The sequence below is a fragment of the Bacteroides sp. OM05-10AA genome, from assembly GCF_003439055.1.
Taxonomy (GTDB): Bacteria; Bacteroidota; Bacteroidia; order Bacteroidales; family Bacteroidaceae; genus Bacteroides; species Bacteroides intestinigallinarum.
On record NZ_QSUR01000045.1, the window covers coordinates 1 to 41,801 of the forward strand.

At 39.0% G+C, this 41,801-nt stretch carries 26 protein-coding genes; 9 read left to right on the forward strand and 17 right to left on the reverse strand.

Translation table 11 applies throughout. From position 1 onward, the window contains the following. The first annotated feature begins 88 nt into the window (after positions 1–88). The 9 genes from DXB58_RS24110 to DXB58_RS24150 all read left to right on the forward strand — a co-directional run bounded on the left by DXB58_RS24110 (position 89) and on the right by DXB58_RS24150 (position 16,001). On the forward strand, positions 89–1,252 hold the full coding sequence (locus DXB58_RS24110) for an AGE family epimerase/isomerase (protein ID WP_122138499.1): 1,164 nt from the start codon (positions 89–91) through the stop codon (positions 1,250–1,252). 52 nt (positions 1,253–1,304) lie between these two features. Next, complete coding sequence (locus tag DXB58_RS24115) at positions 1,305–4,529, forward strand: TonB-dependent receptor (RefSeq protein WP_122138500.1); 3,225 nt, start codon at positions 1,305–1,307, stop codon at positions 4,527–4,529. Between the two features lie 18 nt (positions 4,530–4,547). After that, positions 4,548–6,209: a RagB/SusD family nutrient uptake outer membrane protein gene (locus DXB58_RS24120; protein ID WP_122138501.1), complete on the forward strand. Its 1,662-nt coding sequence runs from the start codon at positions 4,548–4,550 to the stop codon at positions 6,207–6,209. Positions 6,210–6,227: 18 nt separating this feature from the next. Next, positions 6,228–7,925 carry a DUF5018 domain-containing protein gene (locus DXB58_RS24125; RefSeq protein ID WP_122138502.1) on the forward strand — a complete coding sequence of 566 codons (1,698 nt, stop codon included), beginning with the start codon at positions 6,228–6,230 and terminating at the stop codon, positions 7,923–7,925. Between the two features lie 93 nt (positions 7,926–8,018). Then, the gene (locus DXB58_RS24130) at positions 8,019–9,017 is read left to right on the forward strand and encodes a phosphodiester glycosidase family protein (protein ID WP_122138503.1); all 999 of its coding nucleotides are present in this window, start codon (positions 8,019–8,021) and stop codon (positions 9,015–9,017) included. 53 nt (positions 9,018–9,070) lie between these two features. Further along, a complete protein-coding gene (locus DXB58_RS24135; protein WP_122138504.1) occupies positions 9,071–10,474 on the forward strand; it encodes an alpha amylase family protein in 1,404 nt (467 codons plus the stop codon). 22 nt (positions 10,475–10,496) lie between these two features. Next, the gene (locus tag DXB58_RS24140) at positions 10,497–11,930 is read left to right on the forward strand and encodes a calcineurin-like phosphoesterase family protein (protein WP_122138505.1); all 1,434 of its coding nucleotides are present in this window, start codon (positions 10,497–10,499) and stop codon (positions 11,928–11,930) included. A gap of 7 nt (positions 11,931–11,937) precedes the next feature. After that, positions 11,938–14,592, forward strand: coding sequence for an alpha amylase family protein (locus tag DXB58_RS24145; RefSeq protein WP_122138506.1), 2,655 nt, complete (start codon positions 11,938–11,940; stop codon positions 14,590–14,592). Next, positions 14,589–16,001, forward strand: coding sequence for a DUF5009 domain-containing protein (locus DXB58_RS24150; RefSeq protein ID WP_122138507.1), 1,413 nt, complete (start codon positions 14,589–14,591; stop codon positions 15,999–16,001). The genes DXB58_RS24145 and DXB58_RS24150 overlap by 4 nt, the downstream gene beginning before the upstream one ends. 699 nt (positions 16,002–16,700) lie before the next feature. On the opposite strand, the gene DXB58_RS24155 is transcribed toward DXB58_RS24150, so the two are convergent. From DXB58_RS24155 to DXB58_RS24235, 17 genes are all read right to left on the reverse strand, one after another. Next, a complete protein-coding gene (locus tag DXB58_RS24155; RefSeq protein WP_122138508.1) occupies positions 16,701–17,771 on the reverse strand; it encodes an SGNH/GDSL hydrolase family protein in 1,071 nt (356 codons plus the stop codon). Between the two features lie 18 nt (positions 17,772–17,789). Then, positions 17,790–19,190, reverse strand: a complete 1,401-nt coding sequence (locus DXB58_RS24160) for a DUF5009 domain-containing protein (protein ID WP_122138509.1) — start codon at positions 19,188–19,190, stop codon at positions 17,790–17,792. 4 nt (positions 19,191–19,194) lie between these two features. Next, a complete protein-coding gene (locus DXB58_RS24165) occupies positions 19,195–20,646 on the reverse strand; it encodes a calcineurin-like phosphoesterase family protein (protein WP_122138510.1) in 1,452 nt (483 codons plus the stop codon). Between the two features lie 21 nt (positions 20,647–20,667). Continuing rightward, positions 20,668–22,851 carry an alpha-N-acetylglucosaminidase gene (locus DXB58_RS24170; RefSeq protein ID WP_122138520.1) on the reverse strand — a complete coding sequence of 728 codons (2,184 nt, stop codon included), beginning with the start codon at positions 22,849–22,851 and terminating at the stop codon, positions 20,668–20,670. A gap of 7 nt (positions 22,852–22,858) precedes the next feature. Further along, positions 22,859–24,862: a glycoside hydrolase family 97 protein gene (locus DXB58_RS24175; protein ID WP_122138519.1), complete on the reverse strand. Its 2,004-nt coding sequence runs from the start codon at positions 24,860–24,862 to the stop codon at positions 22,859–22,861. Between the two features lie 25 nt (positions 24,863–24,887). Further along, positions 24,888–26,360, reverse strand: a complete 1,473-nt coding sequence (locus DXB58_RS24180) for a calcineurin-like phosphoesterase family protein (protein WP_122138511.1) — start codon at positions 26,358–26,360, stop codon at positions 24,888–24,890. Then, the gene (locus DXB58_RS24185) at positions 26,357–27,745 is read right to left on the reverse strand and encodes an SGNH/GDSL hydrolase family protein (RefSeq protein ID WP_122138512.1); all 1,389 of its coding nucleotides are present in this window, start codon (positions 27,743–27,745) and stop codon (positions 26,357–26,359) included. Before DXB58_RS24185 ends, DXB58_RS24180 begins: the two co-directional genes overlap by 4 nt. 12 nt (positions 27,746–27,757) lie before the next feature. Continuing rightward, a complete protein-coding gene (locus tag DXB58_RS24190; RefSeq protein ID WP_122138513.1) occupies positions 27,758–29,731 on the reverse strand; it encodes a glycoside hydrolase family 97 protein in 1,974 nt (657 codons plus the stop codon). 33 nt (positions 29,732–29,764) lie between these two features. Beyond that, positions 29,765–31,063, reverse strand: coding sequence for a family 10 glycosylhydrolase (locus DXB58_RS24195; RefSeq protein WP_122138514.1), 1,299 nt, complete (start codon positions 31,061–31,063; stop codon positions 29,765–29,767). Positions 31,064–31,182: 119 nt separating this feature from the next. Beyond that, on the reverse strand, positions 31,183–32,166 hold the full coding sequence (locus DXB58_RS24200) for a phosphodiester glycosidase family protein (RefSeq protein WP_195351470.1): 984 nt from the start codon (positions 32,164–32,166) through the stop codon (positions 31,183–31,185). A gap of 36 nt (positions 32,167–32,202) precedes the next feature. Further along, positions 32,203–33,447: an alpha amylase family protein gene (locus DXB58_RS24205; protein WP_081353398.1), complete on the reverse strand. Its 1,245-nt coding sequence runs from the start codon at positions 33,445–33,447 to the stop codon at positions 32,203–32,205. 29 nt (positions 33,448–33,476) lie between these two features. Continuing rightward, positions 33,477–34,775, reverse strand: a complete 1,299-nt coding sequence (locus DXB58_RS24210) for a DUF5018 domain-containing protein (RefSeq protein WP_122138516.1) — start codon at positions 34,773–34,775, stop codon at positions 33,477–33,479. 13 nt (positions 34,776–34,788) lie between these two features. After that, positions 34,789–35,130, reverse strand: a complete 342-nt coding sequence (locus tag DXB58_RS24215; RefSeq protein WP_233527357.1) for a hypothetical protein — start codon at positions 35,128–35,130, stop codon at positions 34,789–34,791. A 57-nt stretch (positions 35,131–35,187) separates the two neighbouring features. Continuing rightward, complete coding sequence (locus DXB58_RS24220; protein WP_122138518.1) at positions 35,188–36,828, reverse strand: RagB/SusD family nutrient uptake outer membrane protein; 1,641 nt, start codon at positions 36,826–36,828, stop codon at positions 35,188–35,190. Positions 36,829–36,842: 14 nt separating this feature from the next. Beyond that, complete coding sequence (locus DXB58_RS24225; protein ID WP_074559356.1) at positions 36,843–39,965, reverse strand: TonB-dependent receptor; 3,123 nt, start codon at positions 39,963–39,965, stop codon at positions 36,843–36,845. 31 nt (positions 39,966–39,996) lie between these two features. Further along, a complete protein-coding gene (locus DXB58_RS24230; protein WP_122138521.1) occupies positions 39,997–41,172 on the reverse strand; it encodes an AGE family epimerase/isomerase in 1,176 nt (391 codons plus the stop codon). Between the two features lie 131 nt (positions 41,173–41,303). Further along, positions 41,304–41,801: MFS transporter (locus tag DXB58_RS24235; RefSeq protein ID WP_032846669.1), on the reverse strand; the 498-nt coding region annotated here is incomplete at its 5' end.

Genomic DNA, 41,801 nt, shown 5'->3' on the forward strand with positions numbered 1-41,801 from the left:
GGGAAGTCACTGGAGGAGATTGAAAGATATTGGACCCGTTCGGAATAGTAAAACAAAAAGACCTTAATAACTTAATAATAAAAGATGTATGGATTTTAAGAAACTGGCAAATCAATACAAGGATGAACTCTTGGATAATGTTCTTCCTTTCTGGCTTGAAAACTCACAAGACCATGAATATGGAGGCTACTTCACCTGTTTGGATCGTGAAGGAAGAGTTTTCGATACAGATAAGTTTATCTGGCTGCAAGGCCGCGAAGTGTGGATGTTCTCTATGCTTTATAATAAAGTGGAAAAACGCAAGGAATGGCTGGATTGTGCCGTTCAAGGCGGTGAATTTCTAAAAAAATATGGACATGATGGTAACTATAACTGGTATTTTTCCCTTGACCGTTCGGGTAGACCATTGGTAGAACCATACAATATCTTTTCATATACATTCGCTGCTATGGCTTTCGGGCAATTAAGCCTTGCAACCGGTAATCAGGAATATGCTGACATTGCTAAAAAAAACTTCGATATTATCCTTTCCAAAGTAGATAACCCGAAAGGTAAATGGAATAAGCTTCATCCAGGTACCCGTAATCTGAAAAACTTTGCCCTGCCGATGATACTATGCAATCTTGCTATGGAAATAGAGCATATTTTAGGGAAAGACTATTTGGAACAAGCGATGGATACTTGTATTCATGAAGTAATGGATGTTTTCTATCGCCCTGAACTTGGCGGAATCATTGTTGAGAATGTAGATGTGAATGGTAATCTGATAGATTGCTTTGAAGGACGGCAGATTACTCCAGGCCATGCGATTGAAGCTATGTGGTTTATAATGGATTTAGGGAAACGTCTAAACCGTCCGGAATTAATCGAAAAGGCTAAGAACATCACTCTTACAATGCTTGATTATGGTTGGGATAAAGAATATGGAGGTATCTATTATTTCATGGATCGTAATGGCTATCCACCACAACAGTTGGAATGGGACCAGAAACTTTGGTGGGTACATATTGAAACACTCATCTCTCTTCTGAAAAGTTATCAATTGACCGGAGATAACCAATGTCTGGAATGGTTTGAAAAAGTGCACGATTATACATGGACTCATTTTAAAGATAAAGAGCATCCCGAATGGTATGGATACTTAAACCGGAGAGGTGAAGTGCTGTTACCATTGAAAGGAGGGAAATGGAAAGGATGTTTCCATGTACCAAGAGGGTTATACCAATGCTGGAAAGTATTGGAACAGCTATAAACAATAACGGATATGTTAACCAATCTATATTAATAATCTAAAAATTAATTCTATGACAGAGTTTAACTCAAAAATCAAGAAAAACTCTCGTATATTGAAAATTTTTATGTTTTCATTATACGCACTATTTGCATGTGCTATCAGTAGTCATGCACAGAGTTTAGTGAAAGGAACTGTTACTGATGGTATAGGGGAACCTCTACCAGGAGTAAGTGTTGTTGTAAAAGGAACTACTAATGGCACAATTACAGATGTAAATGGAAAATACAGCATTCAGGCCACAGCAAAAGACATCTTATCATTCTCTTATGTTGGAATGGCAGATCAGGAAATAAAAGTAGCAGGTCAGAATACCATTAATGTGGTTCTGAAAGATGATGTGGCGGCTTTGGATGAAGTTATTGTTGTCGGATATGGTACTGCCAAAAAACAATCTTTGACCGGAGCCGTATCTGCGGTAAAAGGTGATGAACTGTTGAAAGCACCGGCAACCAATGTATCAAGTCTTTTAGGTGGACGCTTGCCGGGTATTTCATCCGTCCAAGTATCCGGTGAACCGGGAGATGACCAGGCTACATTACGGGTTCGTGGCTCTATTTATAATGTTACCTATATAGTAGACGGAATGCCTCGTTCTATTAATGATATTGATCCTAATGACATTGAAAGCGTATCTGTCTTAAAAGATGGAGCTTCTGCAGCAGTTTATGGATTAAAAGGAGCGGGTGGTGTTATTATTATAACTACTAAAAAAGGTCAGGAAGGAAAATCCAGAATCACTTATAACGGTTCAATAGGAGCATCTATGAATGCAAACTTCCCACAGTTTATGAATGGACCTCAGTTTGCTTATTATTATAACATGGCTGACATGATGGATAAAATGGCTAATGGAAGTATTTCGGAGATTAGTCAATATACTCCTGTTTTTACAAAGGCAAATGTAGAAGCGATGTTGAATGGTGATCCTACTGACGGATGGGATAATGTTAACTATATTGATAAAGTATTCGGAACCGGTATCAACCAGAAACACAATGTAACAGTACAAGGAGGTAGCGATAAGATGCGTTACTTTGCTTCCGTGGGTTATTTAGGTCAAAAAGGTAACATTGATAATTTCTCTTACAAGAGATATAATTTGAGAACTAATCTTGAGACTCAATTGGCTAAGAACTTCCAGTTAAGTTTAGGTATTGCAGGAAATGTTGGCAAGCGTGAGACTCCGGGATATGCTTCGGGTGGTACGGATTCTAATTCCGAACTAGGTGAACAAGGCTGGTTGTCAGTAGCTCATCAGACTATAATGATGCACCCATATTTGCCGGAAACATACGACGGACTTTATAGTGCTACTACACAGAATAACACAAGTCTGCCCAACAGTCCGTTGGCTGCTATTTATGAATCCGGGTATAAGCATACTAACAGCTTTGATTTACAGACCAACATCTCTTTACAATATAATGTACCTTGGGTTAAAGGTTTGAGCGTGAAAGTAACCGGAGCTTATGACTATACAACTTCTCATAATAAGAATCTGAATACGCCTTATTCTACATATATACATAGAATGCCGACTTCAACAACAGATTGGACTTGGTCTAAAGCAGATGATCCCCGTGGTACAGCCAATGGAATAAATTTAGGTGAAGGACAATACAGTTCTCATCAAATGGTAGGTCAAGGGAGTATAAACTATGCAAACTCCTTCGGAAAGCATAATGTGGAAGCAATGGTATTAGCAGAAATTCGGGACTATAAAGAAAATAGCTTCTCCGGATATAATAAGAATATGAGTTTCTCCGAACTTCCTGAATTAAGTTTTGGCCAGCCGGCTGACTCCCCAATCTCGGGCTACAGTGATGCAAATCGTAGCATAGGTTATGTTTTCCGTCTGAAATATGACTATGACAATAAGTATCTGGCAGAATTTACAGGTCGATATGACGGCTCTTATAAATTCGCGGGTAACGTCAGTGGAAAACGTTGGGCGTTCTTTCCATCAGCATCTGTAGCATGGAGAATATCCAAAGAAAATTTTATGTCTGATTTGACATTCTTGGATGACATGAAGATTCGCGCATCCATTGGTTTGTTAGGAAACGATGCAGTGAGCCCATACGCATTCCTTAGTACTTATAATTTGATGGATAGCAACAAAAATGCATACCAGACAATTTTGAATGGAAAAGTAATGCAAGCATTACGTGCTTCTGTTATAGCCAATCCTACTCTGACTTGGGAGAACACTTTAACCTACAATGCAGGTTTTGATTTTACCATGTGGAATGGTCTGTTAGGTGTAGAATTCGATGCATTTTATAATTACACCTACGATATCCTGACAGCAATGGGAGGTGATTATCCACCATCCATGGGAGGATATTATTATACTTATGCCAATTACAATAAGGTAGATAGCAAAGGAGTTGAAGTAACGGTGAGTCATCGTAATAAATTTAATTTGGCAGGTAAGCCATTCTCTTATGGTGCGAGCTTCAATCTGACATTTGCAAGAAACCGCTACCTCCGCTATCCGGATAGTCCTAATACAGTAGAATGGAGAAAACGTACAGGACGTAGTGTAGATGCCTCTGTTGTGTGGATTGCAGATGGTCTATTCCGTTCGGAAGAAGAAATAGACAATTCAGCCTGGTATGGCACCCGTCCTAATGTAGGTGATATCAAGTATAAAGATTTGAATGGTGATGGTAAAATAGACGAAGATGATAGAACACGTGTTGGACGTGGTAATCGTCCGGAACTAACTTATGGTTTGAACTTAAATTGTGCCTGGAATGGATTCGATTTAAGTGCACAATTTACCGGAGGTGCATTGTTCGACGTATCATTGACAGGCACTTATTATAATGGCTATGACGACAACACTGTTTGGACACAAGCATTTAAAGAAGGTGCCAACTCACCATTATACTTGGTTCAGAATGCATATACAGTAGAAAACCCGAATGGAACATTCCCCCGACTTACGCTGGGCAATCAGGGGCATGGAGGAGATAATGGACTAGCTTCCACTTTCTGGCTGCGTAATGGTAGATACCTTCGTCTCAAATCTGCACAATTAGGTTATACATTCCCCAAGAAATGGATGAGCCCCGTAGGTATTCAGAATCTAAGAATTTATGTAGAAGGTTCCAATTTATTCACGATTTGCGGTCTTCCTGATGGAATCGATCCTGAATCTCCGGGAGTAAATAACGGATACTATCCTCAACAACGCACCATTATGGGCGGTATAACTTTGACTTTCTAAACCTTTAAAAGTTCTATTATGAAAACAAAAGTATTAAGTATCATATTGTTGGGAGCCTCTTTAGGGCTTGGCTCATGTAGCGATTATCTGGACATGACTCCAACAGACAGAGCATCAGATAAACTTGTATGGAGTAAACTTGACTATGCAGAGCAAGCAGTCAACGATTTCTATCGCTATATAGATTATTTAGGAGTCTATCGGGACGGACAATGTTTGGCAGGAATGACAGAAGCTTTGACGGATCAGCTTAAATATGGTTCTTACAACTATATGGCCAAATGTCAAATACCCAGTGAAATTGCTTATGGAGGCTCTGTCCTTACGGTGAACTATGTTAGTACTTATTTAGGTAACTGGGGTACTATGTACGAGTACGTGCGCCGCGTCAATGAAGGTATCAACAAATTAAAGAAGTATGCTTCATTCAATCAGACTGATGAAGAACGCCTGGAAGCTGAAATGCGTTTTTTCAGAGGATATCTCTATACAGATTTATTGAAACGTTATAAAGAAGTTATCATATACGATGAGAATTTGGATAATATCAAAAAGGATATGCCGGTTAGTTCGGAAGCCGATGGATGGAACTTTGTATATAATGATTTGAAGTATGCTGGCGAACATTTGCCTGTCGATAAAACTCCTAACGGACGTCTAACCAGCGGAGCTGCTTATGCAATGTTGTCAAGAGCTATGTTGTATGCTGAAAGATGGGATGATGCTCGCATCGCAGCTGAAAAGGTGATGGCAATGGGCTATGAACTGGAAGCAAAAGAAGACTATTCAAATGCCTTTAAAGCGGGAAGCAAAGAAGCCATTTTACAATATTGTTATGATAAAAGTTCTACTGTAACTCATGACTTTGATGGATATATGACTCCTGGAGGTGATAAAGCATTGGATGGTAACTCCATGACCGGAGGATTTGGTACCCCAACACAAGAAATGGTTGAATCGTATGAATATGCAGATGGCAGTGGTTTCCCTGATTGGAGTGCATGGCATACTGCTGAAGGTACTACAGCTACTCCTCCTTACGATAAGCTGGAACCGCGCTTTAAAGCTACCATTCTTTATAATGGAGCAACATGGAAAGGTAGAACTATAGAATCTTTCGTAAACGGTACTGATGGTTGGGCTGCATGGAAAACGGATGCGAAGCCGGAAGGACGTTCTACCACCGGATACTATTTGCGCAAACTGGTAGACGAGGATCACAACTTTACTTCCATACAAGCCAGTACGCAGCCATGGACGGAAATTCGTTATGCAGAAGTCTTATTGAATCATGCAGAAGCCTGCTATCATTTGAATGGCTATACGGATAAGGCAAATAAAGATATTAAAGATATTCGTAACAGAGTAGGCTTATCTTACACAGACAAAAGCGGTAATGATTTAATAAAAGCCATCCGTCAGGAACGTAAAGTGGAACTTGCATATGAAGGACATTACTATTGGGATATGCGGCGTTGGAAATTATCTGCAACAGCATTTACCGGTATTCGTCTTCATGGAATGAAAATAGAGCAAAATGCAAATGGATCTTTCACTTACATTTATACACAATGTGACGATAAAGATCGTAATTTCCCGACTAAGATGTATCGTTTTCCGATGCCACAGGCAGAGTTGGATAATAACGGTGCAGTAACTCAATATGCAGAATGGCAATAAATCTAAAATGAAAACATTATGAAAAAGAATATACTATATCTATTATTAGGGGTTTTGGCTCTCACGAGTTCTTGCCAAGATCCGGAATATGTGCTTCCTACTGCGGACAGACAGGGAATCACGAGCTTGACTGCGCTCTTTACTTCTGGACCATACGTAGATAAAGAAGCAGTAGTGTATACCATTGCAGATGCTTCTGTAGATAAGTATGTAATCCCTATGCCATGGTATTATCCTGAAAATAGTGATAATGAAACTTCAGAATATATGAAGACGATGAGGGTTCAGGCAAAGTTGGCGCCCAACTGTACCATTGAGCCGGTTCTTTCAATTCTGGACTTGACTAAAGAAAACTATTTCACTTACACAGACGCTCAAGGATATAAGAAACAAATCTGTATCACAGGTGAAAGAGTTAAGTCTACTAAATGTCAGTTACTAAGTTTCTCAATACCATCAGAGGATATTACCGGTATTATCGATGAAGACCACAAAACTGTATCTTTAATCTCTGCAGAAGACTTATCTTCTTGCTTGGCAGATTATTCATTGTCAGCTCATGCAACCATGTCACCGGATCCTAAAACGGAGCCGCTTAATTTTAACTCGCCTGTGGAACTTACGGTGATAGCTCACGATGGAGTGACAAAACAAACATATACCATTCAAAAAGCAGTACCGGATAAGATCCCTTACGGATACAGAAAAGGTAGTGAAACAGAATTATTCAAATTGGATATGGGAGTTATCGGATTACCTTGGACCGGTGCTAATTCACCCTCTTTGGCCGTTAACGGAAATAATTTGGTAGTTTGCCTGGGAGATGGTGCCACCAATCCTACATATTACAATGCATCTACCGGAAATAAGATTGGTAATGTAACTTTGGGAAGTGTGAGTGTTGCTTCTTTGGGATGTATGACAAGTGATAGTAAGGGAAATATATTATTAGCTACCAAGGCTACTAACGGTAAATCCTTCTCTATCTATAAAACTTCGTCTGTGACAACAGCTCCGACTTTATTGACAACTTATACCAATAGTACAGGTCTGGATATGGGTACGAAAGTGTCTGTTCAAGGAGATATCAATACTAATGCCTCTATTATTGCCACTTGCGACGGAACATCGGGTTCTGGTTCCAACAAGTTTGTCCGTTGGATTATAACAGATGGCGTACTGGGAAGTCCTCAAGTTGTTTCAGTAAACGGTGTAGATAGTTGGGGAGCGCCTGCATCAAACACTAAAGTAGTGACTAAGGGAACTACCGCTCAAAGTGATTATTTCTTGTCATATTATGATGCTAACATACTTTATTGGGTGAATGGAGCAAATAATAATGCAGCCAAATCTTTGGCAGATTCCGACAATGGTAATTCTTGGGCAATGAATAACAACTGTCTGGATGCAAGAGGCTTTAATAATGCACAATATCTTGTATTGGTATGTACAGCTCATTTCCCACAATGGGGTGGAACTCCATGCCTATATATGTATGATGTAACATCAGACGGATCATTCACCGGTACAGTATCTACTTCGGATGCTTTGTCATTCAATCCGACACTTTCTTCGTTCAACTCTGCTGATGGTGTAGCTGCAACAGGCGATGTACTGCTTGCCCCAACGACAGATGGATATAAACTTCGTGTTTACTACGTGGATAACAACTGTAAGGTTATCGGAGGATATGAATTTGATTGTATCGACAAATAATTAATGATCTCTTTATCTCATATATTATGAGAAAATACTCACTCATAATATATGGGATAAAGAAGTCTGTAAATCATTTAAAGGAGTAGTTATATGTCAACAAAGATAAAAATGTTATGGTTATTCTCATTACTGCCTTTTTTCATTGCATGTGGTGATGATAACACTGATATTCCGGACTGGCCATGGGCAGAGCCGGAGACTCCAACCGAACCTGTTGAAGCCAATCCTGATATTGTAAATCAGGGATGGACCAATGTGAAAGACGTTTATGGAACTTTACCTGAACATATCAACGTATATAAATCACCGGAAACATTGGAAGGCAAAAAGGCGATAGCTTATATTGCTGTGGGTGATATGAGTAAAGCAACATTTGGTGCATTAGGAGAAAAAACAGGATTGAAAAAGCCAAAAGAATTTTATGAAGAGAATAACTCCACAATTGTAATAAATGGAGGCTTTTTCTATGAAGGCTCATTAAGTCTGATATGGCGTAACGGTGAAATGGTGTGTAAGAACAATGATGTAACAGCAGAAGATTGGACTAACGGTCCATTCTGGTATCCTGTATTAGCTGCATTCTGTGAAATGAATGATGGCTCATTCAAATCAATGTGGACTTACACAACACTATCCAATGTTACTTATTGGTATTCGGAACCCTCACCGGTAAAATCAGAGACAACTCCTAACGAAAATTTTCCCTCTACAGGAACTGTCTTAAATGCTAAAACAGGAATAGGCGGTGGTCCCGTACTTCTGTTGGATGGAAACATAAAGAATACATACGAAGAAGAAATCTTATCAGATATTGGCGCTACGGCGAACAGACCTCGTTCGGCTATTGGTATCACCAATGATAAGAAAATGATTCTTTTTGTGTGTGAAGGAGATGGAATGACAACGGGAGTTGCCGGTATGACCACCGAAAATGTAGCTAATATCATGAAAGCACTGGGATGTACGGATGCCATCAATCTGGATGGCGGTGGTTCTAGTTGCATGTTAGTCAACGGGCAAGAGACTATCAAGACAAGTGACTCCAGCGGAGACGAAAGATCCGTAGCATCAGTAGTCACTCTTAAATAAAAAATGTACTGCGGATATATCAGGCAGTATCTATCTAATAAAACAAGTATGATATGAGAAAATTTCTAAAAATACTAATACTGACTTTCTTGGGAGCAGTTACAATAACCTCCTGTAGTGATGATTCTGATGGAATTCCCGGATGGCCGTGGAGTGATAATTCGACAGAAAAGCCGGACGAGCCGGAGGTTACAGAAGCTAAACCACGATATATTTGGATTGATGCGGCTGCTAATTTTCCTGACTATGCCAATAGTAAGGAAAACATAGCCAAAGATATGGAAAAGATAAAAGCAGCAGGATTCACTGATATTATTGTCGATGTACGTCCCACTACAGGAGATGTATTATTCAATACTAATGTTGTAGATCAGGTGAAACGTATGGATGTATGGAGTAATTCCGGATATAGTTATTATGAAAGGACGGAAACTTGGGATTACTTACAAGCATTTATTGATGAGGCTCGTAAACAGGAATTAAAAGTGAATGCATCCATCAATACATTTGTAGGCGGTTATTTATGTCCGTATAATCTGGGGCATGATGGAATATTATTCCGTGATGATTCTAAAAAAGGATGGGCTAGTGTAGCTAATTTGGCTGATGGGTTAACCAACACAATGGATTTGTTGGACGATGAGACTGATTATGGGGCAAAATTCTTCAATCCAGCTAATGATGATGTGCAAAACTTCGTTTTACAATTATTGGCCGACTTGGCTAAATATGATCTGGATGGCATCATACTAGACCGTTGTCGTTATGATGACTATGGTTTAGAAAGTGATTTTTCTGACATTTCCAAGCAGAAGTTCGAAGAATACATCGGTGAAACTGTAGCAAACTTCCCGGCAGATATTATGGCGCCCGGTACGGATGAACTTCCTTCGGAACAACCTGCCTATTTTAAGAAGTGGCTGGAATTCAGAGTGAAAGTTATTCATGATTTCATTGTAAAGGCGCGCGACAAGGTTAAATCAGTCAATAACAATATCAAATTTGGAGTTTATGTCGGTGCTTGGTATTCTACATACTATACATCAGGTGTAAACTGGGCCAGCCCTAAATACAACACCTCTACTTACTATCCGAAATGGGCTACTGCCGATTATAAAAATTATGGATATGCAGATCATTTAGACTATATCTTCTTGGGTGCCTATGCTTCCGTGAACAATATATATGGAAGCGGGGAATGGACCATGGAAGGCTTTTGCAAGAATGGACGCGAATTGCTACAAGGCGATGTACCTTTTGCCGGTGGACCGGATATAGGTAACAGCGACGGATGGACCGACGGAGGACAATCTGCCAAAATTCCGGATGCCATTGATGCTTGTATCAATAATAGCGACGGTTTCTTTGCCTTCGACCTTTGCCACATTAAGATGTATGACTATTGGAATGCTTTTAAAACGGGCTTTGATAAATATCTGGAATCTATCGAAGAATAAGGTTTGAACTAACCAACTAATTATGAAAATATATTTATTACAATTTTTTTTATTAGTAGGTCTGGGCTTGAATTTACAAGCCCAGATTCCTTCTAATCATATTCGCGGGAAAGTGACTTGCGATGGAATAGGAATTCCAGGAATAGTAGTTACCGACGGAATAGACTGTACGCTTACTGACCAACAAGGCCAATATACTCTCCTCCCCAATAGAGATGTTCGTTTTATTTATTTATCCACTCCTTCCGGATATTTGCCGAAAGCAGAACAAACAATACCTTTATTCTATCAAAAGCTGAATCCGGCCAAACAAGGTGTTTACGATTTCGAATTGATAAGAAATCCGCAAAATGAAATGAATCATCTTTTTTTGGTGCAGGCAGATGCCCAAGTGACTTCCGAGGATGATGTAAAAGCCTATGCAAAATATTTGCAGGATATGAAAGAATATATTCGTCCTTATATAGGTAAAAAAGAGGTATTCGGTATAGATTGTGGGGATATTGTAGGAGATACACCCTCTTTATATCCCTCATATATAAACACGGTATCATCATTAAAGTTTCCCATTTATCGGGCAATCGGTAATCATGACATGACGTATGGAGGACGTACTTTTGAATACTCCTATCGTACTTTCGAAAGTTATTTCGGTCCTATCTATTATTCGTTTAATAAAGGAAATGCACATTACATCGTACTTGATAATTGCTTTTATGTCAACCGTGATTATCAATATATAGGTTACATTGATGAACGCACTTTCCAATGGCTGGAGCAAGACCTCTCATACGTGCCTAAAGACAAACTAGTCTTTGTGGTAATGCATATTCCTTCCAGTCTTCAGAAGAAGTTAAGATATAATACCCTAGATCAGGATGAAACTGTAAATACAGCTGCACTGTACAAACTATTGGAAGGTTATAATGCCCATATCATTTCCGGACATACACATTTCAATTTGAACGTATGCTTTAATGATTCATTAATGGAACATAACACAGCTGCCGTATGCGGTACTTGGTGGCGTGCAGATATTAATGTGGACGGCACTCCGAGGGGATACGGGGTATATGAAGTAGATGGGAATCAAGTGAAATGGATATATAAAAGCGCAGGCTATCCGGCAGAACATCAGCTGCATGTATATCCTGTCGGATCATCCGACGAGCATCCTTCTGATATCATTGCTAATGTATGGAACTGGGATGAACAATGGAAAGTGGAATGGTATGAAAACGGAAAGCGAATGGGAGAAATGCAACGTTATAAAGGGTACGATCCTACAGCCAAAGCAATCTGTTCTGACAAAGAAAAGGTGAAGTATGAATGGATTTCCCCTATTCTTACCGAACATCTTTTTCATGCTACTCCTCACAATAAGAATGCTAAAATGGAAGTGAAAGTAACAGATCGCTTCGGCAATGTATACACTAAAGCTATAGAAAATAAATAAAGATAATATGTTGAGAACCAGATATTTTATATTATTGATATGTTTGTCGTTTCTTTTGAAGGCAGAAGCTAAAGTAACCCTAACTTCCATTTGGGGGAGTAATATGGTGTTGCAGCAACAATCAAAGGTTACTTTCTCCGGAACGGCAACTTCGGGAAAACGCGTGCAAGCTATCGCTTCATGGGATAATAAAAAAGTCCAAACGAATGTTGATACAAAAGGTGAATGGAAACTTACGCTTCAAACACCGAGAGCCGGAGGGCCATACAGTATAACGTTCTCGGACGGAGAGGAATTCAAGTTACAAAATATTTTAATAGGAGAAGTCTGGTTCTGTTCCGGACAGTCGAATATGGAGATGCCTGTAAAAGGATTCCGTGGACAGCCAGTGTTTGGCTCCCAGCCGTACATTGTATCTGCCAATCCTCAACGTCCATTGCGCCTCTATACAGTAAAAAATGCCTGGAGTACCACTCCACAGGAAGCTGGGGTGGAAGGAGAATGGGAAGAAGCCTCTCCGGAAGAAGTTGCTAATTTCAGTGCGACAGCTTATTTCTTTGGTAATCAGCTACAACAATCTCTGGATATTCCCGTCGGACTGATACATTGTTCCTGGAGTATGTCAAAAATAGAGGCCTGGATGGATAAAGAGACTTTGTCGGACTTCCCGGAAATAGCATTACCCTGCGTGGAACAGAAAGAGTTTGAATGGACGGCAGGGACTCCTACATTATTATGGAATGCAATGGTAAATCCATGGAAAGGATTTCCTGTTAAAGGAGTTATCTGGTATCAAGGCGAAGCAAACACATCCGATCCTGGATTATATAAAAGATTATTTCCTGCGATGGTTTCCCAATGGAGAACATTCTTCAATAATCCCCAAATGCCATTTTATTACGTACAGATTGCGCCGTGGAAATCGGAAGGCAATGATAAACAGGATTGGGCTTGGTTCCGTCAATGTCAGTTGGAATTGATGTCAGAAGTTCCTAATGTCGGGATGGTGACAACAGGAGATGCCGGAAGTGAAAACTTTATTCATTCACCTTATAAAATAAAGATCGGTGAGCGATTGGCTTATTGGGCATTGGCAAAGACCTATCATCGTAAAGGTATTCAATATTCCGGTCCTATATATAAATCCCATCGGATAAAAGAGAACATAGTAGAAATAGATTTTGAACATGGTGAAGATGGATTGACTCCTGAAAATCAAAATATAAAAGGATTTGAGATAGTCGGGACAGATGGTATATTACGATCGGCTAAAGCAGAAATTATCAATGGCTCATCCACTGTAAAAGTATGGAATGATTCTGTAAATGATCCGGTAGAGGTGCGCTATTGTTTCCGGAATTATATGTTGGGAGAACTATGTAACAATGCGGAAATTCCTGCTTCTCCTTTCCGGATTGTAATCAAGAAGAAACCCGCTTTAATGTGGTTTGATGCCGAGGCTAATTTCGAACGTTTCAGTCATAAAGACTCGATAGACTACTATCTGGAGAAAATCAAATCATTAGGTTTTACCCATGCAATAGTGGACATCCGTCCCATTACCGGAGAAGTACTTTATCAAAGCCAGTTTGCCCCACAGATGAAAGAATGGAAAGGTGCAAAAGCTGGGAATTTTGATTACTTGCAACATTTCATTAAAAAAGGCCATGAATTGGGACTTGAGATTCATGCTTCCTTAAATGTGTTCTGCGCCGGACACAATTATTTCGATCGCGGAATGGTATATAGCGGACATCCGGACTGGGCATCAATGGTATATACTCCCGAGAAAGGCATTATTCCAATCACGGAAGAAAAACAGAAATACGGTGCTATGATTAACCCCTTGAATGAGGAATATCGCACCCATATTCTGAATGTACTAAAAGAAGTGGTGACCAAGTATCCTGATTTGGATGGACTGATGCTCGATCGCGTACGTTATGATGGTATAACAGCCGACTTTTCATCACTTTCGCGTGAGAAATTTGAAGAATATATAGATAAGAAAGTGACCAAATTCCCCGAAGATATTTTTGTTTGGAAAAAGAATGCTGGTGGGAAGTATATCATGCAACCGGGAAAGTTTTTCCAGAAATGGATTGAATGGAGAACGAAAAACATTACTGATTTTATGGCATTGGCACGTAAAGAAGTTAAAGCTACCAATCCAAAAGTTTCTTTTGGCACATATACCGGAGCTTGGTATCCGTCTTACTACGAAGTAGGAGTTAATTTCGCCAGTAAAAAGTATGATCCGGCTCAAGATTTCAGCTGGGCTACTCCCGAATATAAAAATTATGGATATGCAGAGCTGATTGATTTGTATGCAACTGGAAATTACTATACAGACATAACAATAGAAGAGTATAAGAAAACGAACCGCAGTATCTGGAACGAAACAGACTCACAAGCTCAAGCCGGTACATGGTACTGTGTGGAAGGTTCTTGTCAACACTTACGTCAAATTCTGAAAGATAACAAGTTTATGGGTGGTATCCTGGTAGATCAATTCTACGATAACCCGGGAAAATTATCTGAAACAATAGAAATGAACCTCCGTCGATCGGATGGACTCATGGTATTTGATATTGTACACATCATCCAAAAGAATCTTTGGAAGGAAGTAGAAAAAGGAATGCGTGAAGGGGGAGCTTTATGAACAACAGAGCTTTAGCTTTAGATGCTTTAAGAGGATATGCAATTATTACGATGGTACTTTCGGCTACCATCGTAACGCATGTTCTTCCCGGTTGGATGAGTCATGCGCAAACGCCTCCGCCAGATCATGTGTTTAATCCGTTGTTACCCGGCATTACTTGGGTAGACCTTGTGTTTCCTTTTTTCTTGTTCGCTATGGGAGCCGCGTTTCCTTTTTCCATAAGGAAACGTGCTGGAAAAGGTGATTCAAAACTGAAACTTGTTTATGAAGCTGTCAAACGGGGGATTCAGTTGACTTTCTTTGCTATTTTTATCCAGCATTTTTATCCGTACATGTTAAGCTCTCCACAAGATATGAGGGCATGGTTGCTGGCTATACTCTGTTTTATTGTTCTATTTCCCATGTTTATGCGTATTCCTTTGAAGATGCCGGATTGGGCACATACTTCAATAAAAGTTGGAGCTTACATTATTGCTGCCATCATGTTAGCAACCACCTCTTATGCAGATGGTAAGACATTCAGCCTATTTTCCAGTAATATCATCATTTTGTTGTTGGCTAATATGGCTGTTTTCGGCTCTATTCTTTACATTTTCACAATGCATAATCGTTGGATACGCTTAGGAGTTCTGATATTGCTACTGGCAATGATATTAGGGAGTACAGTGGATGGTTCGTGGACACAGAGTGTATTTAATTATACTCCTTTGCCATGGATGTATCGGTTTGATTACTTGAAATACTTATTTATCGTTATTCCCGGCAGTATAGCTGGCGAATATTTAGCGGAGTGGATGAAAACATATCAAAAAGAGACGGATGATTATGCTACATCTCCTTATCGTAAAATGAGTATCATGTTGATGATATTATCCATCGTTCTTATCATTAGTAATCTTTACGGTCTCTACACTCGTAATTTGGTTATTAATCTGGTGGTTACAGTTTTTTTGCTACTAGCAGGTAAATGTATATTTCCACACAAGGCGGATGGGATAGCCCTATTATGGAAAAAGTTGTTTAATGCAGGCGCATACTTACTTCTTTTGGGTTTGTGTTTTGAACCTTTTCAGGATGGCATTAAAAAAGATCCGACAACTTTTAGTTATTTCTTTGTTACTTCCGGGCTGGCTTTCCTGGCTCTTATATTCCTAAGTATTATTTGTGACTATTTCCGGTGTGTCAAAAGTACTCGTTTTTTAGTCATGTCCGGTCAGAATCCAATGATAGCTTATGTGGTCGGCGATTTATTGATTATGCCATTAGCTAACATATTAGGAGTTGCTTCATTGTTATCTTATTTTCAACAAAGTGCTTGGTTAGGTTTTCTCCAAGGAGTAATTCTTACTTCTTTGGCAGTTTTAGTGACTATGTTCTTCACAAAAATCAAATGGTTTTGGAGAACGTAAATATCAATGTGATTATTATATATTAAAAAGAGTTGCTTTCGGTCGCTTTTTTATTGATTCTACTATTTCCTATCCTTTGTAAATGAAAAGAAGTAGAGAAGTAAACAAATAAAATACGGTATTTATATGCATAATTACGAATAAAAGAACGGTCATTTGCATATAAATTACCGTATTATTTGTAAAAAACACACGGTTGGTTCTAATGAAACGTACAGTTGGTTTTAAAGAAGCACAAGGCTGGTTTATAAGAAACGTCACGTACATTTAAAAGGAAGCATATCTTACTTGTGAAAATAGGATTTCTTGATTTATTAGAAATTTTTTTAGGACTTTGTTTAATTAAACAAAAAGCATGAATGGATTAATAAATACATTCACTATGTAGCGCATAACATTCAATAATAATGATTATGCTCTATAATAAAAGGATTTCTTTGATTCCTGAATTATGCAGATCACTAATCCGTACGATTCTTTTCTACGCCTGGTATTGAGACTGAATAAATTCGATTATAGTGCAATTCAAATATCAAAATGACATTTTATCATTTTGATATTTGAAGATTTGTTTCTATTGATATAGCGTACGAAAAAGCCACCTATTAAGAGTCTTAAAATAGTGACGCTATGTCAACAGGATAGCGTTGCTATAAGCTTCATATAGCGACGCTATACCAAGCCGATAGCGTCACTATTTTATTTGATTGCTTTTTTAATGATTGGACAGACAAGATCAGCATATCTCATCATGCCTAAATCTGTGAAATGAATACCATCAATTGTGGCTTCTCCATCTTCTCCCAGCATATTCTTTGAGGAGATTAAAATGATATTTTTCTCATTTTTCTTTTTTAGTCGGTTGAATATCTCCTTTAGCGTATCATTCTTTCTTTGTACCTCCTTAGCAATTCTTTCATCATAAAGTGTATGAGTGAAGATAGGATCTTCTATAAAAATGATTGGCGTATCCGGATGTTTACTACGAATGATGTGATAGAATGTTTCCATACGTTCTTTCATCTGTTCTACAGAAGCATTAGGCACAAAGTCCAAAACAAAAACGCTGGCATCTACCTCGGCTATTACTTTGGCAACTTCTAAATCTAGCAATGCATTTCCACTGAATCCCAGATTGATACATTCACGATTTAATCTTCTTGATATAATGTTTGTATGTGCCATTCCTGGACGTGAAGCACAACCTCCTTGAAGAATACTGGTTCCATAAAATACAACCGGCTTCTGGCGAATTGGATAATCAATTAAAGGCTGATCGATAGTAGCTAACGAATCAATCCCTATAGATAGGGAAACCAAACCGTCATAAAGAGGAAGATAAAGCATATATTCTCTCTCTTCCGGTTGCATGTTAGCAATGATTGTTGCTTGATTTGTTTTTCCATTCGGACGACCACTGTTTACAAAACGCCACTCCCCATTCTTCTGAAGACAATAAAGGTCTAAGCCTTTTGCACCTGTATCAGTCATGTGATTCATATGAAAATTGATAAGAGCTTCCCATTTTGCAGCTATCGTGGTAGAATTACTGCGAAAACGTATCGCCATTCCGGCAGAATTACGACTTAAATTCCATAACGGAGCACGGGAGATATTCTTCAATGAATCCGGAAGTCTTTCATATCGTGCTCCGGTGGCTTCGGTGGCTTTTCCTAATAAAGGGAACTTTGATGCATCATGATATACCAGTTGGGCATATATATGACACATCAAAAAAAGCATTATAAAAACACAAATTCTTCTTTTCATATTTTGAATATTATTGTTTCAAGTTCTCCAAAAGCATTTTATCCGGGTAAAGAACATAGTTACCAATACTGATAATGCCGTTAATACTACCCCCCGTAAAAATCCCATCCATGCATTTTCATTGAAATAAACAAGCAATGATGCAATTCCTAATAAATGGATCACAGGCATAATCAACAGATCTCCTACTACATAGGCCATCATGGGATTTTGTCCGGGCATTACAAGAAAACGGGTACTCTTTACACAACGAAAATAATCACATATCACATTTAAAAGCAATAAAGCCATAAATGCCAGACCTGAAGTGAGAAATAAATAACCCAAAGTGGCGGGATTTTTTTTTATACCTCCCTGAAAAGGTTCAAAGCATAATCCCAAAACAACTAAGAAAGCTCCGGCTATAAAAAGTTCTCTCCAAAGCTTTATAAATCCTGTGCCCTTTCTCAATAAAAAGACTCCACTTATCAGCAACGGAATATTTATTATCAGGTTCAAGACTGTACAATGTGTATAAAGTCCTGCCAAATTTACAATAATTATAGCTAATGTCAAAAGAATCATTACGATAGCTTTCCATTTATTTGTAAATTCAATAGACGAATCATCGTGCTGCTTCAGCCAGTCCATCAAATACTCTCCGGCGATGCTTCCCGGAATCACGATAAGGAGATATTGTAAATACTCAAAATGAAAAGCCCAAGGTAGAGGTGTGTAGGTGTATATAGCTTGTGTCCAGGAATTCTCGACCTGTCCACTTAACAACAAAGCCATCAATATTAGTAATACACCTATTCGTGCCCGGAGATTTTGCATTGTGAAAATATATATGACCGAACCAAAAACAGCCATATTTGCCAGCAGTAATATGATTATGTTGTTGAATGATACATCAAAAGCTCTTTCATTTGCATATTGAGTTGTCAGTAACAAGACAATGGCTATTACATAGGCCGTTACCTTGATAACTGTACGCATCCAATCGGGCATTTTCAGAGGGATGCGAATGAACATAGGAAATAGTATAATAAAACAAAGAATGGACAATAACCAGGCACGTATGTCCTGTGGATTACTCAAAACATGCGGATAAAAATGTTGAATAAAAATAGCAAAGAAAGTCAATTGCACACCTCGCTTGATAGCTTCATATACCAATCGCAACTTAGTATCCCCTTTCTCAAATCTTTTTTTGATTGAGAAAGGGAAAGCTGCGCCCATTGCAAACAAGAAGAATGGAAAAACAAGATCCACCCAAGTAATTCCCGATAAACTGGCATCGAAAGCTCTGTCCGGAGGAGGAGTTTGTGCGTGATACATCCACCCGGGTAGAGAATTCCATGCAACAGTTGCCGAAAGTACCATCGTGATGATAGCATAGCCTCGTAGGGCATCTAAAGCATAAGCACGTTTATTCATATATCTATGGATTGATTGTTTGAATATATTCTTTGCCAAAACGGTCGGTTACTTTAACCGTTATATGAGCATCTTTATTTTTAGGAGTTGCCCGAAACATATGTTGGGTAGGTCTTGGGGTAATCCATGTATATACCATCTTTTCCCGGTCCGAACATACTACTGCTGCGTATGGATCTAAACCAGTATATCGTGTCATATTTCCCATCAACTGACCGTCTTCCAGCCATTCCACTTTCCACAGTTTATCCCAGTTCCATACATTAGCAATAATATCTGACGGATGTTCCTTAGAAGCTCCTACAGGATAAGAACGAAATTGATGTTCTTTGGGATATCCGCAACTTTTGTAATACCATTTTACATCGTTATCATTTACTTCATATACGCCATAACCACGTGGAGTACCATCCAGACAAATATCCGCTTTCCACCACGTACCACAAACAGCAGCCGTATTATGTTCCATCAGATTCTCATCGAATACGACATTAAGATTGTAATGAGTATGTCCTGTGATAAGATGTGCCTTGTAGGGTTTCAATATCTGATGCAGTGCACCTGCATTGACCATCTGATTACCAATCATATCATAATTATATAAAAAAGCTTCTTGTTTTTCTGTTTGGCGGGAAGGGATATGCATAATAAAGAATACGAGTGACCCTTTCGGTACGTATGATAAATCCCGATCAAGCCATGCAAATGTTTTCTCATCCAGATAACCCATATAGAAATAATCACGTCCGATAAAGAAGTTGTTATCTACTACAATATAATGAGCATTCCCTTTATTGAAGGAATAGTAAGAAGGACCAAAAGTATTTTCAAAAGTCTTGTAAGAAGTTTCGTGAGTGCGACCGTCATAATTCATATCATGATTGCCCACTGCACGATAAATAGGTATATCCAATTGATCGGATCTTTTCAAATAATCGGGATATAATTCTTGATGATCGCCTACAATGTCTCCACAGTCAATTCCAAAAACTTCTGTTGTTGCATAAGAAGAGAGAAGTTGTTTGCAATCGTCGACTACATGTTGATAAATAGCCAGTTCATCTCTGGAAGTAACCTGTATATCAGATTGAGCTACAAAGACATGGGAAACATCATCTCTGGGATTCTTCTTCAGATTAAAATTATAGTTTTGCTTTTTAGAATAATCAATAGGTAGATAGAAAGAAGGGATAGTTCCTTTCCGCTCTGTCAGATAGCCTGAAGGAGTACAAATATACACAAAACGACTGTCTCCCAAAGTGGGGATACTATATTTCCCGGAAGCGTCGGTCTGCACACATATATGGCCGTCGGTAACCATTACTCCCCCTATTCCTTTACCTTCGCAGGTAACTTTCCCCTTGATAATGTTGATAGAGGCTTCTGCCTGAACTGAAAGGTTCAGGCAGAAACACATTAAAAGAAATAAAAACAAGTGTAGCTTATTCGTTCTCATATTGAGGTATACTTTATAATTTTATCGAATGATTTCTTTTGCGTATTTTTTATAGATTTGGCGGGCTAGTTTTATTCCGTCACCGCCTTCGTTGTAGCTGATTCTGTTGCTAGGATTTACCCATTCGTTTTCATAAATCCGTGATTGATTAAAGAATTCTTCTTCATCAAAATTCTTCTTCTTTTCAGCAGCCTCGATTGCTTTATTTATAAAACGATCCCACCGAACAGAATAATATTGATTGGTTAGACCTGCCCATGATCGATTAGCATAGTCGGTCAGGTGATAGCTATCTCCCCAAATGGTAATCAGAGAACGGGCATTCATTTCATAATAGTTTTTAGAAGCGGTATCATGTCCCATATCACGAGCATCAGTGATCCATTTATGCAATGAGAAAGTTGGATGACAGCTAACGAGTTTATCAAGGTCAGCAAGAATCTCTCTCATCTTATTCCCCCGGTTTTTCATCATCGGTATATCTCCCGCTTCATATGCAAGGGTGAACTCATCACGGACTACATTAAAATAATTTCCTAAAACTTGTCGTCCAATATTGACCAGATCAAACTCATAACTATCCCGTTGACAGTCTTTTACAGATAATAGCAATCTCCATGCTTCAACTAAATCTTTTGGTTGATATTCAATCGTTGGTTTGGTAGTCCAATGTCCATTTCCTTTCAAACAGGGGCGCGCATTGGTGAGTGTGCCTTGTCCCACTTGTGCTGGTTGGACGTACACTTTATTTGCTAGTATTTCCCATGCTTTTCTCGCTTCAGGAGATATCTTGCCAATTCGTCTGTCTGCCAGTTTAAAGAACCATTCTTTATCTGTCTGACCTCCATTCCATGCTTTGTCAAGAACAAATTCATACATAAACTGATTCAGGTCTATGCCTTCGAGAGTGGAACCTACTCCTTTAAGATTACTGCCGCCATTCTTTAAAGCATCTGCCAATCGTTCGCTCACCAAATTTACCGGACCTGACAGAAAGGAATTGCCACCAAAATTACCCAGATAACACCAAAGATAAGGTTGACCGAAATAACTGTCTGTCTGTTTCCAGATTTCTGTATATTCACAGAAATAGTCTAATAGAATCAACCTGTCTTGAGGCACAGAACGAAGATAGGATTTGATACGTGGAGTGGTCCAATGCTTGATGTCAGCATAAAACAGCCATGTCATCTGCAACCATACCGCTTCAGGATCTACAGCAGCTACAGATTCATAGATATGCTTAGCCATCATTCCCAAAGAATCGGCATCCCATGAAGGAGGATCTATTTCATTGAACGGATCGATGCCATAGATATGGTTTGTACCATATAAACGAATCTGTTCGGTAAGATATTCTTTTTGTATGATCGCATACAAAGAATCCATGGGATTCAGGAAAGTACAACGATATTGATCGGCAAAACCTCCCCATTCGCTTACTCTGGTTGTTTTTATATTGGGATAAACCCGTTTCAATGCTGCCGGTACATGCCCGGCAAAAGCCGGCAATACAGGTCGCATATTAAATTCACGTTCACGGGCAACAATCTGTTCCTGCAACGCTGCCTGACTTGACAACCACTCTTTAGGTAAAGGACTTTGCCAGCCATCCAAGTTACACATTCGATGCCATGGAAGATGTGCAGGACCTGTAAAGTATCCCCGTATTTCTTCATCTGTCAATCCCAGTTTACTCCAGACTTTATACCAGATAGCTTCCTGACCGGTAATAGCAAGAGGCATATTGATTCCATTTAAAGCCATCCAGTCGATAAAATGTTCCCAATCACTCCATTTCCACCAAGTCATTGAATACCCGAACGTACAATAGTTTAGAAAGAAACGGGTCGGGACATTTGCCTTAATAGTGACTTCTGTTGATATGGAAGGGAGAGTTTTAGGTAATTCTATCGGATCATCCTTATACCATGAAATAGTGGTCAGACAGTAGTTTTTCAAATAATGATTCAAACCTACTGCCATAGAGTTAGCGTTATTTCCGGAAATAATAATTTTATTCCCTTCACTTTTGATGGTAAAAGTGTCTGCTGAAGTATTATTCAACAGACGGAAATCAAAAGATGAAGCCTGTTGAGGAAACAACCGTTGTGTCATTTTATACATGGTAGTGATATTAGCATCTTCCGCACGTATTTGGCAGACAACAACTAGAAAAAGGAGTATACTTAGTATTTTCTTCATAATCATATTACTGTTTGATAAAACGAATAGCACATCCACCGCTTGTTGCCAGTTTGACATGAAGCGTGTCAGAAGCTGTTACTATTTTCTCTTCATACTTGAAAGAAGTCGGATTCGTTTTCCATTCCGCATCGTCACCGTCAGCATATATTTGAGCAGTATACTTCGCATCCGCATCCAAAAAGCTCAAAGGAGCATCCAACTCTCTTGCATTTTCATCTGTGATGCAGCCTACATACCAATCGCTGGTGTTACGGTCTTTCCGCGCAAACACGGAATAATCACCAATTTTGGCATCTACCACATAAGTTTTATCCCAGTCGGTAGGTACATCCTTAATGAAATCGAACGCTTTGATGCCTTTGTAGTTTTCTGGTAAATCCGAGGCCATTTGTAAGGGGCTGTAGATCACGACAAATAGCGCTAATTGCTTGCAAAGTGTAGTATTGACACGAGTCCCCGGATATGCTTCGTTAGTAAAGTTGAAAGTTCCGAATGTGAAGTCCATGGGGCCGGCTAATCCTCTGGTAAAAGGAATAACAGTTGTATGTTCCGGCGGATTTCCTCCATCGGGAGACCATGCATTGTGTTCCTGTCCGCGCACGCCTTCCTGGGTCATAAGATTAGGCCATGTGCGCTCAATACCGGTAGGCATAACAGGCTCGTGGTTGTCAATAGCTATTTGATATTTGGCAGCAGTTTCTATCACTTTCCGATAGTGACGTACACCATACTGACCGTCGTGCGCTTCTTTAAAGTCCATTAGGCGATTCACATATCCGGTTTTCACGACATGCACTCCATATTGTTGATAGAAAGCGAAGGCTTTATCCAGTTGGTTCTCGTAGTTGCGGGTAGCAGCTGCAGTTTCATGGTGTCCAATCAGTTCTACGCCTTTCTCACGGGCATAATCAGTGATTGCCTTAATATCAAAATCCGGATAAGGTTTGGTGAAGTCTAAAGAATCCCCGTGTTTCATCCAGTTTCCTTCCCAGCCGACATTCCATCCTTCTACTAACACACCGGAGATACCATTTTCCGATGCAAAGTCTATATATTTCTTTGTATTAGCAGTGGTAGCACTGTGTTTGGGACCATAATACCATGTTCCTTTACCCAAATGCATTTCCCACCATATACCGATGTATTTCCCTGGCTTTATCCAGGAAGTATCTTTGATTTTGGAGGGTTCGTTGAGATTCAACATCAAATAAGATGTAACCAGATCACCCGGTTTATCACCAATAACAACTGTTCTCCAAGGGGTAACAAATGGAGCTTTGATGTATACTGCTACTCCATTAGACCAAGGAACTAATGAAGCGCAGAGTGTGGCAGAATCCTTGACTGTCAGATTCATTTTGGGATAATCTGTCAGGTTAGCTTCGTGAATGGCAAGATACTTTCCTTCTGCAGTTTCCATTGTTAGAGGAGTGCGTACAGTATCCAGTTCATTTATGGAAGAGAATGTTGCTATACATTCATAATATGGATCGGATGCGGGAATCCACCAAGCTTTATGTATACGCGGCATTTTAAACTCTGTTGCTTCGCTCATAATAACTAATGAATCCATGGATTCCTGTTGCGGAAACTCATAACGATATCCGATACCATCATTAAAGAGACGGAATATTACATTAAGTTTACGTTTTCCTGCTACCTCTTGAAGTAGTACTTTCAATTCATTATAGTGGTTACGTACATATCGGCTCTCTCCCCAAGGTTGTTCCCAAGTTTCGTCCAAGGAGGAACGTTCGGTGCCTTTAATTACAAAATAGTTTAAGCTATCTCCATGTTCCAGGATAAACCCTAATTTAGAAGGGAGTATCATGGTTTCATTCTCTTTATTTACTGCGTATGATATTGTATTATCATTCTCTGTGACTGTTAGTTGTATCTTACCATCCGGGGACTTTAGTACCAGATTATCAGTTTGGTTACAAGCTGAAAGGAAGCTGGTGATTCCCACAATATAAAACACTTTTCTTAATGCAGTTAGTCGATTCATTTTCTTTCCTTTTTTATGTTTTTGCTTATTTAGGTTGCTGCATTTTACGGGTATATACATTACCGCAATGATCTGTAACTTCTACACGTATTTCGGAATCCTTCATTTCAGGAACCGCATAAAATAAGTGTTCAGTAATGTCTGCTCCCAAATACTTATGCTTAAATGTAGAACTGTTTTTATCACAGTATTCATAAATAGCAGGGTCGTATCCGGAAAAACGAGTCATTTCTCCTCTGTCAATACCGTTTTCATACCATTTCACTTTCCAGGTTGGGTCGTAATTCCAGACATTTGCCACCACTGCTTCCTTTTTATTTCGACTGGCACCTACCGGATAAAGTTCAAATTGATAGTCCTTATCTTTTCCTACACATTTGTAATACCAGTTAACTTTACCTCCGTCAAACTCGTAGACGGCATATCCGCCCGGAGTTCCATCACAAGCCCAGGGAGCTTGCCAAAACAATGTTGACAAGGGGGCGTGCACGTGTTCGTAAAGATTGTCTGCCAACACATAATTTTCATTATAGTGTTCATGTCCTGACATGATATGAGCATTGTAAGGTTTTAGCAACTCATACAAATGAGAGCGGTTATTCATTACTTTCATAGTAGACTCCTTTCCCCATTCCTTTCGGCGTGCTTCTCTTGAATAGGTAGGGATATGTGTAGCAACTACTACTGTGGATCCCGGAGTAACTTGTTTCAAATCCTGTTCCAACCACTGGAGTTGTTGTTCGGTAAGATAACCAACATACAAATAGCTTTTTGCAATAAAGAAAATATCATCGAGAACAACATAATGCACATTTCCTCTATTGAATGAATAGTAAGTAGGACCATAATAAGATTTATAAGTAGTACGTGCATGTTCATTGGAACGTACATTTAAATCTAAGTCATGATTTCCAATTACATAGAAGAAGGGAATTTCCGTTTCGGCTATTACATCTATCATGGGTGCAAAATAGCTGGGCTTTTTATTGATATCACCAATAATATCTCCACACACTATTCCATACGCAGGGATTCCCTGATAGCTAGTTGCCAACAGTTCTTTCACATCTTTTGAGGCCTCCCGTACTTGTGGCATTTCTTCGTCAAAATACACTTGTGGGTCAGCCCATACAACCAAAACATGCTTTTGGTTATTCGTAGATGATTGTGTCAGCTCAAAATCAAAATGTACTTTCTTTGAAGGTTGAGCAGGTACTTTTTGAAAGAATACAGGGACTTTACCTTTCATCGGAACGTCATAACCATCAGGAAGGGTAATATAGATGTATTCTGCATCAGAGGTACTTGTCATGGAGTATCGTCCTTTATTATCTGTAAGGACAATCTGCGTACCATCTGTCACAGGTACGTTAGCAACTCCCTTACCTCCGGACAGTACTTTCCCGTAATAGACTACGGGAGTAGTTTCAGCCTGTATACTAAAACAGGAAAAACTCCATTGGAACAGGCATAAAAGTAATAATAGTCTTAATTTCATTCTTTAATCCTTTCTATTTTAATCAAACGCGTAAGAGGCTTGTTTATTTTATATATTTGAGTTATCAACTGGTTTATTTCAGCCTGCCAGGCTTCACGTATCTGCGGAAACATGGCTTGAGTATAATTGGTATATAAATACTTCACCAGGTAATGACTTTCCCGTTCCGCTTTGGCAACATCAAGAGCGGCTTTATTATCTGCAAAAAGTAATCCTCTATGCTTAAAAAAGACATACTGCATAGCCATATATTGACGTAAACGTTTTTCTATAGCACACCTTTCTTCATTCAGATGCATGATAGACAGACTCTGTTGGTATTGGGGTGTACATGTTATTTCTGCCAGATTAACTCCTTTACTCAATTCGTCGCCACTCCAACAGCCAATTTCTATTCCATCAATAGTTACCCGGAAAATGCCATGCAAATCAGTTACTTTCATTATTTCCTGGTTCATTTCCTGTATAAAGGGAATTTGTCTGATAGCATCCCGGGCTGTACCTTTCGTTCCCCAGCGAGGAATCGTGTCGATAGGGAAAGGCAATGAACGGGATAAATATCTGAAAAATATTGTGTCATTCTCATTCTTTATATGAGATATTCGGCAATTTCGCTCTTCCATTGCTTTCCTGTTAGTGGCATTGATTTGGAAAGAGGCGATTTCCTGTCCTGCAAGTCCCTGTGCTTTCAGGAATAAGTACGCCATTACCATATGACCGTCTTTATCAGGATGAATCCGGTCACCGCCACAGAAAGTAGCTGTAGAATCAGATAGCTGAATCTGCTTATTCAACCCGCACATCACAGTATTGAAATTGACAAATCCCCATCCTCTCTTTTGGGCAACTTCTGCCTGCATTTCAATAATTCGTTTGATCGTCTCATTCTTTCCGTGTAGAGCTTCTACTCCTTTCAATTTCACATTCTCATCATAGGGAGGAGAGCCTAGAAGTACTACGCTTTTTATTTTTTTGTCAGCAAGAATCTGCCGTTGCAGTTTTTCAAACTCTGTGTGAGCATACTCTACCTGCTGATTCGCATACTTATCATATCCGGGCTTATTATATCCGTCGAATCCGGAATCATTCATCCCGAAAGAACAGATCAGATAGGTCGGCTTTTTGATTTTAATATCTGAATCGAAACGATAAACCATGTGGCTCACACAATCACCACCGATTCCTCCATTATACATACGAAGAGGTAAATTGGGGAAGTGCGTCATGTAATACAGCCATATATAAGAATGATAATGCCCTCCTTCCGTTATACTATTTCCAAGAAAAACAATTCTGTCATTTGCTTTAAATGACGGAATTTGCTGCGCACGTACAGGAAACGATAAAATGCAACAGGTATATAATATAAATAGTATTTTCTTCATTACTAAACCTTTTTATTCAACTGGAGTAAGAATTGCTGCCCAACCGCCACCTTTAGCCATGGTGATGTTAATTAGTTCATCTTTTGAAACCATTACCTCTTCTGTTTTAAAATCCGAGGCGTAAACATCTGCATTCACACCGTCTTTGAAAATTTCCATTTTATATTTGGATGCTTCAAGAAAATCCAGTTTCACTTCAATGTTACGGGCATTCCAGTCTGTTAAACCTGCCAAATACCAATTCTTACCATTCTTGCGGGCAATAACTAATTGTTCTCCGATTTTAGCTGTTATAGCTTTAGTATCTTCCCAAATGGTAGGTATACGGGAGATAAAAGAGGCAAATTCTGGAGCTTTATAATAATTTGAGGGAGAATCTGCTAACATTTGTAACGGGCTTTCATACACTACATATAAAGCTGCCTGATGGGCGCGTGTACCTAAACTGATCGGATGTACGAAATTGATGTAAAAGTCTTCTGCTGTTGCATTGTTTACTGCACCGGGAGTATAATCCATCGGACCGGCTACCATTCTTGTAAATGGAAGAATCAAGTCATGTACCGGATTAATATCTCTTGAATCCTTATCGTGCTCTAATCCCAGTACACCTTCAAAAGTCATCACATTGGGATATTTCTTCTGCAAACCGGAAGGTTTGAAAGATCCATGGAAATCAACGAGTAATTTACGGTCCATTGCGGCTTTTCCTACCCGTTCGTAGAAATTAACCATATATTGATCCGAACGTTGCATAAAATCTACTTTTATACCTTTGATTCCCCATTTTTCATAAACATCCAGAATTTCGTCCAATTCTTTATCAAGTGGGTTCCATAAGGTCCATAATACAAGACCAACATTTCTTTCCTTTCCATATCGTACCAGTTCCGGTATATCCAATCCGGGTATTGGCTCCTTAATATTCCAGGTTCCGGCTGACCAGCCTTCATCTAATAAAATATATTCAATTCCGTATTTTGAAGCGAAATCAATGAAATATTTATAGGTATCAGTATTCACACCTGCCTTAAAATCTACCCCGTATACGTTCAGTGTACTCCACCAATCCCAAGAAATCTTTCCGGGTTTTATCCAGTCTGTGTCTTGAGTAACAGATGGAGAGGCTAATTGATACACTAAGTTATTTTCAATTACCGCTTTGTCGTCTTCGTTAATCATTAACACACGCCAAGGGAAAGTTCTTGTTCCTTCAGTTTCAGCAATGTAAGAGGCTTTCTCCAATAATACTTCGTCACGGTCGGCACCTTCCTTTAAGGCACTTTTTAAAACTACAGGAGGAAATTCACCGGACAGCGTGTTATTACGATCACCTGTCAAAAATAGATTGGGATAATCGAAAAGATCGGATTCCATAATAACAACTTTCGTTCCTTTAGGGGTAGAGAGATAAATGGGTAGATAGCCTTTCATATCCTTAGTGAGCGAGGAGATGTTTAATTCATCAAAAATGGCTTCGCAGTGTGTGAGATATTCTTGATTCTTTTCTCTTGGCCAATATAGCTTACACCCTTCAGTCCAGTTCTGTTCGATGGTTTCAGTATTAATAATAACTTTAGGTTGCTTTAATGAAGTCTCAAAACGATAAGCGGCTCCATTGTTATATACTCTGAAGACTATTGCGTAGTTACCTTTACAAGTCAGAGTTAACTGGTTATATTGATCTTTGATAATTCTTTGTTTAAGTGGAATGACAGCTGTTTGCTCCGAATTTACTTTGAGTGTTTTAGCTTTTATTACTTTCGGATTTACTCCCGGTTGTTCAGTCTGCCCTTCAATATCCATCTGCATCAGACTGGGATTTAGTATACGTTCACCATTGTAATCAATACTCCAACTTAATAGTTTTCCGGCTGTTACCGTCACCTTGATTTTTCCATCCGGTGAACTTACAGTGTAGTTTTTGGCTTGAGTTACTATGCATGTGCATAGAATAATGTGTAATAATATAAGTACTCGTTTCATTTTATATATTATATTTTATTGAATATTCGCTATTTAAAGACTCTCTGCTCGTTGAATTCCTTCCTTAATGGCTGCCCACTGATTGAATTCTATTACTTGTACAATGTCAAACACCATTAATCCTTCGGATTGGGAAAGACAGACATAAACAGCATCTGCTATATTGTCCTTATGATTTAAAGCATACAAAGTGCCATAGACTTTACATGTTCCATGAACAATGCGTTGTGCACGCGCTATACCATATTCTATGGATTCGGGATCGTTCAATCCAAATATTTTGGTTAAATAAGTTCCACATAGAAAAGTGTCTAACAATCCGGCAAAACCTGTATTTTTATATTCAGGTGAAGCCCAACTGTATTCTTTGGAAAAATCGTATTCGGTGGATGCCCAATTTTGTCCTTGCCCATAAATAGCATGAATCCATGAGGCAGCCCAATATTCTAATTGAATATCCGGTCTAATGTTTTTAATTTCTGTGCGCACCCGTTCTACAAAATTACGTATGACCATAGAGCGGAACTCCCACCATTTCTTATAATAAGTCCCTGTCCGTTTAGTGCCATCTGTATTCCAAATGAAAATATCATCCGGGAACCGATCTAATTGCTTTCCGATGTATTGTTCGAAAGCCGTTTTTGTTGCCTCCGAAAAATCACTTTCATCTCCCGGATAACGGCAATAGTCTAAGGCAAAACCATCAAAATTGTAATTTGTAACTAACTCTTTTATAAAATTCAGACAAAAGTCTTGTACTTCCGGTAAAACTGGGTTTAAAAAGGCGGAGACTTTTGTTTTATCGTCCTTAATATCTATCAAACCCTGATCTTTGGTATATTCCAAACAAGTTTTTCCATCCCATGTATCATCACGGTACGCCATACCATTTTTAGAAGAAGGTAGGCCTGCCGTAAATATAGTAGCAGAGACCGTAACTTTAAGTTCACGTTTATGAGCCTCATCAATAAAAAATTGAAGATAATCCCAATCTCTTTCGATATGTGTACCGGCAAGATCGGTCAATGAGGTTAAATAAGAACTTTTAAACAGGGCATCGCCTTGTACAGGACGCACATCGACTACAATTTTATTAAAACCTGTTGATTTGGCGAGATCAAGATAATATGTGATATTCTCTTTTTTTGAGAAACGTTCAAAATTTGCTTCTGCATCAAACCATAGCATTTTTTCTTTTTCAGGAGTTGGTTCTTCCGGAATGACAGGAGTGGGAGGATTTGGCTCGGGAAGCTCGGATTCTACAGTCTTTGTAGAACAACTACTAAATGATAGAAGAAAAAAGAATAATAAAATGCTTGGAATGTATTTCATACTTTATTGTTTTTATTTCCCGACTTCAGGCTGATATTTAGAAAAAAATACAGTCTGAAATCGAGAATAATAAGAAAGCTAAATAAAATAAATTTGTTATCCTAAAAATCTTTCGACCGTTATTTTAAAGCTACTGCCGTAGTTATAGCACGTTGGGCACCAGCACTTGGCTTTATCACCGGTTGACCGTTGACCAACATACAAGTTGAACCACCACCATCAAGATTCATAGCATCTACACAACCTAAGCTCTTCAGGACATTAGCCATCATAGCCATATTCATACCTTTTACACCTTCCGTTACACTGCGGCCTTCACAAACAAAAAATATCACCTTATTATTGGCTGTTACTCCGATAGCGGTTCTTGGATGATAACTTTCGGGAGCAACTCCACTTTCTTCATCAAAAAGTTCTTCAATAAAAGTATTTCTCACACTTCCGTCTTTCAACAGGATCGGTCCACCTCCAATCGCCGTTTCTGCATTTAATTTCACGCCTCTCGTTGGGAAATAAGCCGAAGGTACAGGTTGAGGCTCATAACCGGATTTATTGGGAGAAGGCTGTTCATAGGTATATGTCACACCATCAGTTGTTGTATAAGCCCAATCTGTGGAGAAATAGCCATTCTTTGACAGCTGAAAGATACCTCGTGTAGGATAATAACTCTTTTGAGAACGTATTTCCTCCTGCGAGTTCACAGCTAAAACCTCTCCTTCACGACATAGCAGACTGACAGACTTACCGGCTCCCATTACAAAATATCCACCATTCATAATTATCGGATATTTTTGTTGTTCTGCTTGCCAGATTTGATTGGGAGTCTTAGAATATATCTGGTCTCCTATAGTCGCAAAATTAGCTTTTGACATATCCGCAACAGCAATAAAAGCTATGGCTTTCATGCCTTCCAGTTCTGACGGAGATTTGTATACACTTATGTATTCAGGTAATGTGCCAAACTCTGTTGTCTGTTTAACCCAGCCTAATGTTGTCGGATCAGGATCCGGCATTACCACCTTTTCATTATCATCATCTGAACAACTTGTCGCAGACATGGCGGCAATCATGAAAAGAAGCCAATATTTTGATATATTTTTCATTATCATATCGATTTAATCGTAAATATTTATTTCTAGTTATCTCTGTGCTTCCGCACGTTCTATACCTTTTTGGATATCATCCCACAGATTCATTTCAATAACCTGTACTATGTCGAATATCATCAATCCTTCCGATTTCTCAAGACAAAGACTTACTGCATCGGCTATATTGGTTTTATGATTTAAAGCATATATCGTTCCGAATACTTTGCAATCATTACCAACCAATCTCTGTGCACGGGCAATACCATACTCTATAGATTCCGGATCATCCATGCCATAGATACGCTCTAAATACGTTCCACATAAGAAGGTATCCAGATAAGGTGCAAATCCTGATTCATTGTAGGCTTCCGATCCCCACGGATAATTTAATGAGAAATCAGATTTTGGACTGGCCCAATTCTGCCCTTGTCCATAAATACCATGAATCCAGGAAGCGGCCCAATACTCTAGCTCTACTTTATTATTGATAGAATGAATTTCTTTACGTACCTCTTTCACAAAACTAGTGATAACATTAGCCCGGAATGCCCACCATTCTTTATAATAAATTCCAGGATTTTTCGTTCCATCGGCATTCCAAGTGAAAATATCGCCTGGAAAGTTCCGGACTTTTTTCCCTAAGTAATGTTCAAAAGCTTTATGACTATCAGCAGAGAAGTCACTATCATCTCCTGGATATCGGCAATAATCTAATGCATAAGCATCAACATCATAGTTTTTCACTATTTCACGAACAATACTTAAAGCAAATTTGCGGACATCTTTACGAACCGGATTTAAAAAAGCTCCTACTTTTTTCTTATCCTCTCTGATGTCAAGCATCTTTCCGTCAGGTGTGTATTCCAAGCATGTTTTCCCATTCCAACGTGACTCATCATAGACCAGACCTTCGCGGGTAGCGGGGTGTCCGGACGGAAACATTGCAGTAGAAACAGTGACTTTTAATCCTAACCGACGAGCTTCATTGATAAAATACTGCAGGTAATCCCAGTCACGATGAATTACTTTACCATTCACTGTTGTAAGTGGAGGTAGAATTTTACTTTTATACAGTACTTCCCCGTATATAGGTTTGACGTCTACTACTACTTGATTGAATCCTACTGATTTGGCTTTTTCCAAATAGTAAGAAATAGAATCTTTAGAGGCAAAGCGTTCAAAATTAGCTTCTGCATCAAACCAAAGGTATTTAGGTTGTTCTTTGCCCCTGTTCCCGGCAAAGGAACAGGTAGCAAATAACAATAGAAAAAACGATATAATGCTTTTATTCAACATATTTCAATTCTATATAATTAGGAGTATGCCTATTTCTCGTATTTTGTAAGTTCATAACAACGAATACCTACACCATAACCGTAATAGAGATATAATGATTCTCCGTCATCACTTGGTGAACAAGTAGTCCAGATACAAGAGTTGGTAGTCCATGGCTCAATTGTTTCTGTGATAGGTAATGAATGATTACTAGACGGGTCTAGCAGGTGCAGTCCAACCCAGCCCCAACCACAAGTTATGGTTGCTCCGTACCATCTGCCATTGAATGGAATACCTCTACCGGAAATAAGTACATGGTTTCCCCAGCCAGCGTATCCTTTCTTATTCCACATGTCTATATATGGACCTGTGATGCTGCTAAATGCCCCTGCCGTATTTGCTTTATAACCGATTTCCGGTCCCATTACACCTCCGGCATTCACTGCGTCTATTACGTAAAATGGTGGGTTATCCGACACGCCGAGTACAGCCACAATCTGTCGCCAGTTACTATCATTACTGGGACGACCAGTAACCAAGGTTGAAGTGCCTGTATATGTACCATTCTCAAATTTGTAAACTGCATGTGTACCTACACCATCAGGTTTAGAATCATAAACATATCCCACTTTGTCAATATCACCGATTGCAGAAACTTTATTTGCTCCGGGAGTTACATTAGCAACCTTTTGTGGAGCTCCCTCAACAGTAGTCCATCTGTATAACCCTACATTTTTTACTACACCGATCAAATTACCAGCGTCATCATTGACTAACTGGCACAAAGAAGCGTCTATTCCTGTCACATTCAAAGTCTTATCTACTTTCTGCCCTGTATATTTATCATAGAAATTAAATTGGGTATCTATTATATAATTACCAAACACTGCACCGAAACCATCTTTGTTTTTATTAGATGGAGTGGGTACACTAATTTCCCATTTTTTGAAAAAATATTCAAAACCTTCTCCATCATTTACTTTTCCGCCATAAGTCCATTTTACGGTCCAGTCAGTGGTTGTGCCATTTTGCGCCTTCACTGTGTAATGTACATCTTTTGAAAAATCTTGAGGTACATCGGGGGTAGGTGTAACTGTTGCATATGGAGAGATAAAGAAAGAACAAGTAACTCCATTGAGTTTGCTCAAATCTAAGTCCGGAGTAATTTTAAATTCAATAATGTTACCATCCTTAACGGTACCCTGTTTATAATTACCCTCGCCCAATCTAACTTTGAATCCGGTTATATCAGTGTCAGAGTATAATGTTGGATCATCCGAGCATGCGGAAAATGCAACCATTGTTGCCATGACAGCAACTTGAAGCCAATTATGATATTTTATTTTCATAACATCTACTTTTTTAGTTATTTAGGTGTTTAGCAATCAAAGTATACTCCTTTTGCGTTCCATCACCTGCTACAATAGTTAGTTTAAATGGAGTAGATAAATCTTTAGCACCAGTCAATGAAGGATAAGCAAATGCTGCTACAGGCAAATTGGCTGTTACATATAATTCGCTCAATTTCACTTTTGCCGGAAGTTCGAAAGTTATATTTCCATTCTCTGATATGACCCCATCATAAGTAGTACCATCTTCCGGAGAATTAGCACGAACCATAATGGATATGATATCACAATCAGAATGATAATGGATATCATCATGCTTTTCACAAGAAGAAAAGGAAAAGCTAAATGCTATCATTAATATGATGTATGTAATTACTTTGAAATTTTTCATAACTATAATAATCTTTTAATATTACCAAGGAGCATTATTCTCACATAACGGATTATTCTGTAATTCATCTACAGGAATAGGTAACAAGTAATAGCGTTCTGGAAAGAAGCGGTTTATATTGTCGTCACATGACACTTGTTCATAAGTATAAGAACTATCATCTTTTTTGGTTATTTTTGTTCCATGTGCCTGTTTTCCATCAATAACTTCGCCAGCCAAACGCCATCTGCGTAAATCCCAATAACGGAATCCTTCAAAGGCCAATTCACAAATACGTTCCTTACGTAATAGTTTCATAAATGAGTCTTTATCCGGTGCTTCCTGTGTTGTACGGTCCGGTAGGTCAACACGTCTTCTTACTTCATTGAGAGCTTCCAGGGCATCATCCTGATTTTTAGCATAATCCTGTTCTGCCAGAGCTTCAGCCAGATTTAACAAAACCTCCGCATAACGCATTTCAATCCAAAACTGATCGCTTCCCTTATCATCAAATTCGGTATTGTTTTCTTGTAGATATTTTCTGATGAAATATCCGGTAACAGTTTGTTTTTCTCCCGGATTCATGTTATCTCTGTAAGCAGCAAAACCGTTTTCTGCGTCTACATAGGTATAAATAGTCTTTTCTTTCCAAGTAGCCCCATTATATATAATGGATGCATAGAAACGAGGTTCACGACCTACATAAGGATCTTTGGCCATGGAGCCGCTCCACGAGAAAGGAGTTCCGTCAGCCATATCATAAGAATCAACCAGTTCACTTGTCGGGACAGCTCTTCTTATCCCTTGTTTACCGTCAGGAGCAAAATAGCGATCGAAATAATGGGGCATATCTGGAATTTTGTATGCTATGGAGAAAATAATTTCTTTATTACCTGCCACTTTAAATACATCTTTATATTCATCCATTAAGTCATACTTATTGAGCTTTTTAATCTCATCAGCAGCGGTAATAGCAATATCCCAACGTTTCGCAAAGAGTGCTGTACGACACATATAGGCATACGCTGCTCCTTTAGTCAAACGCCCATCCCATTTGCTGTCCCATTCTTTCGGAAGGTGTTTGGCTGCGAATTCCAAATCCTTTAGAACAAAATCCCATGATTCGGCTTCAGTTGCTCTTGCTTTTGCTTTTTCCCCTTCTGAATCAACTCCATTTGTTTCGTCACGAAGAATAACTCCTCCGAAAATTCTAATCATACGTGCATAATTCACAGCGCGAATAAAACGAATTTCAGCAATACGAGTATTGAGAAAATCTTCACTAAACTTACTTCCATAGATACCAGCATCACGCAAAAATACATTTTCTCTAAATATGTCAGTATAAAGTCCCCACGATGACATCGGATTATTATCTGATGTTATTGTGTTTTGCTGCAATAGAATCTTGTTATGAGCACTCCATGTTTGTGGAACTCCATTTCCATACTTAACTAAATCTGTATATCCATCGGTTAAGGATAAAGAAGAAAAGTTGGATAAGCCATTGAGAGGCTTATATAAGTAAGTCACATACATATCTAAAGAAGATTCCGAGCTCCAGGCTACTGTTTCTGAATATGAGTCTGTGGGATCTTTCTCCAACAAATCATGGCACGAGGTTAGAAACTGTGACGTAAACATCAGCCCTATCCCTAATAGATATAATCTTTTTATTTTCATAATTATTGATTTAATTAGAATGTGATATTTAATCCAACACTATAATTCTTTTGTTGGGGATAATAACCATTATTTATAATAGCCATTTCAGGGTCGCAATATTTAAATTCTGTGAAAGTAAACAGATTGGTGCCTGCTACATATACACGAACGTTAGATAGTCCAATATTGGCTTTCGCAAGTATTTTTTTAGGAATTGTGTAACCAAACTGTAAATTCTTCAAACGCAGGAAATTACCATTTACCAACCACCAAGAAGAGGTATATGCATTATTTCCGTTATGAATGGCACTTAATCTGGGATAACGGGCGCTAGTATTTTCCGGTGTCCATGAATCTTCTACCAGATAATAAGGAGCATTTCCTCCCGAGTAGAATGGTCGTGTATAGACCGTATTGTCCATTGAACCATGATTATAAGTACCATTCAACGTATAACTAACAATAGCAGCTCCTTGCCATAATGCACTCAAATTGAACCCTTTCCAGTTGAAGTCCATAGACAGAGAGTAGTTTAACTCTGGCAAAGTGCTGTGGCCGATTTTAACTTTATCCCCATCCTGTGTAATTTTACCATCTCCATTGATATCCTCATACATGATATCACCTAAACGTTGAACTCCATTACCAACAAAAGGACGGTTATCCAATTGCTCTTGTGTTTGATATAAGCCTATAGCTTTATAGCCATAAATTTGTCCTAAAGGTTCACCTATGTTTGTCCGGTACCAAGGAGTACTTTCACTTTCAATCCGCGACAGAACTTTATTTCTAGCCCACGCTACACTACCGGTTATACTATAATAAAAATCATTAACGTGGTTTTGGTGCTTCAATACCAATTCAAAACCGCGATTGTCGATCTTACCCGTATTTCCTTTTTGAGCATAATTTCCACCTAATGAAGGAGGGAAACCACCACTCCGGCTTTCTTGTATATCTTTTGTCAGCTTATAAAATAAATCGAATTCTACTCCCAATAATCCATTCCACATTGTCAGGTCAGCACCAATATTGTAACTGCGGGTAGTAGACCAGGTTAAGCTGGAAGTAATAGAGTTGGATGCACCTAATCCTGCATAAGGAACTCCTCCGAATATATATGCATTCTTCTCTACCTTAAAAATACTTCTATGCAAAAAAGCATCTGTATTATCACTACCCAATTCACCGACAGAAGCACGCAACTTTAACAGGTTGATAGAAGAGAAATTGTTTTTTATGAAGTTTTCTTCAGAGATTACCCATCCCAAAGATACAGAAGGGAAGAATCCCCATCTTTTATCTTTTGCGAATTTATAGGATCCATCTACACGGAAAGCAAATTCTGCAAGATATCTTTTATCGAAAATATAATTGAAACGTCCTACATAACCAATGGTAGCTTTATCGCTGTGACTACCTGTAGGATTGGATATAAATTCAGTACCTAATGAAAGATCAACCGGATCATTAAAATTATAGCCGCCCATCTTTCCTGTCATTGTAGAGCCTTTCAGTTGTGTCTGTTCATATAAGAATAGGGCTGAAACTGCATGCTTGCCAAAGGTATTAGCATACTCCACACTCGGGCGGACCATAAATCTTCTGAAAGAAGATGCAGATTTAGTGTAATTACCTTTCTCGCTTGTAGAAGAAGCACGCATTAAATTATATGATTTAGAATCTGCACTATAAGCATTAACATTGTATCCTACCAAGAAACCATTATCTTCCGAATAACTAGTATCATAAACTAAACCGAGAGAAGCTTTCAACCCTTTTACCCAAGGAAAGGCATAACTAATTTTCATTGTACCATCAAACTCATGTCTTTGGTTTTTCTGAAATCCGCTATTCCTTAAGGTAGCGAGTGGACTCTGTGTGGTGGAACTACCAGGACCAATCCAAGCTGTATATTCTCCTTGATAATAAATAGGAATAATAGGGGCTGAATAAACAGCCTGCTGAATGGGGTTTTGTTCAGCCTGTGCGCTTGTACTAATTCCGGGCCAGTTCTTTTCTTCATAAAAGCCAGAAATATTAAGTTCGAACGTTAAATCTTTGGTAATATTACCTTCTACGTTAGAACGGACATTGTAACGATCATAATTCACATTTTCGATGATACCGGATTGATCCAACATACCTATACTGGTGAAGAAACGGATATTCTTGTTACCACCGGAAGCTGAAATATTATGTTGATGTGTGAAGCCATAATCCTTAAAAACTTCTTTCGTCCAGTTTGTATTTCCATATTTACCTTCCGGATCATAATTGTTAGCCACTTTCGTCTGAATATCAGCTCCATAATATGGCCCATTACCATCAAGTTCACTAGCCTTATTATACCAATAAATATAGTCAGGGCCATTTAGCATTTCAGGCATGGCTGTGTTTTTCTGGAAAGTAACAGAACCGTCATACGAAAGAGTTACTTTACCTTCAGTACCTTTCTTGGTTGTTACCAGGATTACTCCATTTGCCGCTGCCAAACCATAAACGGATGCTGTAGCTGCATCTTTCAAAATAGATATGTTTTCTACATCATTAGGATTTACAGTATTCAACATACGTTCAACACCATCCACTAATATCAGAGGACTAGAATCTAAAAAAGTACCTAAACCACGGATGTTGATAGATGTCTGGTCGTTTCCGGGAAGACCGGAACGTTGAACACTCGTTACCCCGGGTAACTTGCCTGTCATCATATTAGAAAGGTTAGCTTGAGGAGCCATCATCAACTCTTTAGAGCCTACTTGAGAAACGGAACCTATTAAGAATTTCTTTTTTTGAGTTCCATACCCCACCACTACAACTTCATCCAATGCTTGTGCATCTTCTTGAAGTCTAATAGTAATTTCTGAACGACCATGTAAAGCAACCTCTTGAGTCTGGTACCCGACAAAGGAAACTACTAAAGTCGATTTTAAATCCTGAACATTTAGGCTAAACTGTCCGTCAATATTGGTAATAGTACCGTTGGACGAATTCCCTTTTACACTAACAGTAGCACCGACAAGCGGCTCATTGTTTGAGTCATACACTGTCCCTTTCACGTTCGTGTTTTTTTGAGCATGAACGTTTAAGAAAGAAAGCGAACAGATGAATAAGGCTATAAACCTTATACTCCATGTGATTTGTTTCTCCATATTAAATATTAATGTTAATAAAACAAGATAGTTATTTATAATTCATCAAATCTTCTAATGTTTTCCAGCACTGATACAGCCCTCTTGGTACATGGAAACATCCCTTCCATTTTCCACCTTTGAGTGGTAGCAATACTTCTCCTCTTCGGTTCAAGTAGCCATACCATTCAGGATATTCTTTATCCTTGAAATGCTCCCAAGTGTAGTCGTGTACCTTTTCAAACCATTCCAGACACCGTTTATCTCCGGTCAGTTGATAGCCTTTCAGCAAAGAAATAAGTGTCTCGATATGCACCCACCAGAGCTTCTGATCCCATTCCAGTTGTTGGGGAGGACAACCGTTACGATCCATAAAATAGTAGATACCCCCATATTGCTTGTCCCAGCCATAATTAAGCATCGTGAGAGTAGTCTCTTTGGCTTTCTCTATCAATTCAGGACGATTCAGACGCTTGCCCAGATCCATAATAAACCACATAGCTTCAATGGCATGCCCCGGAGTTACCTGACGGCCTTCAAAACAATCGACCAGATTACCGTCTATGTCCACGTTTTCAACAATGATACCTCCGAGTTCGGGACGATAGAAAACTTCCATCACTTCATGGATACAAGTATCCATTGTTTCCCGCAGATACGTTTCATCCAATAAATGCTCTATCTCCAGTGCCAGGTTACAGAGGATCATTGGCAAGGCAAAGTTCTTCAGATTACGGGTACCCGGATGAAGCTTATTCCATTTCCCTTTCGGATTATCTACTTTGGAAAGGATAATGTCGAAAGTTTTCTTGGCAATGTCAGCATATTCCTGATTACCGGTTGCAAGGCTTAACTGTCCGAAAGCCATGGTGGCGAATGTATACGAGAATATATTATACGGTTCTACCAATGGTCTACCCGAACGATCAAGGGAAAAATACCAGTTATAGTTACCATCATGTCCGTATTTTTTTAGAAATTCACCACCTTGAACGGCACAATCCAGCCATTCCTTGCGTTTTTCCACTTTATTGTAAAGCATGGAGAACATCCACACTTCACGACATTGCAGCCAGATGAACTTATCCGTATCGAACACTTTTCCTTCACGGTCCAGGCAGGTGAAGTAACCACCATACTCGTGGTCTTGGGAGTGTTCAAGCCAGAAAGGGAGGACACTGTCCAGAAGTTCATTCTTGTACAGACTTGCCAGTTTCTCGAAATCCATACTATTATTTCCATTATAGATTGGTATGGGCAATTCAGCAGTGAAAGAAATGTCCGCTGAATGACCAATGTTGTTCTTACTATCCATATTTATAAGATGTTAGTTTATTGTTATTAAGGTCTGTTTTATATTTATTCCGAACGGGTCCAATATCTTTCAATCTCCTCCAGTGACTTCCCGGTAGTCTCCGGCACGAGTTTCCAGACAATCAGCATATACGGTACGCACATGAGGGCGAACAGGAAGAATGTTCCGGCGGGGGTAAGGTTCTGGAGCATCCAGGGGGTCAACTGTCCGATCAGGTACGTTCCGATCCAGAGAGCGAATCCTGCTATCGACATGGCCAGTCCGCGAACCTTGGTGGGATACATCTCCGAGAGGAGCACGAACACCACAGCGCAGATAGACACGGCACAACAGAATACATAAAACAGGAAGAAAATAAGCAGGAAGAGGCTGGATACTCCCAGGGAATCTCCGAAGAGGAAGTACAGGCCGATGAGAATCAGAGAAACAACCATTCCCGAAACGCCGTAATAAACCAGCTTCTTGCGGCCTACCTTATCAATGATGACAAGAGCCAGAACAGTGGTCAAGGTGTTGACTAGTCCTACCAGAACTTGGTAAAA

Excerpts from the sequence above, each read along its gene's own strand:
- DXB58_RS24150 (WP_122138507.1), top strand. The coding sequence starts at position 14,589 with ATGAACAACAGAGCTTTAGCTTTAGATGCTTTAAGAGGATATGCAATT.
- DXB58_RS24110 (WP_122138499.1), top strand. The coding sequence starts at position 89 with ATGGATTTTAAGAAACTGGCAAATCAATACAAGGATGAACTCTTGGAT.
- DXB58_RS24160 (WP_122138509.1), bottom strand. The coding sequence starts at position 19,190 with ATGAATAAACGTGCTTATGCTTTAGATGCCCTACGAGGCTATGCTATC.
- DXB58_RS24145 (WP_122138506.1), top strand. The coding sequence starts at position 11,938 with ATGTTGAGAACCAGATATTTTATATTATTGATATGTTTGTCGTTTCTT.
- DXB58_RS24175 (WP_122138519.1), bottom strand. The coding sequence starts at position 24,862 with ATGAATCGACTAACTGCATTAAGAAAAGTGTTTTATATTGTGGGAATC.
- DXB58_RS24220 (WP_122138518.1), bottom strand. The coding sequence starts at position 36,828 with ATGAAAATAAAAAGATTATATCTATTAGGGATAGGGCTGATGTTTACG.
- DXB58_RS24120 (WP_122138501.1), top strand. The coding sequence starts at position 4,548 with ATGAAAACAAAAGTATTAAGTATCATATTGTTGGGAGCCTCTTTAGGG.
- DXB58_RS24225 (WP_074559356.1), bottom strand. The coding sequence starts at position 39,965 with ATGGAGAAACAAATCACATGGAGTATAAGGTTTATAGCCTTATTCATC.
- DXB58_RS24230 (WP_122138521.1), bottom strand. The coding sequence starts at position 41,172 with ATGGATTTCGAGAAACTGGCAAGTCTGTACAAGAATGAACTTCTGGAC.
- DXB58_RS24155 (WP_122138508.1), bottom strand. The coding sequence starts at position 17,771 with ATGAAAAGAAGAATTTGTGTTTTTATAATGCTTTTTTTGATGTGTCAT.
- DXB58_RS24185 (WP_122138512.1), bottom strand. The coding sequence starts at position 27,745 with ATGAAGAAAATACTATTTATATTATATACCTGTTGCATTTTATCGTTT.
- DXB58_RS24210 (WP_122138516.1), bottom strand. The coding sequence starts at position 34,775 with ATGAAAATAAAATATCATAATTGGCTTCAAGTTGCTGTCATGGCAACA.
- DXB58_RS24215 (WP_233527357.1), bottom strand. The coding sequence starts at position 35,130 with ATGATAGCATTTAGCTTTTCCTTTTCTTCTTGTGAAAAGCATGATGAT.
- DXB58_RS24195 (WP_122138514.1), bottom strand. The coding sequence starts at position 31,063 with ATGAAATACATTCCAAGCATTTTATTATTCTTTTTTCTTCTATCATTT.
- DXB58_RS24180 (WP_122138511.1), bottom strand. The coding sequence starts at position 26,360 with ATGAAATTAAGACTATTATTACTTTTATGCCTGTTCCAATGGAGTTTT.
- DXB58_RS24115 (WP_122138500.1), top strand. The coding sequence starts at position 1,305 with ATGACAGAGTTTAACTCAAAAATCAAGAAAAACTCTCGTATATTGAAA.
- DXB58_RS24190 (WP_122138513.1), bottom strand. The coding sequence starts at position 29,731 with ATGAAACGAGTACTTATATTATTACACATTATTCTATGCACATGCATA.
- DXB58_RS24135 (WP_122138504.1), top strand. The coding sequence starts at position 9,071 with ATGAGAAAATTTCTAAAAATACTAATACTGACTTTCTTGGGAGCAGTT.
- DXB58_RS24140 (WP_122138505.1), top strand. The coding sequence starts at position 10,497 with ATGAAAATATATTTATTACAATTTTTTTTATTAGTAGGTCTGGGCTTG.
- DXB58_RS24205 (WP_081353398.1), bottom strand. The coding sequence starts at position 33,447 with ATGTTGAATAAAAGCATTATATCGTTTTTTCTATTGTTATTTGCTACC.
- DXB58_RS24200 (WP_195351470.1), bottom strand. The coding sequence starts at position 32,166 with ATGAAAAATATATCAAAATATTGGCTTCTTTTCATGATTGCCGCCATG.
- DXB58_RS24125 (WP_122138502.1), top strand. The coding sequence starts at position 6,228 with ATGAAAAAGAATATACTATATCTATTATTAGGGGTTTTGGCTCTCACG.
- DXB58_RS24165 (WP_122138510.1), bottom strand. The coding sequence starts at position 20,646 with ATGAGAACGAATAAGCTACACTTGTTTTTATTTCTTTTAATGTGTTTC.
- DXB58_RS24170 (WP_122138520.1), bottom strand. The coding sequence starts at position 22,851 with ATGAAGAAAATACTAAGTATACTCCTTTTTCTAGTTGTTGTCTGCCAA.
- DXB58_RS24130 (WP_122138503.1), top strand. The coding sequence starts at position 8,019 with ATGTCAACAAAGATAAAAATGTTATGGTTATTCTCATTACTGCCTTTT.